The following is a 56,728-nucleotide window of genomic DNA, read 5'->3' as shown; positions in this document are numbered from 1 at the left end:
AGAAAGGCAGACGGCGACGCATCGACACCACCGTACGTTTGCATCACCCACGCTGCGGCAAGACCCGACAGATTGGCGGTGAATGTCACGGACAGATTGATGCCGCCGGTCAAAAGCGGCAGCAGCATCGCAAGCGTCAGCAGGCCGAGTTCCGGTAACTGGAAAGCAACCGAGCCAAACGTTGCAGCGGAGATAAAATTGTTTGCTGCAAGACCGAAGATGACCATCACCGCCAGGAAGGCGATGGCCGGACCTGTCATATCCGCGCCGAAGGTGGCATTGAACCTTTGAGCTATGGCTTTCATGAGTGGGTGCTCCCCCTTCTGGTGCCGCCCTTGGCAAGGAATGGCAGAAGCTTGTCGATCCGTGCGGAAGAAAGCGTTATGGCGGCAAGAATGATCGCGCCGACGATCATCTTGAATGCGAATGGCGAGACGCCCATCAGGTTCAACCCGTTCTGGGTAACGGACACCATCAGCACCCCGAGAACGCATCCGATGACCGACCCCTTGCCGCCCCCGAGCCGCGCGCCGCCGAGAACCGTTGCGGCAAGGACGTCGAGTTCACGACCGTAAAGCGCGTTCGGAACGACCTCCTCGGCGTAGTGGGCCTGCATCAATCCACCGATACCGGCCATCAGACCGAGCCAGCCGAACGAAATGTAATGCATGGTTCCGATATTAATGCCGAAGCGGCGCGCTCCCTCCGGATTGTCGCCAAATGCGTAGAGCTGCCGCCCAACGGTGGTGCGCGAAATCATAAACCAGGTCGCTACACAGCAGAGGACCATGACGACGACAGGCAGGGTAAGCTCCACCCAAGACCCGTCGGCCATCTCGCGTTCGAAAAACACCACGCGCGTCGTCAGCCATTCGGGCAGGTCGTAGATCGAGACGCCCTTGGTGAAGAACATCAGGAGACCGAAGAAGATGTTGAAGGTCGAGATTGTCGCAACAATCGAGATGATATGGAGGCGGTAGACGAGTGCCGCGTTGATCAGGCCGAGGCCGATACCGATCGCTCCGGCGATGATGAACCCTTCGGCCCAGTTGCCGCCGCCCAACGCGCCGAGCGCGAGAGCGGTGACATACTGCACGACGGATGCAGCGACGGCGAAAGAAATGTCGATCCCGCCTGAGATCAGGACGACGAGAAGTCCGACGGCGAAGATAATGTTGACGGCCGAAACGTTCAGCACATCAAACGCGTTGGAGATCGTCAGAAACCGGTCCGTCGCAAAGGACAGACCGAAGCAAAGCACGATCATGACCGCAAGAAGCGTCAACTCGGTTGTGTGTCCAAGGATCAGCCTACGCATAGACGGAAGCCTCCAGTTCGGCGAGCGATACGCTTCGCGGGTCGTAGGTCGCGTGAATCTTGCCTTCCACCATGTGAATGATGCGGTCGGCGTTGAAATAGACCTCCGGTGGTTCGTCGGAGATCAGGATGATGGCTAGACCCTGGGCCGCCAGCTTGTGTACGATCTCGAAGATGCCTGCCCTGGCCCCGACGTCGACGCCCACCGTCGGGGCGTCGAGGATCAGGATTTTGGGATCGATGGCCAGCCACTTGGCAATCGCAACGCGCTGCTGGTTGCCACCTGAAAGCGTCCGTATGGGATCATCAGGCGTACCGATCTTGACGCCGAGCGCCTTGATCCAATGGTCGACGACGCTTGCCTTCTTCGTCGGAGAGATCATCCCGCCCGACATAAGCTTGTCGAGGGATGCCATGACAAGGTTGTCGGCAATCGATTGCGGCTGGTTTAGGCCGAGTGACAGCCGGTCTTCGGACAGGTAAGCAACACCAGCACGAATGGCGTCCCGATTAGACCCGAAACTGACGCGCTCGCCCTCGATGCTGATCTCACCGGCTTGCGGCCGATGCATTCCGAAGATCGTAAGCGCCAGCTCTGTGCGACCCGCCCCAAGGAGGCCTGTAATTCCGAGCGTTTCACCGCGCCGCAGGTCAAATGAGATGTTCTCGAACTCTTTCGCTCGTGTAAGTCCACGCACGGAGAGCACGACTGGATCTTCATCGTGATCGTTGGCGATGACGATGTTGTCGAAGTTGCGACCCGTCATGAGTTCCGTCACGCGCGACTGGGTCATGCCTTCGACGGGGTAAACGCCAACCAGCGCACCATCGCGGAGCACCGTCATCCGATCGGAAATCTCCAGGACTTCGGCGAGGCGATGCGAGACGAACACGACCGCGACGCCGGATGCCGACAGGTTGCGAACGATGTCGATCAGATAGTCGGTTTCGGATTGCGTCAGCGACGCAGTCGGCTCATCCATAAACACAAGGCGAGCTTCGCCGACAAGTGCTCGCGCAATGGCGACGATCTGGCGTTGCGCAATTGGCAGCTCCTTGAGTGGCAGGTCGGGGTCGATCGTAACGCCGAGCCGGGCAAGCGCCCTTTCGGCCGCGTCTTCAATCTTCCGCTTGTCGACGAGGCCGTATTTGCCATTGACCGCGTACTGAAACCCGATGTTTTCGGCGACCGTCATCTCCGGGAAGAGCGCCAGGTCCTGCCAGATGACCTGAATGCCAAGTGACTGCGCCAGCGTCGGTGTCATCGCTGTGACCGGCTGGCCGTCGAAGAAGAACTCCGCACCATCCTGCGGTTTATAGACGCCGGTTATGACCTTGATCAGCGTGCTCTTGCCGCACCCGTTTTCTCCTGCAAGGCAGTGGACCTCGCCGGGATTGACCTCGAACGAGACCCCTTTCAGAGCCCGCACACCGCCAAACGTGACTTTGATATTCTTGAGTGAAAGGAGCGGTATAGCGCTCATGGCATATCTCCCTGATCAGCCGCCCGCTCGGCGGGGTCCGCAGGTACCAGTAAATCTTAAGGAGTGGGTCGCGTGGAGCGAGCTCCTCGCGACCCCAGGCTGAGGCCTCGGGAGGTTAGAGGCCCATGCCAACCAACTTGTCGATGCTTTCCTTGTTGATGGCCAAGAGCTGATCAACGATGATTGTATTTCCTTCTGGAGTGATCTTGCCGAGACCCTCTATGTCATCGCCGGCTTTCGGCTCCTGCCCCTTGGAAATGCGATCAGCGAGCGTCACGAAGACCTCACCGGCCTGCTTGGGATTCCACATGAACCCGCCGGTCAGAGCACCCGACTTGATGAGCTTCGCACCCTGTCCTGGCGAGAACGGCCCGATCACAAAGACCTTTCCGTCCTTGCGGCGCTCTTCAACAGCGCGGCCCGCACCAATCGGACCTTGCGAGCCGAATGCGAGGAAGCCCTTGAGATCGGCGTTCGCTGCCATCAGGTCGAGAGCGGTCGAACGGCTCTTGTCGACATCTTCAGCTACACCGTAGCGGTCGCCTACCAGCTTCATGTCGGGATAGTTGGCCTTGATATAAGCAATCGCAGCATCGGCCCAGGCGTTGTGCAGAGGAACGGTCAACGACCCAACGAAGACCGCGTACGAGCCCTTGCCACCCATCTTCTCGGCGAGGAGCTTGCCATGCGCCTCACCGAAGCCCTTGGCGGAAGCCAGTTCGAAGTCCCAGTTCGCACCGACCTGCTTGGGTGATTCATGCGTAATGACCTTAATGCCAGCATCCTGGGCCTTCTTCAGCACCGGCTCAAGGACCTTGGCGTCGTTGGGAACGACACCAATGTAATCGACCTTTTGCGCAATCAGGTCTTCGATAGCGCGAACCTGGAGAGCCGGATCGGCGCTGGTCGGGCCGACCATGAAGCCCTCGACGCCGAGCTTGGCGCTCTGCTCCTTGATGCCGGCCTCCATGGCATTGAACCACGGGATGCCGCCAATCTTAACGACCACACCAATCTTTGGCCCGGCAAATGCAGTCGATGCAAGAAGCGTCAGCGAGAGGCCGAGCGTGATTGCGAGCATTCTCTTCATGGGTTTCTCTCCTCCAAACAGCGGGCAAAGGAGATGCGCCCACACGAGCCCCATGCTGGTGTGCCAAGCGTTATCGGCTCCATGACAGAACCTCCTCCCTCGTCGCCTTCCTCAAAGCGCCCATCGTTTTGCACAATCGTTATTGCTTTCTTGCACAATCGATGGTGCAATAACCATAACATCAAAAAGCCTTTCGTCAAGAGGTGCGATTGTTCTAAATAGTGACGAGAGGCGAGGAGATTCGCGGATGTCGGAAAAAGAGCAAAAGAAAGCAACGATTTACGATCTGTCTGTCGTATCCGGCGCGTCGCCTTCGACCGTCAGCGCGGTTCTGAACGGCACCTGGCGCAAGCGGCGGATCTCGGAGGAAACAGCGGACAAGATCATGACGCTCGCTAAAGCACACCGCTACACGGCAAATCTCCAGGCCCGTGCGCTGAGAAGCTCGCGATCCGGTCTTACCGGACTGCTCCTGCCCGTCTATGATACCCGGTTCTTCTCCTCAATGGCTCAGACCTTCGAAGCGAAGGCGCGTCAGCGGGGGCTGGTCCCCATGGTTGTTTCAGGACGACGGGATCCTGAGGAGGAACGACGCACCGTCGAGTCGCTGATCGCATACTCCATCGATTCTCTCTTCGTTGCCGGCGCGACCGATCCCGACGGCGTTCATCAGGCCTGTTTGCGGGCGGGCGTGCCGCACGTAAACATCGACCTGCCCGGCAAGTACGCACCATCGATTATTTCGGACAACCGGCAGGGCGCGGAGGCCCTGACGACAGCTATCATTCGACACGCGGAGGGAATGGGGCCGCTCGCGCCCGAGGACGTGTTCCTGTTCGGCGGGCGCGACGACCACGCAAGCCGTGACCGCGTGATCGGCTTCCATGCGGTAAAGCACTCCATTTTCGGCGGTGACGTCCCGAAGGACGACATAGAGACAACCGGATATTCTCCGGGAATGACCGCCCTCGCTTTCGAGCGCTTTTACGAAAAACATGGCCGACTGCCGCGCTGCTTCTTTGTGAATTCCTCAATCAACTTCGAGGGCCTGTTGCGATTCATGGGACGTCACGACGGAGAAGCCTTCGGAGACATCGTCGTCGGCTGCTTCGATTACGATCCTTTTGGATCGTTCCTTCCCTTCCCCGTCTACATGATCAAGCCAAACGTTTCCGAGATGCTCGATCGGGGGTTTGACTTGCTCGAGGACGACGATGCGGAGCCGCAGATCATCATGATTGAGCCGCAACTCGTGCCTCCACGCACGGCACTCGAAGGACCTCTCGACGCGATAAAAGATCCGTCGCCCTCTCTCGACCGACCAGGCCGACATTAATAATGAAATCTGCTTGGGCCACGAACGCATTCCATGGGATGAGTAATCGTTCGGTCAGCCCCGGTCCGGGCGCCAACCCCCCGGTGCTCAGCCGGCAGCGGACACATAGTCCAAAATGAGCTTTATCGACAATCCGAGCAAGGCAATCTCGACCAGGCGGAAAAAGAGCTTGTCGGGAACCACTTTCGTCAACTTGCGTCCAACGAAGCTTCCAATGATCGCGGCCGGAACGATCCAACTTGCCAAGTTGACGTCGAACTGGGCAAACTGTCTCAGTTGCCAATAAGGGACTATCTTTGCCGCGTTCACGATCGCGAAGAGAATTGTCGAGGTCCCAGCAAACACCACGACGCGTCGCGTCCGTGGCTCGGTCGGGCATGGTGCGAGCCGCCGAGTGGCCTGTTTTGCCGGAAAATAAACCGACATTGAGAAAGCCTCAAAGCGGATTACAATGGAGCATCGCGTAGTGGGGATCTTGAGGGGTTCTGAACGCCACCGGGGCTCGCGTAGTGTCAGAATTTCGGGCCGGCCGACGTTTTCACCATGTTCGGATTCACCGCTCTATGCGGGATAAAAAACGTATCAACACAATTGATCCGTTCAATTATCTCCGTTAGGTTGATAACTGGCATTATAGTCGCGCAGCAACCGGCGTTCGAAGGAGACACCGATGAAAGATGGACCGCACGCAGTCGATGTTCACGTCGGGAAGACGATCCGCATCAAGCGATTGATGAGGAAAGTATCGCAGACAGAGCTCGGTGACAGGGTCGGCGTCACGTTTCAGCAAATCCAAAAATACGAAAAGGGCTCGAATCGTGTTTCGGCAAGCATGCTTGTCGAAATCGCCGGCGCCCTCGACGTCGATGTCCGGTCCTTTTTCGAGGAAGTCAACGCCAACATGGCGAATGACAACCCGTCGCCAAGCGAGGAATTTGTCGTTTCGCGCGACGGCGTCCTCCTCAATGCCGCCTTCCTGTCGATCAAAAGCGAATCGGTTCGCAAGAAGATCGTAAAGCTTGTGCAGGCAATTGCCGGCATGGATCACACGGACGACGAATAAACGTCAACGTCCTCCCGGTCCTGAACGTCAGTGGCAGTCGAGAAGCACCAGGTTTTCGGCTGCGTCTTTCATCGCGACCTGCGTTTTTGTGCCGATCAGCTTCTCAAGATTGACGTCGAGCTCCCGCTCCGGATCAATCCCGTCCCAGTCAATGACAACCTGAAGAAGAGCCATGTTCGTCAAGTGCATCAAATTTTGCAGCTTGAGCTTATGGGCCTCATCTTTTGCGGCCGACAGCAACCGGAAAATTCTGGCGTACTCCTTCCCCGTTCCTTCGTCCCTTGTCAGAATGTTCATTGCCACCGCCTTCTCCATAGATGAGCCCTCCGGGGCTTCAACACGACCCATCATTTACAGGCGGCGTTACTCGGGCGTTACAGGCGTGACAGCACCCGTGACTTCGGCACGCAAATGCTCCCAGTGAGAGGTGGCAGCAAAGCCCCAGTCACGGTTCTGCGCAACAAATTCCACGTCCTGCAGATATTGCAGCACGAGATCGGCATCCTTTCGCTTGCGCTCGACCTTGCCTGCGCGAATCGCCCGCAGGATTTCCTTAGCCCGGCCCTCGGTCGAAAAATTGCAACCCTCGACGGCCTTCGGATAGGTTCGCTCGGAAAAATGCAGCGAGCGACCGGCCAGAAACAGCATCTTCTGCTCCGCAAGCGATAGCGCGCCATTCCGGTAGAGCCGGGTGATCGTCGGTTCGAAGTCCACCCAGGGAATGGAAAGGGGCAGCCAGCCGAGCTCGGCGGGTGCATGCACGAGGGCGACGGCCTCATCATCAACCAAGGTGCCGCTTTCATAATCGTGGTAGATCGACCCGATGCCGACCATCCCGAAGTCGGCACATTCGGCCGCGCGAAGCGCGCCCATGCTGGCGCCGCCAACCACGATCACATTGTGCTGCAGGGCATAGAGGATTTCCTTGTGCCATACGGACGGCACCTCGCCGAAGAAGCCATCAACAATCCCGATTGCTTTTGCGCCGTCCTGGACGGCTTGCAGGATGTCGCCGCGCGCTGCCGGTCCACGGAAAACCACTGAGGGATTCTCCGCACGCAGCCTGTCGATGTCAGCGCCGAAACTGGGCCCCGCGAAAATGATTCTCATTGCAAAGTTCCCTGCATGGCGCTGACGGCGCGAAGCCCCAGCTGGATATACTCTCCGCTGACATCGACCTCTAGCCCCGGGACGATGACTCGTACGACCGAGACCGGCAAATGCCGATGCTCGAGTGGGACAGCCACCACCTGCTGGATGCCCCTTGCCTTCAGTCGGTCGAGAATGTGACTGATGTTTTCCTGGATTGTCCGCTGCTCGGATCCGAATGTGGCGGCGACCGGCTTTTCATTGCAGAGATTGACCAGATCCTGCATCGGGCCGCCATCCTCCATTCTTTGGTAGATGCGCGGAGAAAAGTCGTCTCGGCTTCCCGCAATCGCCGTCAAGCGGCTTTGCGCGGCTTCGGTGATGGCACGCAACGCTGCCCGTATGGGATCGGGGTGACATCCACATCCCCCACATACATGGGTCCAGCGGGCGTCAACCCGTTCCCCGAGATTTCCCGGGATGATCACCGCAAGAAAGCTTGGAACCCCGATATCGGTCGTCATGTTCAGCAGCAGCAGGCGCATGCCAGCGCGCTCGATGCGGTCGACGATGATATTCAAAACGGTGTCGCCGAAGGCGGCAGGATCGATCCGGGCACCGCGCAGCTGATCGTAGGGCCGCAGCTGCGTCAGCGCCCACGCGTCGCGTTCGACCAGTTCACAAAGGCCGTGCAGGACGGCTTCGGCGGGCCGGTTGCCGGAGGCAAGACCATCGCTCGACTGTTCAAAGCCAGAGGGCCTCGCTCCCCTGTGGTCGAGGCCGACCAGGGGCCAGGGAACGAAGACCGGGCGATCGGACATGATGTCGAGACCCTCACTCCATGCGAGCGGCTGGTCACCGATTTCGGAAGGCACACACCGGGCAACAGAATCGAGATCGATCATCGGCGCGCGTTCGGCCTTCATGCCCTCGAGCGTCGCGATGACAGGCGCGCCTGGCGGAATTTCCGCAACGCGGGTCTCGACTGCCTCCATAGCGGCGGAAGTCATGGCAGCCTCTTCATCGATCCCCTTGCCCTGAAAAACCGAAAGCGTGTAGCTGTTCGGCCGCGTGGCGAAAGCCACGGGAATTTCGAGCAGATCGAGAGCCGTCAGCAGCCCGACGCGTGTGATGCCGAGCTCCTTGAAATACGGCTTGATCGCCGCGAATGTCTGTCCAGGCGTCATTAAGCGGTCGTGATAGCTGTTGATGCCGGTCGACGACAGGCTGAGATCGCGAGCCAAACGCTCCAGTTCCGTCTGAACAGACATTCGCATGTTCCTCAACGAAACTTCAGGGCGTGAACGATGTTCGCCGTGGCGTTCGTGTCGAGCTGGACGCATTCCTGCTTGAGAACGGCCTGGGCGGCTGCGGACAGGCGGACTGCAACGGGCTTGATCTGGGTCGTCGTCATCGGGTTTCTCCTGGTTGGGCAGCTGGGTGCTGCAGACAGGAGAGAACATGCCTCGACAGGCGTTATTTCGGCGTGACCGCACTCAGCACAAGAAACCAGCCCAAAAGGCGGAACGTGTAACGCTTCAGGACAATCCGGCCATGCGCAGGCCGTCAATCAGCTGGCGCGTGTCGTCAGGATTGCGGTCAGGCACGAATTGCCACACGTCGTCGGTGCGGAAATCGGGAAAATTCTCGAGCACGATCGAGGCGTATCGCGACGCAGCCCTGCGGTCACCGTTCTTTGCATGGGCCGCGGCAAGGAGGCGAGAGGTTGCCGGACGATCCTTGACGCGATCCAGAACCTCGATGGCCTTGGCGTAGTTTTCCTGCACAAAATGGATCCCGCCGAGGTTCCAGTAGTAGTAATCGGGCGGCAGAGGATTGAGCTTGAGCGCTGCCAGGCTGAGTTCGAGCGCCCGGTCGCTCTGCCCGTCATGCAAGAGCGCGTCCGCGTGGTCAGCCAGGATATCGGCATCGTTGGGGTTGAGCATCTGTGCTTCGGCAAAGAAATCCAGGCTGTCGCCGAAGCGCCGGCGATAGAGGGCGACAAAGCCGAGCTCACGCATCGCCCGCCCGCTGTTCGGATCGTTGTCACGGGCAAGCCACGCAAAACGATCCGCCTCCTCCAGCAACTGCGTGTCCTTCATTCCCCGGACGAGCCACTCCATTCCCAGCACGCGCGCCATGCCGGCATTTGCAGAGGAGAACCTGTCGTGACGCGCAAGCGCCGACTTGAACCATTTTCTCGCCTGGCGCAGATGCTGCAGGTCGGTCTTCGAGACCAGCCGCTTTCCTTCGAGATAAAGGCGATAGGCCGACGGATTGACGTCATGGGTCATGTCCAGCAGCTCGCGCCGCTCGATCGTATCGGCCAGCGTCATCACGATACGCCGGGCGAGCTGGCCGAACGATTGGTTGACCTTCTGGATGGCAAGCGGCAGGTCGATCGCCCACAGCACCTCGGCGGTCGAGGTTTTCGTCAGCCGGCAGGTTGCATAGATGTCGTCCTCGCGGCCATGAATGGTGACGTAGACCGTGTAGTCGAACCTGAGTTCGGGTGGCGTCGGAGCTGACAGCGCTCCGGTCACGCTGCGGTTGACGATTTCGAGACTGGTATGGGCAGCGATCACCTTGAAGCCACGCTGCTGGCTCAATCCGATCGTCACCTCTTCAAGAAGCGCGCGACCGACACGCTGCAGCACCGGATCTGACAGGATCGTATCCGGCGGCAATATCAGGACTCGCGGCTGACCAAGGGGATCCAAAGTGATACTTGCCGCAGTCGGGGCGGCCTGCCCGGCAAGCCCGGCCGGAACGATGATCCCGAGTTCATGAGCCAGGACCTGGGTCGCGGCATCCGGCTCTGCACCGTATTCGCTTTTGAGTTCACTGCGGCAACGCGAGTAAGCCTGGCGCGCGGCGGCCACGTCTCCGGCCTGTGAATGCATTTGCATCAACGCCCGGCAAGCGATCTCGTTTGCGGGATCAGCATCGATGAGCAGACCGGCGAGCAGAAGGATATCGTCGGACGTCAGTTTTTCCGGCGCGTCGAGAAGGGCGACGATATGGGCTTCACGGCGCTGCTCCACGCGTTGTCGCTCGACGACAACCCTCTCTTCGGCCTCCATCGTCGGCGCCTTGAATCCTTCAAGCAAGTCACCGCGAAACAGGTCCCACGCAGACCGAGGCAAGGGCGCGGCCATGTTGCTGAGCATCAGGACGTCGGCTGCCCAATCCTCGTGATTGAAGAACACATGGGTGTTGGTCGCCTTCAAAAGCCGCGGCACTTCCTCAGGAACCCCGCGATCAATGCGGGCAAGAAGCTGGCGCAAGCTGCCGGCGCGCTGCTTCGACTGGTCCGACTGCCAGAGAATGGAGCGCAGAACCTCACGATCCATCGCAAACTGGGGAGCAGTCACGAGAAAGACGAGAAGCGCATAGGCCTTTTCAGGCAAGACGATCTCATTGCCATCTGCGAATAACGCGGGCGTACCAAGTAGACGGAGAAATCGGCTCTTTTTGCCTGTCACGGGCAACTCGCGATTGGGGGATCTACCTCAACTATAAGGGTAATCACTGCCAACGCAAAGGATTATGCGTTTCAGGTTGAATATTTCAACCGGTGGATGATGCAAGCAAGCGACCACGTCAAAAAGCCGCCTTCCAGAGAACGAATCCGTTGTCGAACGTACGCTCCAGAAGAACGTGGCGCCAGTCGAGATCGGCGCCACTGATATCGAATAGTGACGGCCCGATCAGGCAGCCGCGGCCGCGTAACCGGTGGTCGGAACTTCCGAGATCGTCTTCAGAACCTGCGAGGCGATCTGGTAAGGGCAGCCCTGGGAGTTGGGGCGACGATCTTCGAGGTAACCGCGGTAGTCGTTCTTGACAAAGGAGTGCGGAACACGGATTGACGCGCCACGATCAGCAACGCCGTAGGAGAACTTGTTCCACGGGGCAGTCTCGTGCTTGCCGGTCAGGCGCAGGTGGTTGTCCGGACCGTAGACATCAATGTGATCCTGGAGGTTCTTATCGAACTGAGCCATGAGTGCTTCGAAATAGGCCTTGCCGCCAACTTCGCGCATGAACTTGGTCGAGAAGTTGCAGTGCATGCCCGAGCCGTTCCAGTCGGTATCGCCGAGCGGCTTGCAATGGAACTCGATGTCGATGCCATACTTTTCGCAGAGGCGCAGAAGCAGATAGCGCGCCATCCAGATCTGGTCGGCGGCTTTCTTAGAACCCTTGCCAAAAATCTGGAACTCCCACTGGCCCTTTGCCACCTCGGCGTTGATGCCTTCGTGGTTGATGCCTGCGGCGAGGCAGAGGTCGAGATGTTCTTCAACGATTTCGCGGGCGATCGAGCCGACGTTTTTGTAGCCAACACCCGTGTAGTACGGACCCTGCGGAGCCGGATATCCGGTTTCCGGGAAGCCGAGCGGACGGCCATTCTCGTAGAAGAAGTATTCCTGCTCGAAGCCGAACCAGGCGTCTTCGTCGTCAAGAATGGTTGCGCGGCTGTTGGACGGATGTGGCGTAAGGCCATCGGGCATCATGACTTCGCACATGACGAGCACACCGTTCGCACGGGCCGGATCCGGATACAGCGCGACAGGCTTCAACACGCAGTCAGAGCTGCGGCCTTCGGCCTGCATCGTGGAGGAACCGTCAAAGCCCCAGAGCGGAAGCTGCTCGAGCGTCGGGAAAGCGTCGAATTCCTTGATCTGCGTCTTGCCGCGCAGGTTTGGTACCGGGGTGTACCCATCGAGCCAGATGTACTCGAGCTTATACTTTGTCATTTGCGAGTCTCTCAAACATGAACCGTGAGCAAATCCTCAAGCAAACGGCCGCAGAAAGGCCGCCCGCGAAGGGATGCCACCTATCATGCACGTAGCGTGCCAGTTTGAGTTCGTCCCGCGGGGATCGGCGCCCAATTTTTCGTCTTGGCGGTAGATCCCCACGGAACTGATAGCGGACTCAATCAGTTAGTGGGAGAAAGACATCCCTACCCCTGTCGATCGGTGGCGTCGTTGGAAAATCCTTCGTCAGGGCGGATATTTGGCAACACACCGGCACCGCACAACAATTAGGCAATTGCCCATTTAATTTACTCGACGAAAAACTGATACAAAGACCAGCAGATCTCAATGCACATTATTCCAACAAATATTGCCTTATTTTCAATCATATCGCGCATTTCCTGTGCATCTATGCTATATCGATCTTGAGACGACGGAAGTGGATGAGCAAGGAGGCAGGAAATGGCCATTGGTGTGCATCACGAGACAGCGACGATCTACGCCTTCCCGGGAAAGCGTTTCACGGCGGAGCCGCGCAAGTCTATTGATCTTGAGAGCCAGATAGAGCCTTCCGTCTATGACAGCTGCTGGTACCACGACGAGGCAATGAAGGAAGCTGAAAAGCCATGCCCACCGAAATTCAAACCGCGCAGCGTGGACTGATACTAGAGACGACGGCCAATCGCCCGTCGGCTGTCGCACACGGGCGATCGGCACGCTATTGCGCATGACCCCGACCGCTTCCCCCCTGCCCAACACAGGAAACCTTGCAGTTTCCATTCAGCCCGGTATTGAGGACTTTCGCTCGAAAGCCTAAGCACCGTTTCATGGTCAAAAAGGACATTGCAATACTTGGCGGCGGCCCGGCAGGACTGATGGCCGCGGAAAGCCTGGCGGCAAACGGTCACGCCGTTACGGTTTATGAAGCCATGCCGACGGTAGCGAGGAAATTCCTGCTCGCCGGGAAATCCGGGCTAAACATCACGCATTCCGAAGACTATACTGATTTTACCCGGCGCTTCGGCCCGTCGAATTTCCGGTTGCGGGACGCGCTTGACGCCTTCATGCCATCCGACGTGAGGGCCTGGGCGGCGGCGCTTGGGACCGAAACCTTTATCGGATCCTCCGGACGTGTCTTCCCTGTCGTCATGAAGGCCTCACCGCTCCTGCGGGCCTGGCTGCGGCAGCTTGAGGCAGCAGGCGTTCGTATCCGGACGCGGCATCGCTGGATGGGTTTTTCCGACGGTGGCTATCTGATCGCATCGCCTGACGACACCAGGGTCGTTCGTCCCGATGCCGCGCTGCTCGCACTCGGCGGCATGAGCTGGCCGCGTCTCGGGTCGGACGGAACATGGGCTCCGTGGCTGCGCGAGCAAGGCATCACCGTCAATGGCTTCCGTCCTGCCAACTGCGGCTTCGACGTCGACTGGAGCGACATCTTGCGCCAACGCTTTTCCGGCGCGCCCGTCAAATCCGTCACGGCAACCTCGCAGGCAGGCACCCTACCCGGCGAATTCGTCATCAGCCAGCGTGGCATCGAGGGGAGCCTCGTTTACGCCCATGCAGCAGCATTGCGGGACAGGTTGTCACGCGGCGAACCGGCTTCGCTCGTCATCGATCTGGTGCCGGGCCGTTCCGGCGACCGGATTGCACGGGACCTCAGCAAGCAGGATGCCAAGGCGAGCCTTTCCAATCGCCTGCGCAAAGGCGCGGGTATCGACGGAGTGAAGGCCGCCCTGGTTCGTGAGCTTGCCCTCAGCGGAGAACTCAACGATCCGGATCGACTGGCAAGACTGATCAAGGCCTTGCCCATTCCCGTTTTGAGGCCGCGTCCCATAGCCGAGGCGATCTCATCGGCAGGTGGCATCGACTGGGCCGGCATCGACCCGAACTACATGCTGCGGGCCATGCCCGGGCTCTTTGTGGCAGGAGAAATGATCGACTGGGAGGCGCCGACAGGTGGTTACCTGCTGACAGCCTGTTTTGCCACCGGCCGCGCCGCAGCGCGCGGCATCACCGACTGGCTCGCCCGATCACAGCGTCCGGACGCACCGTAACGCATGGGACGGCCGGCTTTGCCCTCGGGCACTCGGACGGTCCAAAGCGCCCTCAACTGCGGCCTGTCAACCGCAACCGGAGAGCGCCGATGCTAGCGCTGCCTGGGCTGGAATGTATGTTCCTTGGCGGGGAACTGCCCGTTACGGACCTCCTCGGCATAATCCCGGACGGCCTGTGAGACAAGCGGGCTCAGATCGGCGAAGCGCTTGACGAACCGTGGCTTGAAATCATTGAACAGCCCCAGCATGTCATCCGACACCAGAACCTGGCCGTCGCAGGCTGGCGACGCACCAATACCGATGGTCGGTACCATCAGGCTGGCGGTAATCTGCCGGGCAACGGGCTCGACGGTGCCCTCCACGACAACAGCGAAGGCGCCGGCCTTCGCGACCGCCTCGGCATCGCGGTGGATCTTTGCAGCCTCTTCGTCCGAATGACCGAGCGAGCGGAATCCGCCGGCTGTATTGACCAGTTGCGGCATGAGCCCGACATGACCGAAGACCGGCACGCCCCTCGCCGTGAGGAAGGCGACCGTTTCGGCCATCTCCTCGCCGCCCTCGAGCTTGACGCCATCGCAGCCGGTCTCCTGCATCAGCCTGACGGCGCTGCGAAAGGCCTGCTCCTTCGATTCCTGGTAGCTGCCGAACGGCAGGTCGACAATGACGCAGGCATGCGAGACGCCACGCATGACCGCGCGGCCATGCGCGGCCATCATGTCGAGGGTCACGCCAACGGTCGTCTCCATGCCATAAAGGACCATGCCGAGGGAATCCCCGACCAGCAGAAGGTCGCAATGGGGATCAAGCAGCCGTGCAATCGGTGTCGTGTATGCCGTCAGGCAGACGACGCGGTCCTTGCCCTTCATTGCTCGGATGGATGCCGTCGTCTGGCGCTTCTCTTTGCCGTGAGCGCTCACTATGCTGCCCTCGAATGCTGGGTCGGGCTAACCCCGATGACGCGGTTATCAAGCAGACGCGTCGTTCCAACGCGCACGAAGAGTGCGACGAGCGCAGGCGCAGACTGCAAAGACGGCAATGGTTCGAGCGTCTCGGGGTGGCGAACGGCGACCACCTCCGGCGTAGCAAGCGGTTCGGCAGCGATGAATGCTTTCAAAAGCCTCTCCATCTCGTCGGCACTGTCACAGCCGCCCGCGTAAAGCCTTTCGGCTTCCTGAAGCGCCCTCGGCACGATCACGGCCGCGGCCCGTTGCTTCTCGTCGAGATAGACATTGCGCGACGAGCAGGCGAGACCATCGGCTTCCCGCACGGTCGGAACGGCAACGACCTCAACCGGCTGGGCAAGATCCTCGACCATGCGCCTGATCAGCGCCACCTGCTGGTAATCCTTCTCCCCGAAATAGGCTCGATCGGGCTGTACGATGTTGAGAAGCTTGGTCACGACAGTCGCCACACCGGCAAAGTGTCCCGGCCTGACCTCTCCCTCCAACACGCTTCCAAGCCGCGGAACATCGACGACGGCAAGCATCTCCCGCGGATACATGTCGCTGACCTCCGGGGCGAAAAGGACGTCGACACCGGCTTTTTCGAGCATGTTGGAATCACGCGCCAGATCGCGGGGATACTTGGCAAGGTCCTCGTTCGCACCAAACTGCAAGGGGTTCACGAATATCGAAACGACGCTCACCGCATTGTCACCGCGCGCACGCGCGACCAGTTCCATGTGCCCGACATGCAGGTAGCCCATCGTGGGAACAAGACCGATCGAACGCCCCTCACGTCGATGCCCGTGCAGGAATTGCCGCAGCTCTGCGATCGTGCGGATAGTGCGCATGTAACCTCCTCCAGATTTGCCTGTCGCGAGAGCGGTCCGGCAAATGGTGGCGGATAAAACTCGATTTGACAGACAGCGTCAACGCGGACCGCGCCATTATAACGATTAACATCGGGCTCGAGCATGCTTTAATTCGCCGTACGACCGCAAATGGTCCCGCTGCCTATGTTTTCGCGAGGCGGCCATCGGCCTGGGGGCTATTCACCAGATGCGCGTCGGTCGGGCCTGCTTTATCGGGATAAGCGATTTTGTTTATTCTTTTTGTCCAAACTCCGCCCCACTGATGATAGAAGAAGGCGTCAAGGGATGAATGCCCTTCATGGATGTCACGGCAATGTCCGAGCAACAACGGAGGGATAGTGACCAATCCTTATGAGATTCTTGGTGTACGGCGCGACGCGACCGACGACCAGGTGAAGGCTGCGTACCGCCGGCGCGCCAAAGCGACCCATCCGGACTCGGGCGGCGACCCGGATGCTTTCAGCCGCGTACGGAAGGCCTACGAGCTTCTGCAGGACCCGGTGCGCAGGAAGGTCTTCGACGACACCGGCTATGACGTGGAACTTGCGGACCCGGTAGACCTCCAGGCCCTGATGGTCATCGAGAAACTCGTCAACCAGCTGACCCTCGACGAGCGCGAGCCGGGGACATTCGATCCGCTCACACGCATGCGCACGGATCTTTCCGAGGAAATGCGCAAGGCGCGCTTCAGCAAGCGCGAACTCGAACGTCACTCCCAACGCATCGAGCATCATCTTGAGCGGTTGGAAAAGCGGCCGTCAACGGACATTTTGGGCTCGATGCTCCGGGCCCGCATCAAAACCATAGCGATCGCGATCAGCGAAACGGACGCCAAGATCAAGGCCAACGAACGCGCCTGCGAAATGATCTACGACTACAGCTACGAAGTGGACGTCCAGGAGCTCGAGGATGGCCTTGCCGTCGAGGACCAGTCACCGCCAGCCATTCGCAAACGTGAGGACCGGCCGCTCTGGGTCGTACCCTCCGCAGCCCAGGAGGGTTGAGGGCCAGACCAGGGCGGGCCGCCCTGGCCAACAAGACAAGATCAGGGAGGCTTCGTCCCTCAGGCGGCACGCTGCTCCGTGCCCTGGATCGCGGCGAGCTTCCACTCTCCCGCGCCCTTGCGAAGGAATGTCCAGATTTCGGTCGTCTCCGTCGGGCGGCTGTCATCGCCGCTGACGAGCTTGCCGCTGCCCCGCTCGACGAGCGAATCAATCGAGGAGTAGCGCATCGCAAGCGTTGCGTAATCGGCGCCATCCTCGCGCCAGGCTTCGGCGACATCACCCTGCAGCAGCTTGACACTCGAGACCTTGTTGCGCACGCCATTCGTGGCGTTCTCGCCAAGCTCCTCGGCAAGGTAGGACATCGCCTCGGGCGTCGTCAGTCGACGCAACGTGGCATAGTCTTCAGCCCCATAGGCCGTCTGAATTTCCGTCAGCAATTGTTCGAAGCGATCAAGGTCGCCCTGCCCAAGACCGACCTCGTCGCCAGGCTTCGAATTCGTCTGTCCGCCACCGTCGCCCGCGCCTGTGCCGATCGAAGGAATGCGGAACGAAGAGGTGTTGCCACCAGCCGCGATGGGGCTATGAGGGGCCGGACCCGCGGCCGGGCCATAGGCAGGCTGGCGCCGGTTGGCAAAGAAGCGCATGGCAAAGGAAATCGCGATCCCGATCAGCACGATCTGCAGCAACATGCCGAGGAAGCCGAAGCCGCCGCCAAAGCCATGGCCGAGCAGCATGCCGAGAAGGCCGCCGGCGACAAGGCCACCGATCATCGACCGGCCGAAGCCGTTAAACAGGCCAGGGCGCTGCGTATTGACGGGCGATTGGCCTGCATAGGGAGCAGTGTTCTGGGGGCGCGGCGTCATCGACCGCTCGATCGGAGCAGCCGGGGCCGGCGCAGTCCTCGTCACCGGCGGCGCCTGGAACGTCCTTGTGCCACGGCTGCCAAAGCCGGAGCCGCCGGCGCGACGCGCGTCAGCATCCCCGATTGAGGCAAAAACGGTAGTGCCTGTCAGGAAGGCAATCGCCGCGAACTTGGCAAAACGCGAAACGGCACCGGGCATCAAATCTTCTCCTGTCGTGACGACCAACTGATGTCAGGGGGATATATAGGGATTGCTCGGCCGGTTTGAAGCTTTTGGCCGGTTCAATGTCTATTGGCAGACATCCACCCATGTCGCGCCGGTGAGGTCTGCCAGGCGTTCGGTGGAAATTCGAACGGCCGAATTGGTTGAGCCTGCAGCCGGCACGACCACGTCAAATCGCCTGAGTGAAATGTCGCAGTAGACCGGCAATCTCGTCGGGAGCCCGAACGGGCAGACCCCACCGACCGGATGGCTCGTCACATCCATGACTTCATCCGGGCCGAGCATCCGGCCCTTGGCGCCGAACCGGTCCTTGACCTTTCTGTTGTCAAGCCTCGACAGGCCGCCGGCCACAACGAGCATCGTCTCTTCACCCACCCGCAGGCAGATCGTCTTGGCAATCTGCGCCGGATCGACCCCATGCGCCTCAGCCGCCAGCGCCACGGTTGATGAACTCTCGGCCGTTTCGATGATTTCTATATCGGGAGCGTGGGCGCTGAAAAACGCGCGGACGGTTTCTAGACTCATGACGGGAGGCTAGCCCAGGATCTGCGGCAAATGAACCCCGATTTGACAGTCTCTATGCACCAGCTGCCGATGTCTCGATCAATTTCACGCTATTTTCCTGACAGAGACGCCGAATAGAGGGGGTGACGCAACGATCGGTGATGAAGGTATGCACCTGCGGGAGCTGAGCGATTCGAACCGGCGCCGTGCGCTCGAATTTCGTCGAATCAGCCACAAGAATGACGTGGCGGGCATTGGCGATGATTGCCTGCGCGACCTTCACTTCGCGAAAGTCGTAGTCAAGCAGGGCACCGTCCTCATCGATCGCCGAGGTCCCGATGACTGCATAGTCAACCTTGAATTGCCGGATGAAATCGACCGCCGCCTCTCCAACGATACCGCCATCCGACCCTCGCACCACACCGCCAGCGATCACGACCTCGATGGTCGGAAACAGTCGCAGCCGATTGGCAACATTGATGTTGTTGGTGATCACCATCAGTTCCTGGTGGTTGGTCAGCGCTTCGCCAACCGCCTCTGTTGTCGTCCCGATGTTGATGAAAAGCGAGGCGTTGTTGGGAATGAGCCCGGCCGCGGCAATACCGATGGCTTGTTTTTCCGACGCTGCAATCTGGCGCCTCGCTTCGTACTTCACGTTCTCGGTGCCACTCGGAAACGTCGCGCCGCCGTGGACACGGGTTAGGATCTGTGCGTCACAGAGATCGTTGAGATCCTTTCGAATCGTTTGCGGGGTTACCGAGAAATGTGCCGCGAGCTCCTCCACGAACACGCGTCCATCCGACCTTGCCATCCCGACTATTTCCGTTTGTCGATCGCTCAGGAACATGCGTGCGGTCTCTTTCGTTTCCGTTTTCGGTTCACATGGAATGCTTAGCAGAGGCGAAGACGCGCGCAAGACAGATGATGATAAACAGACAGCAGCAAATGTCTGGTCCGACAATGTGGACAAAAGCCAGTTTAATCGCGCGGCCCTAAAACTTTACAGGGCGATGGTATCGGGGCTTGCAATGGCATGCCAATCCGAGGATAGAGACTGCGGCGCGCCTTGCAGCCGCGGGTGCCGACGTTTCCTCGATCCCTGCCACGCCGGCCAGAGCACGATCCGTCACAATTGTGGACACACACGCAGAAGGTGTTGTAGATAAGAATGGTCGGAAATACTATGGATCGGCGCCATCAACGGCAGACGACACGATGATGAGTCTCGGTTTCCCGGAAACGCGGAATACGTCAATCGTGCATCATGCCAAAAAAGACGCGGAATAGATGCTGGAACTGACTACGGCAACAGGACAGAGGCGTTTGCAACGGTCGATCGGTGCGTACGTGATCAACATGGACGGCTCCTCCGATCGGTGGGCGGAAGTGTCGTCGCAGGCAACCTTGGCCGGCATTCAGATCGATCGCGTCCCCGGCGTCGATGGACGCTCCATTCCTGTCGTGGAGAGATCCGGCTTCAACGAGAAGAAGTTCCTGCGCCGGAACGGGCGGCAGATGCTTCCCGGCGAATATGGCTGTTATCGTGCCCACATGAGGGCACTGCAGGCTTTTCTTTCGAGTGACTACGAAAACGCCATCATCATGGAAGATGACGTGGAACTGCGGCAGGATTTCACACAGAGGGCGGCGGCGATCCTGCAGGCTGTTCCGTCCGCCGAGGTGGTCAAGTTGCTCAATCACAGGTCAAAATGGTGCCGCACCGTCGCTGTCTCCGAGTACGGAGACGAAATCGGGCGTTGCCTGCACGGCCCGCAGGGCTCCGCCGCCTGCTATCTTGTTACGCGCGAAGGCGCCCGAAAGCTGCTCCGAAGCGCCAACGACATCGAATTTCCCTACGACATGACCCTCGAGCGCGGATGGAAGACAGGCGTCAGCATCTACACCGTCCGGCGCAATATCGTTGAACTCTCCGAGCGCTCCACCGTGAGCCAGATCGCCAACAGGGCTGAATACCGTGCCGTCAAGTTGCGAGGCGTCCGCAAGATCGGAACGCATTTGCTTCGTATGCTCGAGTATGCGCGCCGAATACGGTATGCACTATCATGACAATGCCCATATCCGTCACCCAGGTGAAGTCGACAGGCCTTGACGTCGTTCTCGCCATTCTCTGGCTCGGAATGATGTCGGTGACCGTGATAGAAAGTGATTTCTATCGCTACGCTGCCCTTCTCCTCCTGGGCTTGACCCTCGCCTATCGCAGGGCGCCCATCCGCGCCAATTCAGGCGACTGGCTGGCGATCCTCTGCGTCGCCTGGGGCGCTTTCGCGTTGGTAAGGTTTCTCTTCGGGTTGATCGTTGACCATGAAAAGGGCGCGTCCGAGTGGCTCTACGCCTTCGCGATCTTCTTTCCCGCGATGGGCATGGCGCTCAATGCAAGCTGGCACTTGGTCAGGCCGATCCTCTTAGCATTCTTCTGCACCGTACTGGTCGTGCTGATCATATCGACACCCTTCTCCATGCTGCTTTCCGGAGAGCGGATCTCACCCGCCTTCCACCATAATTCGATCCACGGCGCGGTCGGATGTGGCTTTCTCTTCATCGGAGCCTTCTACTGGGCCCTGCACCAATGGGAAATCGGAAGCTCGGCGCGGACCAAGTCGATCATCTTGGCGATTGCCGTGGCCGTGATCGGACTTGCAATCCTCAACGTCTATGGTGCAAAGTCCAAGGGAGTATGGGTTGCCCTGCTTCCAGCCCTTGGGCTTATGCTTGGTACAACATTGTTCTACCTCAGGCGCAAGACCGTCTTGCTGGCCGCGATCGCCGGGCTCCTGGTATTATCATGGGGCGCCTATGAGGTTCGTGGCAATGTCGCGCATTTCGGAGCCGCCACGTTCGAGTCCGTCATGGGTATCGCCAGTCGGGTAGAAAGCGGCGTTTCCGTCGAACACGTCATGCAGGACGCGATCGCTTCCCCGGATACGCCGCCATCCCTGGATGAGCGACTGCAGCTCTGGGCCAACGCGATCGACGTCATATCTGTCGCACCGGTCTTCGGCAGCGGCAATGGTTGGCTGGCGATCTGGCAGACCACGCCGTACCGCGGTGTCACCTACACGCTAATGCACAATGGATATCTCGAGATCCTCATCCGCTATGGTTTCGTTGGTCTTGCCATTCTGGCGGTGATCGTCTTTTCAGGCCTTTACCGTGTCTATCGGGCTTGCGCGGCCGGCATCGTCAGCAGGAGCGCGTTTGCCTGCCATCTGACGTTCGCGATCTACTTTGCCACCACGATTCTCAGCAATTCCAACAACCGACTTGCGATCGGAGAATCCTACGCGCTGCTTTTCGGGGCCATATGTTTTGCCTGCTCGATGAAGCTTCGTTCGGCCTCCATTGCCGATCGACGTAACGGGGCCTCGCTTTCTGGCGGCTCGTCGATGCCGCAGCCGGTCGGGGGCTAGATCGGATGCGGGCGGTTTCCGACAAATACGTCCAGAGCATTCTCGACTTACCCAGGCCAACAAAGCGCGCATTGGCGGTGTTGGTCGATTGCTGCCTGTGCATCCTGACGATCTGGCTTGCCTTCTGCTTTCGTCTCAACGACTGGGTGACCCTTACTGGCCTGCAACTGCTGACGATCCCCGTATCGCTTGTGATCGCCCTGCCGATCTTCATTACAATGGGTCTCTACCGGGCGATCTTCCGTTTTCTCGGCTGGTCGGCCTTTATTACTGTCATCAAGGCGATCACGATTTATGGCCTGGCCTTCATGGCCGTGTTCACGGCCATCAGCTTTCCCGGGATACCGCGCACGATCGGGATCATGCAGCCACTGCTGCTGTTGCTGGCTATTGGCCTGACCCGGTTCATGGCACGCTATTTCTTCAGCGAGGCCTACAAGCGGATCCTGCGGCAGAACAAGCAGACGAACATGCTGATCTATGGTGCCGGATCCGGCGGCAGGCAAGTTGCCGGCGCGCTCAGCGGCAGCGCCGATTTCAAGGTCGTCGGCTATCTCGACGACGACAGGAGCCTGCACGGCAGCCTGATCGGCGGTGCGATGGTCTATGATCCCGAGAAGATCGTGGAGCTCAGCTCGCGGCTGAACGTCCGCACGATCCTGCTTGCTCTTCCGAAGATCGATCGCTCACGCCGCAATGAAATTCTCGAGAAACTTCGCGGAGCCCGCGTTGCCGTGCGCACAGTTCCGGATCTGAACGCGCTTGCGGGCGGCCAAGCGGAATTCACCGACCTGCAGGAACTGGATATCGAGGATCTGCTCGGCCGAACACCGGTCAAGCCGGATGCGGCTCTCCTGGAGCGAAACATTCGCGGCCGGGTGGTTCTGGTGACGGGTGCGGCAGGTTCGATCGGCAGCGAGCTGTGCCGGGGTCTCGCTAGGCTGAAGCCAGCCACGCTCCTCGTTCTCGACCAGAACGAATATGGTCTCTACGCCCTCGAAAACGAGTTGCTGGACGAGAATCCGGATGGCGCTGTCCAGATCGTGCCTCTTCTTGCCAGCGTGTCCGATGAACAGCGCATTCGCAGGATCATGGCGACCTGGAAGCCCGATATCGTCTATCACGCCGCAGCCTACAAGCATGTGCCGCTGGTCGAGAAGAACCCGGTCGAGGGCGTGAAGACGAATGTGTTCGGCACGGTCACGGTTGCCAGGGCAGCGATCGACGCAGGTGTCGAACGATTTATCCTGATCAGCACGGACAAGGCTGTCAGGCCGACAAACATCATGGGCGCTACCAAACGGCTTGCGGAGATGGCTCTCCAGGGACTGGCAGCCGAGGGCGCGTCGACCATCCTGACGATGGTCCGCTTTGGCAATGTGCTCGGATCATCCGGTTCGGTCGTTCCGCTGTTTCGCCAGCAGATCAGGCAAGGCGGGCCGATTACCCTGACGCATCCCGAGATCACGCGCTTCTTCATGACTATTCCGGAAGCGACCGAACTCGTGATCCAGGCCGGTACCATGGCCAAGGGAGGCGATGTCTTCGTCCTCGACATGGGCGAGCCGGTCAAAATCATCGATCTCGCAAGGCGCATGGTCGAACTGTCAGGCCTGACCCTCCAGGATGAGCGGAATCCGTCAGGCGACATCAGCATTGTGACGACCGGCCTGCGCCCGGGCGAAAAGCTCTACGAGGAACTGCTGATCGGTGACGATCCCCAGCCGACGGCACACGCCAAGATCATGCGGGCGCGGGAGCGCTTCATCGCATGGAAGACGCTGACACCGAAGCTGGAGCAATTGAGCTCGGTCGCCGAGGAGGGAGATGCCGACGGCTTGCGGCGGGTCTTGAGCGAACTCGTCCAGGACTACCGTCCGTTCGATGTCGTCGTCGACCTGGTGTCGCTCCGCCAGGGATTGGCATCATGACGCTATCCTGCGCCGATCTCGGCGCCACCCGACCCCCGGCCAGGAGCTGACGATGCTGCTCGTCACCGGTGCGACCGGTTTCGTCGGTCAGGATCTGCAACAGGAATTGTGCACGCGCGGCACTGCCTTCAGGGCGGCAAGCCGTTCCAATCGGCATGGGTACAGCCCCGTCGGCGATATCAACGGCGCCACCGACTGGAGCGCAGCGCTCTCAGGCATCGAGATCGTCATTCATCTTGCCTCCACCAACCAGAATGTCGTGGCCGGATCCGGGGAGGATCGCGCGCTCCTTCGGACCGTCAATGTCGAGGGAACCGTCAATTTTGCCCGACAGGCTGCCGCGTCCGGCGTCAGGCGCTTCGTCTTTCTGAGCACGATCAAGGTCCACGGCGAACGAACCGCTGAAGGCCATCCCTTCAGGCGGGATGACGTACCGAACCCGGTGAGCGGCTACGCGGTCTCCAAGCTCGAGGCCGAAAGAAGCCTGATCGAGCTGTCCGGTTCGTCGGGCATGGAGATCGTCATCATCCGTGCGCCTTTGGTCTATGGCCGCGACGTTGGTGGCAGTTTTCGCGCCCTGACCAAGCTCGTCAAAAGCGGGATACCCCTGCCCCTTGGGTCGATCCGCAATCGCCGATCGATGGTCTATGTGGAAAACCTGTCCGACCTCATCCTGACAGCGGCGCTGCATCCGGCCGCCGCAGGACAGACCCTGCTGGCTGGTGACGACGAGGCAGTCTCGACGCCGGAACTTGTCAGGCGCCTTGCTGCCGCAACGGGATGCCCGGCACGCCTGCTGCCTTGTCCTACGCTCGCCTTGCGGAGCCTGGCAGCGATTGCCGGCAAGACGGAACTCTTGTCGCGCCTGACCGACTGGCTGGAAGTTGACATTACGCCGACGCGCACGCTCTTGGATTGGACGCCCCCTTTTGATATGGGGCAAGCGCTGAAGCGCTGTTTCTAAGCGTTTCGGGTCAGCAACTTTGACGGGAATGCAATTTTTCATGCTCCACGGCTTTAACCGACTCTTGAAGCGGCTGTTCGATATTTGCGCGGCATCGTTCGGACTGATCCTCCTGTCACCGGTCTTCCTGGTTCTTGTAATCCTTGTGCGCCGATCATCTCCGGGCGGGGCGCTTTTTCGCCAGGAGCGCGTGGGGCGCTATGAGATGCCATTTATATGCATCAAGTTCCGGACCATGGCGGCGGGGACGCCTAATGTCGGCTCCCACGACGCGCCGGTTTCGTGGATCACGCCGCTCGGCAGAAGGTTGAGGGCCTACAAGCTTGACGAATTGCCGCAGCTCATCAATGTGCTCAAGGGCGAAATGAGCCTCGTCGGTCCGAGGCCTTGCCTGCCGACCCAAGGTGAGGTCATTGCTGCGCGCCGCAAATACCGCGTCTTTTCCGTGCGCCCCGGCATAACCGGCCTCGCCCAGCTCCAAGGGATAGACATGTCGACGCCAGAGGCACTCGCGCAGGCCGACGCCCGCTATATCAGGAAGGCCGGGTTCTGGCAGGACATCGTTCTTGTTGTCGGCACGCTTCTCGGCCGGGGAACTGGTGACGCTGCCGTCAAGTGAAGGCGTTGATGCCGTAGCGACAGGCAGCCGACGACGTGCAAGCGAGGCTTGCGCCCCTATTTTTTTGAACGACCTGCGTTAGATCTCGAGGCAAGCCCTCGGGAGAACGTCTATGGCAACGCCCACCGATAACATCGCATCGGGCCCGACTATCCGCGGGTCGTGTCACTGCGGAGCGGTCCACTGGGAATTCCGTGGTGCAATTCCTGACGCCACGATTTGCAACTGCACGCTCTGCCGTCGCTATGGCGTGCTTTGGGCATACGACTATGACGGTGAGGGAATTACAGTCGCAGACACTTCCGGAGCGCTGACGGCCTATACCTGCGGTTCACGCTCGCTCTCATTCAACTTCTGCAGTCGCTGCGGAAATCTCGTGAGCTGGCGCGCGCTGCAGCCTGGTGGCGATGGACGCACCAGGATCGCTGTCAACCTTCGCCTGGCCGAGCCCGATGATGTTGCCGGAATCCGGCTGCAAAGGTTCGACGGGCTCCACAGCTTCGAGGATCTCCCACCGGACGCCCGTACCGTCGCCGACGTCTGGTTCTGATTTCCGGTCGTGCGAAGGACCAAGGCCGCTCTGCGCTTGAGCCCGTGGCGCGGTCGTGCCTTGCCCCGCACCGACCCTTCATTCCTAGACCAGCGTGAAGACCGCACAGGGCTTGGCTATCCCCCGTAGCTGGTGCTCTCCGGCAGCGACGAGGGGCATCACCACCTCGGCGGCCACAGCTCCTGAAACCAGGACACTGTGTCCCAAGGGTTTGCATAGTCCTTCAAGTCGACTGACAAGGTTCACTGCTGGCCCGATCGCCGTAAAATCGAGCCTATCCGCAGCGCCGACATTGCCCCAAAGGATCTACCCGAAATGCACGGCAATTCCGAATGGAAGCGCTGGTGCCCCCTTATCCTGACGCAAGGAATCGAGGTGAGCCATGCCGGCGCGGGCCGAGGAGACAGCGCGCAGTGCCGCTTCGCACGCGGATCGCGGCGTGCTGGTAACGGGAAAGATTGCGAGCACACCATCGCCCATGAATTTCAGCACCTCGCCGCCAAACGCATGCACCGCACCGGCAATCCGGTCGAACCACGCGTCGAGCATCGCGATCATCACGGCAGGCTCTGTTGCCTCGGAAAGAGCGGTGAAGTCGCGCAGATCCGCACACAGCAAGGCAGCCTGTATCGTTTCGCCGACGCCCGGGTCATCGCTCCGGCCTGTACGCGCGCAGCACTTCTGCGGCCAAGATAAGCTTCGAGAAGGGCCGTCAGCCCTTCCCTCGCTGACAACGCAGCGACGGACGGTGCGGCGAACCGGGCCACGTCCTTCAGGCAGAGGCCCTCGCTGTCGGCAAACGGCCGGGCTCCCGCCCATCCAAGGGTAGCGTTGCCTGGAGGTTTGCCGACAATGCTTTCCTCAACTGGTCCCAGTCCCAAAAGCCACTGACCGTCGGCCTCCCCCAACAAGGTGTTGGAAAAGCTGAGAGCCTCGATGACCTCTCCCGTTTCGGCACGCCAGAGCCAGGTGCGACGCGTGATGATCGGGTGTGGCGCGGCAAGGGTCAGTGCGCCACCCGCAATCGGCATGCCATCGAGAAGAAGCCTGCGACCCAGTTCCGCGAGGAACCACTCGGGACTTGGCGCAGAGCCAGCCTCATCGAGAAGCCATGTGAGGGAGGGTGAAAGCTCCATATCTTCATGCCGTCATGGCGAGACCATCGTTCGCTCCGAGGTAAGGTCCACATTTAGCGTAGACGGCCCTCCTGTTTGCAGCCATCAAACCCGGCCTCTCCAGGGATCCGGACCCAGTGTGCGCCCAGCTGCACATTCTGCAAGCCGTCCCAGATAGTGCTCCCAGCCTTCCGAATGGCCGGCGCATTGCTCTGCGTTGGGCAGCCCTGAATGGGTCAACTTCAATAGCGTCCCGTCCGGCTTTTCGATCAGATCGATCTCCACCAGACTTGAGCCGGGTGGCACGATCTCGCTTCCATCCCAGCCGAAACTGTAGGCAAGCCGGTGTACAGGTATCACCTCCCGAAACGATCCCCTGGCGAAACGAGAGCCGGTGACGTTGACGAGGTAAAGCCCGCCCGGTTGTGGTTCGACCTCGGCCTCAGTTCCCATCCATCGCAGGATCTTTTCAGGATCGGTCAGCAAGGCAAAAACGGCAGATGGCGGCGCCGGGATGTGGGCCTCACGGTGAACGACTGTCTGCTCCTGCATGGTTCCTCGCGTTTCGGCCAGGGCCGCCCGCGCAACCCGGTGACCTCTACATGGCTCTTCTCATCAAGCACATAGGAGGCCAGCCGAGCGCAACAAGCTCATAAGATCGCCGGCAAGCGATTTTGACGTCACAATGCGGCCCCTGGCGGAAGCGAAAAACAACGCTCGCCGGTCACCGCCGGTGTTGGTCGAACCGTCGTGGGGCGTGGCTCGCAAGCTCTCGGGGTACGGTGACAGCGCTGTCACTGTCGGCGGTCGCCACGCGCTGATCATTGCGGTCAATGTCTGAGCCGTGCCTTCAACGCGCTTTCGGCATGTGGATCGAAATAATGGTAGAGCGCGGTTGCCCTGACTGTTCCGGGATCGCAAGGCTCGTTCGCATGGATGCTGCGATAGCCCCAGAAGAAATAAAGGGATCCGGGGACCATCTTTATCCGCGTGAAGGACGTCGGATCCTTCTCGGCACGGTCTCTCAGGGACTTCTGGCGGACCTTGTCCACCAGGATCTTGTCGAGGAGGTTGCCGACATAGCTGGCGCGAACGGGCCGCCTGTTCGGGACCATGTAAAGATCGCCGGGCCTGCCTGCCGTCGGTATTACGATCGGGATCAACGCCGTTATCAGATAGGAATCATAGTGGAAATTGAGGGAGTGCTCGGTCATGCCTTTTCCCGTGAGGCACCGCAACACCTGATGGAATTCGACCGGAGGGGCCGGCCTTCTTCGGCTCGCCTCGTAAAGACGCCTGAAGATCGACTGAAACCGGCCTGACTGTGCCAGTTCATCCAGTCCCGATCCCCTGACTGCTTCGCTTCCTTGAAATGCGACATATTCGTGCTTTGACCCGGTTACCGACGAAGCCACAAAAGCCTGCATGGTCGAGAGGCTTGCTGCGTCCACGAAATCTGGAATGCAGCAAAAACCGTCGCGTTCCATCGCCGCGAAGAGCGTCTGTAAATGGTCGTCGGAAATATCGGGTGTCCTGGCATCAAGCGCATTGGCGGCATCCATTCCGGACCTCGAAGCGTTTGCAGCTGGTCCGCGGATCATAGTGCAGTGCAAAAATTTGTCCAGACGGGATAGCGACTGAGCCTCCCCGTTGGCAAAATCGCTCGCGAGCCACGATGACGGTCGAGAGATCGCATGGCTTTAAGGTCACGGCTACGCCATTTCCACTAACGATGGGAGTGGACGGAGCCGTCGGCTTGTGGCGTATACTTGCCGGCATAACGAGGGCGGAAGGATGAATCGGGAAGCAGCCATGCAGCAACGCAGAGGGCTGGCGTCGATACGCCGTGAACGGCTCCTTGCGTTCGGTCTTCTGACGAGCGTCGTGTTCCTGATTTCAGGTCAATCGATCTTCGCTCTGCTTTCCAATTCCGTGTGGCTGTTCATCATTTTTGCATGGCTGTTTTCAGTCGTCCTCGGCTGCGCATTGTCGGTCGTTCGCCATGCCGACGATCTCGCAGAACGCCTGGGTGAGCCCTACGGGACCCTCATCCTGACGCTTGCGATCACATCCATCGAAGTCATGGCGATCACGGCGGTGATGCAACATGGCGAAAACAACCCGACCCTGGTGCGCGACACGCTTTTTGCCGTCGTGATGATCATCCTCAACGGCATGGTCGGACTGTCACTGCTGGTTGGGGGCTGGCGGCGCCATGACCAGCATCACAACCTCCAGGGCGCCAATGCCTATCTCGGTGTCATCGTGCCACTGGCCACGCTCAGCATGATCATGCCGAATTTCACCCATTCGGCGAGCGGACCGCCCTACTCCTTCGTCCAGCAGACAGTCCTCGCCTTTATTTCGGTCGGTCTCTACAGCGTGTTTTTGAGCTTGCAGACCGGACGCCATAGAGAATTCTTTGTCGACGATACCGGCGAAGCCCGCCCCGAGCGCGTCGAAACGGAAGAACGAGGCCTGCTTCTTCCCGTCATCCTGCTGGTGGCCTACATGGCACTCGTCGTCTTCCTAGTCGAGGAACTTGCCGCGCCGATCGATTACTTCATCGAGACGCTGCATGCCCCCGCAGCATTGGGCGGGGTGATCATGGCAATCCTCGTCGCTACACCCGAGGCAATCAGCGCGGTCAGGGCATCGGTCGCCAATCACCTGCAGCGATCCGTCAACATTTTCCTGGGGTCCGTGCTCTCGACGATAGGATTGACCGTCCCGGCAATGCTGGTGATCAGCCACGTCACCGGGCACCCTGTCGTGCTTGGTCTGGACCGTACGGATTCCGTCATGCTCATCCTGACGCTCGCACTCAGCATCATCACCTTCGCAAGCGGGCGCACGCATCTGATGCAGGGGGCCGTGCACCTTGTCCTTTTCGTGGCCTATTTCCTGCTGATATTTGAAACCTGAGGTAACGCTTCCCGCGGACAGGATGTCTTGCGCGGCTCATCCCAAATCGATACCCAAGGCCTTCAGCCTCGTGCCATACTTTTTTTCAGGGAAGCGGCACTAATCGCGAGCGCCTCAACCTTGGCCAGCTCGATCAGTCTTTCGCGGGCTGGCATCGGTGTCAGATTATGGTCGGCATCGGGAAAGAGGTGCAGTGCCACGTTGGGATAGGCCGACAATCTTTCGCCCGCATCGCCAAAATTGACCCTGAACATATCCTGGCCCTCGTCCCCTTCGGTGTAGACGATTGCGAGCGGCATGCTGCGATCGGCAAGAACCTGGAAATCACGGTGCACCTGCCGGGTCAGTTGCGTCAGTGGCTTGGCTGGCGCAAAAACCGACGACAGCCGGCTCGCCATTCGGTCAACAAGACGCACGGAAATGTTCCTGGTCACCGCGCGAAGGTCGAGATCGCCCGCCCACAGACGAAGCAGGCTTTCCCGATCGAGCGCATTCTTGAGGTAAGACTTCAGGGTCTTTGGAAGCCCTCTGAACCGCCACCGGAACGCAACCGGGTTGACGAGGATGCAGGCGTCCCAGCGAGGATCGGCAAGGACGCTACGAAACGCGACGTAGGCACCACTGCATCGCCCGATCAGGATCGTGCTGCCACCTGGGCCATGCTGCTCGAGAAAGTCTCGCGCGATTATGACATCGTCCACCTGCGCCTCGTCATAGAGAACCTGCCTGCGCCGACCCGGCACCGGCGGACTATCCCCGACGCCGGCGCTGTCAAATCTGAACGATGCCACCCCGGCGGTTGCGAGCGCGCGCGCAAGCTCGACCGAGAACCGTCCCCAGCCCGCCGCATGATCATAAGCCGTCGTCAGAATGACAGCCGTTACACCGGCGAACGAATCTGTCGGCTCGCACAGGATGCCATGGAGCCGCTCGTCCGGACCGAACCGAACCGCGGTTTCGCGAATGCACCTTGATCGAACCGATGCGACGGGCATCGGCATTGTCCTCGCCGAAAGGCGCCCGCTTTGGTAGCCGGGAAGAGACTGGACCCAATCGATCAGATCCCGGGCCACGGCGTCAGGAATTTCCTGATTGAGGGGATTGGACACAAACGCATCATAACCGGCAAAATCAGTCGCACGCAGCCGGCATCCAGCCGCTTCCAGCTGATGACATAGGGTGACGTCACTTTCGAGACCGGGGCGAACGGCAAGGAACAGATCAGGGGGTGCATCGATCTCCACCTTCGTGAGGTCCAGGCGCCGGAGGTCATCAGCAACGGCCCGCGGCATGCGTATCCCGGCAATCGATCCGGCCGCGTTGTCCCGCAACTCGGGCTTGATACCGAGCCCGTCGTCGATGAGCCTGGAATAGAGCGACAGCTCGCGGAGATAGGCCCGCCCCTTCAGCACAGGCGCCAGGAGGGCAAGGGCGTCCGGCGACGGCCGCTTATCGGCAGATAGAAGGGCGAGGCTCGCACCGATCCCCTGTCCGAGGAAAACGAGACTGCGCGCTCCAGAAAGCTCCCGGAGGGTTTCCGCGGCCGTTGCAACCTGCTGCTGCCAGACCGAGAGACCGCGTTCGCCGGCGGTTTCGTCGAGCGAATTCACCGTGCCCGAAAAATCGAACCGAAGGCTGGCCACGCCGATGCCCGAGAGGCGCTCGGCCAGAATCCGGTAGAACCTGCGCGTGCACATCTCCTCCATCCCCCAGGGATTGAGAAAAAGCACGGCCACGCCGCTTGGCCGCGTGCCCTGATCCGCTTCGGCATACAGGCCGGTGCTTGATCCGAAAGCCACCGGCCGCGAGGCGCAGCACGCGCCTGTGACCGAATTCGCGCCATTCTCTATCGTTGTTGTCATCCCATGCCCCAACCCGGCCCCCGCCGTGCGTCCTTCCCTGGCTTCTTCCTTAGGTGGTAAGGATTAGCGGAATCTGTACGGAGTGCGCCTCTTCCCTTGCATTGCCGCCAATCACGCAAACGTGTTCGTCCTCAGGCAAGTCGCAGCCGCTTCGTCAATGCGACGCGGACGCCGGCGAGATTGAGTGCAATGCCGGCAAGCGTATAGACGACGACGCCGGTGATGATTGGCGCTGCGAGGTCAAGCACCACATTACCGGTCGGGTGCCGCCCGACGATGACGGTCGGCACGGCCATCGTTGCGGTCGCGAGGCTGACCTTGAGGATCGGTCTGAGCTCGAATGGCAAGCGGTGAGCCCGATAGGACAGGAAATAGCCCGCGATCGCGCCGCCTATCTCGGCAATCAACAGCGCGTAAGCCGCCCCGACCAATTGGAACCGCGGGACAAGGACAAACATGGCGGCAACGTTGATCGCCAGGATGATCAAGCCCTGGACACCCATCAGCCCCGGCTTCATTGCCAGCTGGAAACTGACGTGAACGAACTGATAGGAGATCGATCGGAACAGCCAGGCAAAGACCAGGATTGGCATCAGCATCGCGGCAGCGTCCCGAAACTCTGGCCCAAGGATCAAGGAGGCGAACCCTGGCGCCACCAGCGCCAGCCCGACGACCATCGGCATCAGCACGGCCAGAAGCATCTCGGCTGTTTCCGTCAGATGCCGGTTGGTGGCCTCGCGGCCGTCCTGCGTCAACAGCCGGATCGCCACAGGGATCGTGGCAGATCCGATCGCGACGCCTGGAAACAGGATGATCTGACGCACCAGATCGGCAGCAGCGCCATAGACACCGGCGGCCGTCTCGCCCATGTAGGTCACGATGATCATGCGGTCGAGGACGGTGTGGAGGACGAAGACGAAGGACGACGCCGTCATCGGAATCCCGAAGCGCAGCATATCCTTCAGCAGATCGACATCGAAGGGATGGCGAGGCCGACGCCAGACGCCCGGCGCGTAGACGAGGAGTGTTACGAGGTAGGAGCAGGCGACGCTGACGAGCAGGCCCTGCCCTCCCATGCCAAACAGCATCACAAGACCAGCCGAGAATATGACGGTCAGCACCGCGCGCAGAATGACGGACCACATGTAGGCTCCCGTCTGCTGGCGTGATCTGAAGATCTCCTGGACGAATTCGAAAAGCCCCACCATGAACGCGACGAACACGGCGGGCACGACATAGGTCGATGAATTCTCGGCGATCAGCCACGTCACGGCAACGACCAGCGGGCTGACCAGCATGAGCCCGCCATAGGCATAGAGCGCGGTTGTGCGGACATCCTTCCTTCCGCCTTCGGATTCGAAACGCAGTACCGAGAATTTTATCCAGCCGAAGAGCAGCGTCGAGATTACACCGGCGACGCCCGTTCCGACGACATAGATCCCATATTCATGCGGGCTGAGCATACGCGTGAACAGCACCACCGAAACGAAGCCGAAGGCTGCGGATACGGCATTCGCGATCATATAGGTCGAAATCTGGCGAAACATCATTCAGCCGCGCGCGTGAACTCGTCGATCACTTTCATCAACGCCTTCGGTCGGCACGAGGCATCAAGCGGCAGCGGCCGGTTCGGCTTGCCGTCCGATCGCTTGAACCACATCGGCACCCAGGTATAGCGATCCGTAATCCCCCAGGTGAGGACGGCGCTCGGACGCGCGGCCTCGCCGATTGCAGCGAGGAAATCACCCGCACGCCTGGCCACGATCCGGTCGCGGTCGTACTCGTTGGGGGGCAGCTTGTCGTCGATGACGTCGAGCTCGGTGACGAGAACATCGAGCTGCATTCCCTTCACGTCTTCCACGAACCTCGACAGTCCTTCCCTGTCGATCTCCAGGTCTCCGGGCAGGTGCCCCTGTATTCCGACAGCATGGAACGGAACATCACGATCCTTCAGGCTGCGCAGGAGATCGAGCAAGGCCTTGCGCCGGTCGCGGCACTGGGATGTCGGGTTTTCGACGTTGTAGTCGTTGATGACGAGCTGCGCCGAGGGGTCGACCGCGGCCGCGGTCCGAAGGGCAATCTCGATATAGCGTGGGCCAAGACGTTCCTGCCAGATTGAATTGCGTATGACAGAGCCGCGCATCGGCGTTTCGGCAATCGCCTCGTTTACGACGTCCCAGCTGGGGATCCGTCCCCGATAGCGTCCGACGACGGTCGTGATGTGATGGACGAGCTCGCGTTCGGCTTCTGCCGCACTGGCAATGGTTTTCGTCCAGTCCGGCATGGCGCCATACCAAGCAAGCGTATGCCCCCGCATCTGCATCCCGTTGCGGTTGGCGAAGTCGATCAGGCGATCGGGCTGCTCGAAAACGAACTGCTCCTGGCTCGGACGCAGATCGATCCATTTGAGGCCGCCTTCACCGACCACGATCTGACAGTGATCGATAATGGCTTCCTTGTAGTCGAACTCCGTGTCGAGGAGGTCCGTGCGCACCGCCGCGCCGTAGGGAATGCCGCCTCTTGCGAATGCCGCCTGCGCGGTGATGTCGTTTCGAACGAGGCTATCGAAGGCGCCCGTTGACGCCAGGCCGGCACCCAGGGCACCGAGAACGAAATCCCGCCTGCGCATTGATCAACATCCTTCGATTTGTCTTCAAATGAGACAGGGTTCGGCCGGGCGCGCCAGCCAAGCCTTGAGAGTCCGGCTTTTATCGAACGCCTGTGTCGCGCGCACGCAACAAATGAAATCGCCATTAATGGATAGTTAAGGAAAATCAGGTCTTTTGACCGTATATTTCGCGTTATTTCGCGCCGTGTCACTCAGATCTCGCCGCCATGTACGAAGCCGCTACCAGACATCAGACTCCGGTCATCAGCACGCGCGGCTGGACGACACGCCAGGAGGGGCGTGTCGGACAAGCCCGGCCAGGCCTGACCCTGGTCGAACCGGCGCCGCTGCAGGGCCGTCTGGCCGTGGTCCAGGAACTCCTTCAGTTCGATCTGACGCGTATCCTAACCTGGCTCAGGAAAGGCGTCATTCTCATCATCTCTTGTGCGCTCCTCGGGGCGGTTGCAGGGTATGCCGTCGTCTTCGTCGTCAAGCCGCGCTATACCGCCGGCATCGACCTCCTGGTCGACCCGTCGAACCTTCGCGTCGTTGCCGACGACATCTTTTCCGAGAGCATCCAGAGGGACACCCAGCTCCTGGATGTCGAGAGCAAATTGCGCGTCCTGACCTCAGGCAACGTGTTGAACCGCGTGGTTGGTGACCTGAAGCTCACCTCGGATCCGGAATTCGCGTCTCAGACATCGAAGGATCCGGGCTCCGACGCGCTTCGCACGCTCGCCAAGCGCGTCACGGCCCGCCGCGACGAACGATCCTTCATCGTTAACGTCGCCGTGTGGACGCAGGATGCTGCCAAGTCGGTCACAATCACCAACGCGATCGCGTCGGCGTTCCAGGAAGAACTTGCCAGGGCGGAGTCGGAAGGCGCTGGACGGGCAGCCAGTTCGCTGTTTGCGCGCCTCGGCGACCTGAAGGCGGAGGTTGCCAAGGCAGAGGCTGCCGTCGAGGTGTTCAAGCGGGAACAGGGCTTGCAGTCGAGCTCCGGCGAACTGGTCAGCACCCTCATGTCGAACCAGACGAACACCCAGCTCATCGATGCCAAGGCGCGTCTCATCCAGGCGCAATCACGCTACAACGAGCTCGTATCGACCAATCCGAAGAACCGCCTGAACGCATCTGCCCTGCAATCGGAAACGATGACGATGCTGCGAACCCAATATTCGACGTTGCGCCAACGGGCGACGTCGCAATCGGCGATCCTTGGACCAAAGCATCCGATGATCGTCACGCTTCAGCCGCAGCTTCGCGCGCTGGAGGGCCAGATCGATGCGGAGACCGCACGGATCGTGCAATCGGCGAAGGCAGAGCTTGATCAGGCGAAGTCGGCCCTTGACGCACTCAATTCGGAAGCCAACCAGATGAAGACATCCGTCTTCCAGGATACGGCAGCGCAAATTCATCTGCGCGAACTCGAACGCGAGGCACGCGCCAAGGCAACGGTCTACGAGGCTTTCATGGCAAGGGCCGGCGAAGCCGCCGAGCGCCAGCAGATCGACACGACCAACGTCCGGATCGTCTCCCCCGCCGTTGTGCCGACAGCGCGAAGCTTTCCGCCGCGTGGCTACGTGCTGTCAGGTGCGGGCGGCATCCTCGGCCTCGGACTTGGGATTTTCGCAGCCCTTCTCTCCGGTTTTTGGCGCGACTATCGACGGCTGATTGACAGCGAGGCCAAGACCCATGACTAAGGTCGTCGGGGCCGTGTCGAGCCGAGACGGCCGCGGCTTCACCGCCTTCCTGTTTCTCCTGATCCTCGGCTACTTCTGGATCGGCCTGAACCCCTTTCCCGACCCGAATGCCACCAGCCTCTCCACGCCCTATGGCGCGAGTTCGAACGTCTTCAACCAGTTGATCGTCGTCGCCATGTCGGGTGTGGTACTGGTTACGGTCCTGCGAAACCCGGCCCGCCAACTGTTGTTGCGCCCACATGGCCTGCTGGCCTGTCTGCTTGTCTGGATGCTGTTTACGGGCCTGTTTGCCGGTGATCCGGCCGCAGCCTACCGCCGCATTATCTTTGCGATACTGGTCTGCCTGTGCGCCAATGCCATGCTTCTCATTCCGCGCGATGGCCAGCAGTTCGCAGGACTGATGTCGATCGGCCTGGGTTTCGCGATCGCTCTTTCCTATCTCGGCGTCATCGCCCTGCCGCACCTTGCGATCCACCAGGCCACCGACGCCCTCGAGCAATCGCTTGCGGGCGACTGGCGCGGTCACTTCGGCCACAAGAACGTTGCTGCTGCCGCCATGGTCTATGCCGTTTTCTTCGGTCTCTATGCGAGAAAGGCCGGGCACATCAGGCTTGGTCTGCTGATGACCCTTTCGGCGGCGTTCTTCGTGCTCCACGCCGGCGGAAAGACCTCTGCAGCAATGCTGCCGGCAATCCTTGTTCTTGCCTGGACATTCGAACGTTGGCCGAAGGCCGGCGCCGCCATGCTGCTTGCTGGCCTCATTGGCCTGAACCTCATGCTGTTGACGGCAGCCGTATCGACGTCGTTCAGCACTTTGCTCGCCTCTGCCGGGATCGATCCGACGTTTACGGATCGTGGTTCGATCTGGCGCCTGGCGTTGTCGGCAATCGCCGCGCGGCCCATCATCGGCTATGGTTTCCAGTCGTTCTGGCAGACCGAAGCCTTGTTCAACAGCGGCCAGGCGATGACGACATGGGCCGTGACCGCGGCCAATTCTCATAACGGCTATGTCGAACAGCTGATCAATGGCGGAATACCGGCACTGGCGATGGTGTTTGTCTGGCTTGTCATCCTGCCGATCGGATACGCCACACGCGCCTTGAAGGGAAGAAACGACCGGGCATTGACCCGGCTTTTCCTGCGGATCTGGTTGTTTTCCCTGTTTCTCGCCTGCCTCGAAAGCCCGTTCTTCGGCAATAGCGGACCGATCTGGTTTACGATGCTTGTTGCCGTCTTCGGGCTGCGCCTGCAGGCAAATGCCGGTCTCGTGAGCACGGCGGCGCCCATACCGACGCTGCCGGCAATTCCCGCGGCGCCGACGGCAGAGCGGCTTCGACAGAGCCTGTTAACCTCATGATCAGGCCCTGATTGTAGATTATCCCGCAGCCGGCTAAAGCTTCGCCGTCGCGAGGTGAAACCTCCCCCGAACTGGCCGACTGGACGGTCCTTAATACGACGGGGATTTGGAACATGCAGGAAAGCAAGATGTCCGTAGAGGCCGTGGTCTGCATCCCAACATTTCGACGACCCGCCTGGCTCGCTCGGACGCTGCAATCTGTCTGTGCCCAGGAAACCGATTTTCCATTTGCCGTCGTGGTCGTTGACAATGACGCGGCGAACCCGGTGGGTGCCCGCTACGCACGCGAATTCCTCGCCAGCCAGTGCCAACCGTCCCTGGTGCTGACGGAGGAGCGGCAAGGCAACTGTCATGCCATCAACCGCGCGTTCGGCGAAGCCATGGACGCATTTCCCGGCGCCGAGTTCCTGCTGATGATCGACGACGACGAGATCGCCCTCGAAGGCTGGCTTGCGGCGATCGTCGGCACGGCAAGGCGCGAGAAGGCCGATATCGTTGGCGGACCGGTGGTGCGGCAGTTCGAGGTGCCCGTGACCGACGCCGTCAAACGGCATCTTCTTTTCGGTTCGATCGAGGGCACGACGCGCCAGATTGACCAGATCCACGGCTCCGGAAACTGCCTCATCCGCCGGCATGTATTCGAAGGTCTCCCCTCGCCGCTGTTTGACGTGCGCTTCAACTTTCTCGGCGGCGGAGACATGGAGTTTTTCACGAGGTGCCGACGGGCAGGCTACAAGAGCTGGTGGTGCGCGGAGGCGGTGATCTGGGAATTCGTTCCCGAGGAACGGGTTTCGGCCCGCTTCCTGATGACCCGATCCTTGCGAACGGGTAGCATCAACTACGTCATCGATCGGATGCATAGCGGATCAGCCGGAAGAGTGATCGCAAAGAATGCGCTCAGTCTCGGAGCAGGTGCGATGCGCTCGCTGGCGCTGCTCGTCAGGACCCGACGGCTGCTACCGGCAAGCCATCCGCTTTTGGTGTCGATCGGTCGAACGCTCGCCACTCTCGGCGTCCTTCCGACGCCCTATCGCGCCAGCAATTAGGCCGCCGTGCCAAGCGCAATTTGGCGGATCACGTCGATCGGTGTTCGCGTATGCGATTGGACGGCAATCGTCGTCTGTTCGGGCGTCATTTGCCGGATGAGCGCGGAGAGGCCCGCCTGGTCGAGCGCCGGTCCTTCCCAGTAGGTCAGACACGGGCTCTGCGAAACACGCATGTGCCGGTTGGCCAGCTCTTCGTCGTTTGCGACGGCAACACCATAGAGCAGGTACTCCGAAAAATGCCTGACGCGAGCGAGCGCCTGCCACCAGGGAAGGCCGCTCGCCGCTTCGACGCGTTTCGTCATGATATCGACGGTTCGCCGCTCCCAGAGCACCATCTGGCTGATGAAATCGTCGCCTGGCAGGGCGGGTGGCGTCAGGCCGAGCAGCCGATGGGCATTGTGCCACCAGCGGACATGCCTTGGTCGTGATGAATTGACGTCACCGGACGCCACGAAATGAGCGACTTTCGGCTGCTGCGCCAAGGCCCCAACGTCGAAGGGTTTGCAGAAACAGTTGTCGGAATCGATGCACATGACCCGATCGCTCCGCTGCGCGAGGGTCATGGCGATCTTGCGCAACTGTTGCAAATGCCAGCCATAAACCGGAAGGCGCATGTATGGGGCCCACCAGTAGTGCCGGCCACGCCATTTCGGAAGGGACCACAGAGGCGGCAACAGGCTGGACGAAACAACAACGTGGCGCTTTTCACCTTCGAACCCGGCGAACGCGTCGGCATCCTCGTCCCCCACTACGATGTAGTGGGTGTCGTAACCGGTGACATAGCGGTCGATCGAGTCACACAGCAGCCGGCATCTGTCGCGATCGCCACGATGGCTCGGCGTGATGAGCGATATCGAGGGTTTCATGATCGGATCTTCCGTCAATGGCTGCGCCTGGCAACGGCTCGCAGCATGGCATAGATGGCAACCGGATTGCTGGTGAGGTAGCGCACCGCGAGGCGCCGGGGGTCAAGGATCATGCGATAGAGCCATTCGAGGCCGAGCGCCTGCATCCAATGCGGCGCACGGCTCTTGCTCCCGGCCAGAAAGTCGAAGAGACCGCCTGCCGTCTTGATCAGTCCGACATTGTGCAGCCGCTCGATGTTGCGGACGACGAACTGCTGCTCAAGTGGAACGCCAAAGCCTATCCAAAGAATGTCGGGCGCGGCTGCGTTGATCGCTTCGATGACGGCGTCTTCCTCGGCGCGATCAAAGTAGCCATTGCGCCGTCCGGCAAACCGAAGTCCCGGATAGGCCCTCGTCAGATTTTCGACCGCCCGCGCATTCACCTCTTCGGTGGCGCCCAGAAAATAGAAACTGACATCCGTCTTGGCGGCGCGTGCCGCTACCGCATGGATGAGATCGGTGGTCGCGACGCGCTCCGGCAGCGGCTCAGTCGAGGACAGCTTTGAAAACAGCACAACCGACATCCCGTCGGCGTGGATCTGGTCGGCCTGGCGGGTCAACGAGCGAAAATCGGCATCCTGCTCGCAAAGGGCGATCACCTGACCATTGGCGGATGTCGAATAAAAAGGACGCCCGCCAATACCTCGCCGTTCCAGAGCCAGCCTGATGAACGCGTCCGCGGAGTCGTCCATCCCTGCCCGCACGATCGGAAGGGCTCCGAGCCGATTTGTCGGCCAATCCACCATCGAGTAACTGAGAGGCGCCGACGCACCGCCATGCCTAGCCATTCAAGCACCTTCGAAAACCGGCAACGGTCAAGAACAAGCCTCTCAATTAGCGCTTTTACCGAGCAACCGCAGCAAAACCTCGCGCTATAGTTAACCGCCGTTACTGGTGACGGGACTGGCGTACACACTCATGTTTTCGAAGCCAAAATCGTAAGTTGGCCTTTACGAAAAAGCGGTATCAACGTGTTTCCCCGTCGACCACCGCGCAGAAAGTCCGAAATGTCCAAGCGTCGCTATCTTGCACTTGTCTCTGACGCTGTTCAGACGTGCGGCGTCGAGGAGTTTGCCCGCCAGACAGCGTCAAGACTGGGAATTAGGGGCCGTACGCACCTTCTCGACGGCAAGATCCGCACGCTCGTCTCAGCCCTTGACGACGCCGATGCGGCGATCCTCAATTTCCCTGTGGTGGCCTGGAAACGGAAACTTGCGGAACCTGTTTCCGTCGCGTTGACAACCCGCCTTCGGCGGAAGGATCTCGTCGTCGTGCTGCACGAGTGGGATGCGCTGGACTGGAAGCGCAGGCTTGTCCTTGTCCCTGTCGTGCTCCTTGCAACCCATATCCTGTTTTCGGCGCCCGAAGTGGCCGATGAATTTTCGATAAGTCCCCTGTCGGCCCTTGCAACCCGCAAGCGGGATGTCGTCCCCATTCCGCCGAACCTCGCCCTGCCGTTATCGCTCAGATCAGGTTCGGTTGCCCAGGCCCTCAAGGAACAGCGCAAAGCCGGTCGCCTTATCCTCGGACAATTCGGTTCAATCTACCCGAGGAAACAGTCGACCGCAGTCCTTGAGGTTGCCGCGCACCTTTTGGCGCATGGCCATGACGTCGGCGTCGTCTTCGTTGGCTCATTCATCCGCGGCCTCGACAATGTGGAGCGCGATTTCTATGCTCTTGCCGACAGGCTAGGCATTGCCGACCGTGTGACGGTAACAGGCTATGTTGCGGATGCCGAAGATATTTACGGGATCCTCAACCATGTTGACGTGTTTTGCTACCTGTTCTCGGAAGGGTTGACGGCTCGCCGGGCAAGCGTGCTGGCCGCAAGCTTCGCGGGAAAGCCGATCGTCGTCAATGCGCCGCGACAACGCAATGCGCTTGCTCACCACAGTCTGTTTCGCAAGCTGATTGAGCGCGGAGCGGTGCGGCTGGTGGCAACGGATGCAGGCGTGGGCACGATGGCAGAGGCGGTGTCGAAGGCGCCTCGCGGCGGTGTTGCGCCACTTGATGCGACAGCCGAGATTGGCGCCCTGTGGGAATCGGTCATCGACGCGCTCGATGCGCATGCCGCCGCTCACTGATCATTGCTTTCCTATGTCTTGCTCAATTCGAGACCAGTTATCGACGCCCTCGGAACAAAATCGAAATCTTTGTGTTTGAGCGGCAGAGAAGGAAATGAACGACCTTCTCCGCTTTCCTGTACGACAGCCCCGCTTGGGTCTGCCCAGGCGGGGCACGTTTTGTCTAATGGTGGGGTCTTTGTCGCGGTTGTCGCCGGTGGCGACCGTTAACTTTTCGCGTGCCGCCTCTTGAGCTGCAGGGCACCTAATATTAGATTCTCGTTACGTTGTCGTTGAGAGAAAAGGAGGAAAAAATGACGACGTCAGATGTCCTCTGGAATGTCCCTGTTAACGTTCGACTACAGAATGGCACCGAGGTGTCTTTTCAGAGTGTCCACGACACCTTGGACTTCCTCGAGAATGAATGGCCCTCCCCACGCGGAGCCTATCACGATGCAGCTGTCATTAGCTGTCGAAAGGCCCTGAACCACCAGACGCCACCCGCGGTCTGCAAGGAACTCTTTCTTGCGGCATGTCTAGAGGCTGGCCTTGCGGCTCGAAACAACATGCGACCGGATGGCAAGCGCTTTTCACCGTCAGTCATCGAGGCTTATTGACCGATCCGCTGAAATCGCGGATTGCCCTTTCGCTGCTGTAGGGCTGTAGGGTTGAGAGATCCTTGGCCAAGGGCTGCGTTAAATCAGTCCTTGGCCATACGATGAGGCACTGTCATTCATGGATAGAGACCCAAGCCCGAATGGTAGCTAGGGGAAGATCACCTTCTATATCGTTGTAGAAGGCCAGGTAATGATGGACATCATCTTCCAGTGCAAGACGGAGCTCCTCGTACTTGGTCACCGCCTCTTCATCTCCGGCCTTGGACGTCAGGTCGTGCAGCATGGTTACTTCACTGTAGATTTCGCACAATTCTCGAACCTGACCTTGTTGGCCCTCCCAGACGCGAAGGCTTGGGCACCGAAGTTTGAGTGATGTCCATCCGTGCCGATAGAGATCGATGGAAACCCTTGCTTTGGCGCTACCTTCAATCATAGGACTTGAAAACTCACCCCGAGGGACTCCAACCGACGCCATTTCGAACGGCAGTGAAAAGATCGGCTATCTGATAACTTCAAATCGAACTGCGCAGGCACAGCAAATGCTCCATTAACGCTCACGCGTGCCCCATCCTCAGATAAATCCTTGACAACGCAATCCAGCACGCAGGCGCCGCCATTAAGCAGGATCTTGGCGCCAATAAACGTCCGTTTTCGATGATCTCTTCTGCCGTCCATGAGGAGCAAAATGGAAGCGAAAGGTAAATGCCTTGTATATTACTAGCCTTTGCGTACGGTAGCAGACAGATGCCGGCATGGCATAAACAACCACTACCTTCCCGTCGCATCGACGGCCTATTATCCTTGCGTCACCAAACTCCAATGGTGACTGGGCCCTGTTCACAGAGCCTCAGGGGCAGGTATTGATTCCACCTGGTTCGCACGTCACTAGGCTTCAGGACCTGCCCCATTCCCTGAACGGGTACCACGGTTCCAGTTCCCGCCCTTTAGCCTACACTTGGGAATGAGAAGGATGTGGCCATAGACGCTGCCTCCTGCGGTCGAGCCTCACGTTCGAAGGCTTGTGGTTGATTGTGATGTCTTCTCCGGGTGGCCCGCGAAAGATGAAGCTTACCCGCTCGAAGGCATGACGCTGGACGACGCACCTGAGATGGCGGATTTGATTCATGCTGAAGACTTGTTCCACCGACACAAGTTGACGCAGCCGCGTCCTCTTTAGGATTTCCACGCTGTATCAGACGATCGGTTTGGGAGTGGGGGGAAGAGTTCCGGATCGTCGGGGGCTGGAGACACCGAAGAAATGATCCGCCGTCTAAACTCGAAGCCAGCTATCAGAACAAGACAAGTGAGCAGCATAGCGATTAGCGGGAAGAGGCAAAGAAAAATGCAAAAGGCGGTCAGCCTAGCTGAAATAGCGCCCCTTAGAGCCGCAAGTCTTGTCATGAAAAGAAACCGGAAGAGACTAGCGTGAACAGATAGATTACACCGCACATCAGAAGAAGCAGACGAGGTCTCAGCATGCCATCTCCCGAGTTGCTTCGGCAGATTGCTACAGGGGGATTGTGCACAGTGCAAGTAGGGGCGTTGTGCTGAAATAATACCCTACGCATTTCGTCTATCTAACCAGGCTCCGTCCGGGGGTAAGCTCCGCAACGCTTGCACACAAGCGCACGGCATGAGGAGGAAGGCTCGACCCCTTGCCCCCCGAGCCTTCCTTCCACCTGATCATCCTGTGCCACACCTGATTACTCGTCAGGAAAGCTGAACGTGCAAAGTCTGTGGATTGTGTTAGGAACGCGTCTTCAACGATACAGGCGTCCTAAACATGATTGAGCTTTCCCCATCGCTAATTGCAGCATTGAAACTGGCCAAAGACGGAGATCTATATCCGCAGCCGTCGAATAAATGGACGCACCAGAACGCTACGGTGACCTACGCGAAGTCCGACCGCTGGAAGGAACGGCCCCAGAAAGTGAAGTCCGTGACAGCCAAAGCTTTGGATGAGCTAAATGGACTTGGCTTTCTGGAGCGGCGGCATCTCGACGATGACAGGTCGAAAGACGTCTACGGCATTACGATGGCCGGGAAGGTTTGGCTACTTAAGAACAAGTAGACGCGGAGCATTTTCACAATCGGCGATTGCGAGCGAGAGACACTTCCAGGGCCTTAGCGCATTGCGAATGCGCGGCGTTTCCCAGGTCCGGCTTAGCTCGATCCTCGAGCCGGCCTCCAGCCTATCCAAATGAGGAAAACCAGCACTTGTTTGGTGGAAAGTACTATTAGGACCGGTCGCAATGCCGCGTGAAAACCAGCGGCTTCGGTCGCTACATAACGTTCAGCGCCGGAGCCGTTCCCAACGACCGACGTAGGTCGGCTCCCTAGAGCGATCCTGTCGCGCGAGGCGAGCCGGCCGCTCAGCCAATAATCGCCATCACCTGGCGCCGAACCTCTTCTCGGCGCCGGTGGTGCGCGTAGCGGGTCGAGCTGGCAACACCGGCTCCTCGCTGCGTTCGCCTTGCATGTCCGATGACAGACACCTTCCGCTTGGACCTAGGTCCGTTAAATCGTTCGACTTTCGAAAGGCGGCGACGGACCATCCAAGGTGTAGCCTTCCAAACGTCCTCGTAACCCGAGGACATAGTGCAGGCCGGATACCGCGGATGGACCCCTCTCAGCGGTATCCGGGACCTGCTCGTTGTCGGCCCTTGAGAGAATGAGCGAGCACCAGCGAGGAACACGAATGAACTGCTTCGACATTCCGGGCATCATCTTGGCCCTGCTCCTTGTCCTCACCGCGATAGCTTTCGTTGGGAGAGGCTTTTGGTTGACCTCGCCCTGGATGTTCGGAGGATAAGGCTTCATTGCCGCGAAACATGCGACCTTTTACGGATATCATTTCTGACCCGCAGACGTCATCGTGGCTGGGCGTCGAGAACGGGTTTTGTTAACCGCGACGCAGGGTCGAGAGATCCTTGGCCAAGGGTTGCGTTCCTTCGCCCGAATTATCGTGAGCCGCATGAGCCCAACCTTCAATCACGCTGGAACATTCGGACCACGCTGAAGTTAGACGGATAGAGAAGAAGCGTCGGACACGCTCCCTCAAACGGCTGCATCTGCAGAAACCAGTGTCTGGGCTTCTTCTCGTAGCAAACACCGTCTTCCGCGATCATGAGATTTCACAGACTGCAGCGTTGTGCTGCACCTCCCGCAGGTCCTTGTAAGAGGCATGGCGCAGTTTTCCATCGTGCGTCAATGCGCGGTATTCGATCGGCCATCAGCGTCGGCTGCACCCACACGAAGAGGTGAACCGGGAGACGCTCACGCATTGCCGTCTGGAGGAGGCCGACGATATGGTTGACCTTCTCAACGCCAATACATCACAAGCCGCAAGGGATTGACGCGTTGAGGCGGCTGCTGAGCTCGGCGCTTCAGTGGGCCAGCCTCTTCCAGAACCACGACTTTACATCCGCCATTGTTGAATCGGATATCGCGGAGTTCCGTGCTAATATTTGTCGAGCGCTGGCCCTGCCCTCCAGACGCCAGCGTCGGGCCGGTTCGCAATCAGCCGTCGTTGCTAGTGAACCGGCCGCTTCTGTCCGAGCGCACCACACACGAGCCATTGTCACGCCCCGGCATATCAAAGGAAGCCAGGAACAAAGAAACGTTCCAATCGTTACACGGCGGGATCATTTTGATATGGAGGCAGCATTCTTTGAGTAGAAGCTCTGATATCCAGTTGGCGCTCCTGTCCCTACTACCAAAATGGCATCAAACCGTTCCTCTTTATAGGATAGGAGACCGAATGAAAGGTCTTGGCTTTTCCGAAGCTGAAATCATGGGCGGGTTGATCAAGCTGGCGCACAACAAGGTTATCCAGCTTCTTCCTGGCAGCCGATTGGTGGTTCTAAAACCTGCTTCCGTCCATTCGAAAGGATATGGAAGGCAGCCTGACAGACAACGCCCTGAGACCTTCCTGGCAGCAACATCGCGTGCTACAGATCCATTGTGATGATCATAAAAGATTGAACAGTCCGACGATGCAGCTCGCAAGTTCAGCCACCTTTACGCAGGCTGGGCCTCCCTAAAAATGAAATGTCCTCGGCTTCGAGCGTTCGAAGGAAAACAACACTGGGTTCAAGACCTGTGTGAAGTGTACAGCGAGGCCGTACCTTTCGCGATAAGACGAGGCTGGCCGGTTCGCCGAATACGATGAGACCTGCAAGGCACTGGAAGAAGACATTCGGCTACTTGGTCTTCTACGATTCATTGCAAACTGCCGCCTTGGGAGCTGGCTGCTAGCTGGTGGCCACTGCGACCTTTCCCCTTGCACCGCTCGCCCTTGGTGCAGCCCGACGCCTTGCGCCTCGCGCTTGTCGAGGCTGACCGCTCAACTAAGCGCTAACTTACGGGGCGGGCGTCACCGTCGAATATAAGGCAACCTTATGAGTTACTTGAACGGAAGAAATGGGTTGATTAATCTCCGTTGCGTCCCCGACCTGGGCGCGATCTTCTGCTTACCTCCACGCCCCGCAATCCAGCGGGGCTCTTTTTCGTGGGCCGCCCGCGGACATCTCAGCAGTTATTTTCCCTTCCCTCTACCGTTGGGCCTGAAATCGATCAATATGGATTTTAGCTCGACCTCTCGCACGCGACGTGCGGCCTCGTTCGGGCTGACCCAAGCCAAGGCGCGCTGTCCGCGTTCCTTGAAGTCTGCAGCCTCCGTTTTGATTTCGATTTGGAATATATCAACGATGCAGGGCACGACGTCCCCATCGCTCAAAAGCTTCAGATAGGTGTATCTGCCGACGGGCTTCTTCCCGACCTTGCCTCGAACTCCCGCCTCTTCCCAAGCTTCGATAGCAGCAGATGCATGGGGCGCCTTGCCTTCCATAGGCCATCCCTTCGGGATGATCCATCGGCCGCTATCGCGCGATGTTACAACCAGTATTTCTATCGAAGCCCCGTCGTTCTCATAGCGGAAGCACAAGGCAGCGTACTGCTGACGAAACTTGCCGGCGAAGAGCTTGTCTGGCTGAGCCGCAAGCTGCTTCAAAAGGGACTTTGGTTGACCCACACGGGCCTCTGCCGATTTCTTCTTGGGCGCCATGGGTTGTTTGAGGTATGGCAAGCTTTCGACAAGATCAAGGAACCTGCCGTTTTCCGACTGGATCTCTTGCGAATAAACGGTGTGGAAGAAACAGGTATGTCCTTTCTTGCCGCTGCAGCGCTGTTACGGTGGGTGCGCTCATGCGTCTTCTCCTTTGTTGGTCCGGAAGCCGCCGGACACGGATCTCATGTTGATTTTTCCGCCCTCGAAGTAGGAGCTTAGAGGCTCCATCAGGGTCAGCTCGTGCCTAAAGCCCACCCATGCTACCTTTGTTGAAAACGGAGGAGACCAGCTTGGAAGACGCTGAAATCGAACGACGTGCGAAGCAGCTGTGGACAAAGGAAAACCCGGGAAGGCCCTGGCAACCTGTAGCCCAGCGTATTGAGCTGGGGCAGGATCTATCCATTAGCGCAACGGAAGAGGACCGAAAGCGCTACATTCAACGGGTTCGTGACGGCGACTAGCTAAGCCGCAAGCCGCAGGCCTATTCACTTCGACCTGGTTGCAGTATAGCTTCGACGTTCCCGTCTAAAGGGAGCGGAGATGGCAAAACGTTTTGTATATACGATCTTTGTTTTGGTGCTTGCCGGGTATTGTTTGTGGTGGGTCTACAACCATTGGTGAGAGCCGTATAAGCCGTGTGCTTGCCGAGGAGGCATTGACGGCAATTCAGGCCCGCCATGTTCAGACGTCATTCGGGATAAGTTCTCTCTGCGGCGATGATGGCGTCGGCCGGTCCGACTGCGAGGCGTTAGGTGACGGCGCGACGGGTCAGCTCGGCCAACCGTGCAACGATGCCAAACCGAATGTCATCGCCGCCAGGGCGAGATGGATTGCCCATGCAGCAGCGTTGCGGACAAGATGACGTAGACGAGCCAGACGGCTTTGCAGGCGATGTGCAGCGCTTGGCCCACGGCGGAAGTCGTTCTTCCGCGCACCTTCGCCTCGTCGATAGACGGATGAGCCAGCCATTCTGCTAACCCGCGCTAACTATTACCTGTGACCACAGCCACACCGGCACCTTGTATCCCGGATTGAGCGATCAAGTGATAAATCGGCATCGGGCCGGATTGTTTCGCGTTAGACAGGAAGCGGCCCTTGAAGCGGGTAGGCGCACAGAAAGTGAGCGGCCAGCAACACCAGCGCATCAGGATATTTTCGATCATTGCCGCCCCATGCTGTGGAGAAGTCGAACAACGAGCAAATCAGCCCCTCGGCCCTGTGAAAGGCGGCCAGTCCACGTTTATCGCTTTACTGAATCACCTGAATCCAGCTTCATTTGACCCAAGGTTGTTACCAGCGAAAGGGCACACAAATGGCTGATGAAACCGCTACACCGGACGAAGTCGTAATCAGCAGCGGGCGCAAAATCGCTATGGGCGATCAATGGTGGGAGATCCGTGACAATGGAGAAACCATCAAGTTCACGGACTACCTAACCGAAGCTCGCATAATCAATGGGACCGTCTACCTCTCATTCGGCTCCTGCTTCATGGACGCGAACAATCAGGGCGTGGTCGACATCGCCTCTCGCCTTCGCATGGACTTGGGGACCGCGCAGATGCTGCACAATCTACTGGGTCAGATGATTAGCTCCGCCTTGACTCCTCCGGATATCTCGAAGGCGAACTAGCTGCCAATTGCCAAAGGGTGAATTTATTCGAGGCGCTTGTCTGGACGACCGGCTCCGAATGCTGGAGAATATACAAGGATCGGCCAGAGACGCTGACCTCACTATCAAGCTCGTGATCCCGCCGGTGCTTGTGATGCCTGATCAAGGCTCTTACGTAATGCAAAAGAGGAGTGTCGGGTCAGCGGCCACTCCTCCTGATATCATACCGGCCTACCCTCCCGGCCGCCCGACGGGCCTAGGCGGCACGCACCCTACAGTTCGGGGCGCGTCGGCTTCTCCTCATATTTGCGCCTTGGCAAGGTCCGACCGATTCCTCTTGCTATTCAGCGGCCAATAACAGCTAAGTTTCTACGCGCCTCGACCAGGAGAACGTTGTGTCAAACATAAGGCCGCGACGCGGCAAATCCGATCCCGGGTTTTCGGACCGCAAACCCTACCACGTCGCCACGTTTGCCAAAAAGCATGGGATTACGACGTCCGATGCTACTCGCATCATTAAAACTCACGGATCTGATCGTGATGCATGTGACAATGCGGCCAACCGCCTGAAATGAGATGGCCGGCGCCGGGAGGCTGATAAGCTCACACTCCATCGGAAGGGGATGACTAAAAGATCCCCCGCGATCTCGCCTCAGACGAATCTTTTAAACCGGGCCAGCGGCTATCTCGCCGCTTTCACCAGGGCGATCCGCTAGTATCAAAATTAGAGCATCGCGCTCCGGCCCAAACGGGCGCTTTTGCAAAAACTCACTCACCAGAGTTGTTGTTTCGTGACCGCCGGACGACGGGTTCCCACGGTGGACAACAAACTCTGTGTCCGTCAGCTTATCGACGCCCAAAAACCAGCGATCACCATTCGTGCTCGAGGCAAATTCTCTCAGGTTTTCCAATCTCGTTCTCCTTCTGAAGATAGAAGTAGAGCGCGGAACTGGAATTGCGATGAACGCTCTTCGCCAGGACCGTATTGTTTCAAAGGAAAGCGGTGTGATCGCAGGAACCGAAATTCGCCCGAAGGCGCCTCAAAATTCATGTCGCGTTCTGTTTTTCCAGTCTCTGGCGTCGCCGCTCGTTCTGCGTTTTGGCCCAAGAAAGGTCCCGCGCCTCGATGTCAGCGGCTGCGATGAAGGCTCCTCGAGCCATCCAAGCGAAGTGTCGCGGTTCCTTTATGGCGACCTGAATATGCTCGATTTGCGGCTCAAGTTGCAAGGTAGCGAAAACGCCATTCGTCAAATGATTGATGCGTTTTGAGCGAAATATTCGCAAACTTGATGCATTGCACGGTCGCAGCACTCTTCTCCGTAGTTCCGGTGGATGGCGAGCGGCAGGATCAGATTGCCGGAGCGCAGCATCGTCCCGACCACTACGGGCATCTCGTCGATGTCGTGTGGGTATTCCTCTATCCGGCATTTTACCTCGCGAGATGACGAAATATGGATTGTCCGTCCGTTTTTGTTTGTCTGGTTTGCACTTATGCTTCCGCTTGCTGCAACCCTTGTTGGCGAGTTTCGTGCTGACCGGCCCCTTCGGCCTTGCAACCAGCCCGACGATCGCATTCGCCAAGACGGCGCTGATCTACTGGTTTTTGATGCACCTGAACAAGGAGCGCGGTCTGTCGCGCTTGACGCGCTTGCCGCGATCGGCTGGCTCGTCATCCTGTTTCTCTTTGTTCTGCTGGATCATGTCTCACGCTGAGCCTGCCCTTTCCTCACAGCCCGTGCGCCGAAAGGGAGAGCCCCGCAACCCGTCCGGTCCCTGTCCTGAAGAACGGACATCAAGAAAAAAGGGCGCCCATGGGGCGCCCTCTCGCCGCATCATTCGGCGTTACGGATCGTCAGGGCCGGGTTGTGGGCGAAGAAGTTATGCGGCTCGATGTGGATGGTCTTCCACTCCGTTGACATCACAGGCCAGTCCTCCATGCGGGGGATGTGATGGAAGCCGGCGGTAAACCAGGTCACGATGTCCTTGCCCATCAGCGGCTTGTTGGCCTTGACCCATTCCGGCAACGTGTCGGAGCCGTCGCTCTGCATGGCGAACTTTCCGCCCGCATATTGCTGGTCCGCATTGTAGACCGTGTTCCACACCGAGTACTCGATATAGGCGTTGCGCTTCATCGGCGGGTCCTTGGCGAAGTCGAAGGGACCATAGGCCACGTCGCCATGGTGGATCATCCAGCCCGGTTCCTGGCCGAGGTAACCTTCACGGGACGGATCCGAGATCATGAAGTAACGCGGTTTTGCGGCGGACAGCTGGTAGCGGGCTTCCAGCTCTGTCTTCGGCATCGTGTGCTGCACTTCCCACATCGACCGGCGCGGGTTCGTCTTGTCAACCTTCGACGGAACGATGTCCATCGTGCCGAAATGGTTCTCCGGCTGGTCGACGTCGAAATCGATGCGGAAGTTGAAGTAGTGGTCGTGGTTGGCTGCCACCAGGTTCGGTGCAATCAGCGTGCCGTGTGCAGTATCGGCGGCAGCCGTCGGATCGTTCATCGAGGCCGATGCGACCCCCTTGACCGCGTCGAGGCCGGTTGCGCCGATCATGATGCGGATCTGGCCATCCTGTTGCAGGCGGTAGTCCATCAGATAGTCGTAATTGCCGACTTCGGACGCCGTGCGAACCACAAGTTCGGTGGCCGGACGGCCTTCGGCCGGAAGCGGTTTTTCCGGCGTCTGGGCAAAGACTTCGAAGTGACGCCAGGCCGGGTCGCCGATCGAGCGCTCGAAGACACAGATTGCGTTCGGAATGGTCAGCGGATTGCCCTTATCATCGGCAATCGTTGCCGGCAGGAAGGTTGCATAGTCGGGGCAGTCAACGCCGGCACGCAACGGGCTCAGGAAAAGGCCGAACCCGTATTCCCCGCTGTCCATGTAGGTGCGCCAGTACCAGCCCTCGGTCGGGTCCATGTAGGGTACGAAGACTTCAGACAGGTGGGATTGATAGATGACCGAGCGCCACTTGTCGCCGTCCTTGACGTCGAGGTTGGAGAGCACCAGGCCCGGCCGCTTGTCGACTCGGAAGTTGAAGCGCCACAGGTCCCATTCGAGATGACTGCCCGATATCTTGTAGTTGGGGCCGCCCTGCTGGGAGAGCTTGGCCATGTTCATCTTCGGCCGCAGCGGCTCACGCGCTTCGACTTCCTTCTCGGTGTAGCCCCAATTATCCTTCGGGCCTTCGATCACACCGATGTCGATGACCTTCTCCACCTTCTTCTTGCCGATATCGTAGACGGCAAACAGGCCCTCGATCGGCTTGGCGTAGTAGTTTGATCCGTCAGGAACCTTGTAGCAGGGCACTTTCATCAGGCGGGAATTCTTGTAGTCCTCTGTGAAGAAGTTGCCCGCCGTCAGCGGCAGGCAGAAAGCCTGTTCAGGCGTCAGGCCCCGCTTCTTCAGGCCCATGACCATGTCCGGGTCCTTCAGCGCGCCCTGCAGCGCGTCCATGAACTCCGTGAACAGGACCATCGGCTGGCCCTTGACCGGCGTCGTACTCTCGACCCTGCCGGTCGTGATGTTGACGACGGCTTCCTTGAAGCCCTCCGGGCTCGTGAGATGCACCCGCGCCTCACGGTCGAGCGGCTTGTCGCCGTCCTTCCAGGAGATCACATCGGCCTTGGCCGGTTCCTTGAGTTCGATCAACGGATAGAGCGTATTCTCGTCAACCACCTTCGCATCGCGCAGGATCCCGTTGATCTTCTGGTATTCTTCCGCCGTCAAGCCATCCAGCGGATGGGCAATCGCAGCGGATGCTGAAAGGGCCAGCATCAGGCCGGCGGCGGCAATATAGGGCGTGCGATTCATCTCTCTCTCTCCCTCTTGATCTGTTGGTTGGGCGGCAACCTGCCCGCCCTCATTGTTCCTGCTCGTACTGCAACGGTCGTCGCCGTTCGGACGGCGCGCTGGGCCTCAGCTGAAGACCACCTGGATGTCCGTGTATTCCAGTAGGCCTTCCTCGGCGAACTCGACGCCGAGCCCGGACGACTTGACGCCACCGAACGGGACATTGGGCTGGATGGCGCCGTGCTTGTTGATCCAGACGGAACCGCAGGCCATGCGGCTCGCCACGGCCTTTGCAGCCGCGATATCAGATGACCAGACGGAACCACCAAGACCGTTCGGGCTGTCATTTGCGAGTGCGATCGCTTCTTCGACGTCGTGGTAGCGGATGACCGGCAGGGCCGGACCGAACTGCTCCTCGTCGACAAGCGGATCGCCGTTCTTAAGGCCGGATATGATGGTTGGCGGATAGAACAGGCCCTCGCCCGGCGCACCGCCAAGCAGGACCTTGCCACGCGTCGTGGCGTCCGCGACGAGACGTGACACCTTGTCGAACTGCATGCTGTTCTGCACCGGGCCAAGCACGCTCGTCTCCTCCATCCCATTGCCGACGGGAATGGCGCGGGCATAGTCTACCAGAGCTTCGCACACCGCGTCATGGATGCTGTCATGGACATAGAGCCGCTTCAGGGCGGCGCAGGTCTGGCCGTTGTTGATGAAGGCACCCCAGAACAGGCCCTCGACGATCGCCTTGGGATCGGCGTCGGGCAGTACGATGCCGGCATCATTGCCGCCGAGTTCGAGGGTCAGGCGCTTCATGTTGCCGGCGGCCGACTGCATGACCTTCTGTCCGGTCGCGCTGGAGCCGGTAAAGACGATCTTGTTGATCCCTGGATGGGCCGCCATCGCCGCGCCGAGATTGAAGCCCTTGTCGTCGCTTGTCACGACGTTGAGGACACCAGGTGGGAGAACCTCATTGATGATTTCCACCAGCCGCAGCGTCGACAGCGGCGTCAGCGGCGATGGCTTGATGACCACGGTATTGCCGGTGCGGAGCGCCGGCATGATATGCCAGATCGCGATCATGACCGGGAAATTCCATGGCGTGATGGAACCGACGACGCCGATCGGCTTGCGATGCAATTCGACGCGACCCTCGCTGTTGTCCTGTAGGACCTTAACTGGAACCGACAGTGCGGTCGTATATCCCGCCCAGGCGACAGCGCCCCCCATTTCCCATCGCGATCCGAGGCCGTTCAAGGGCTTGCCCTGCTCGCGCGTGATAATGTCGGCCAGTTCACCGGCATGTTCCTCGATACGGGAGGTGACGGCCGCGCACATGCGCTGCAGGTCCTCGTCACTTCTCGCCGACCATGCAAGAAACGCAGCGCGCGCAGCCTCGACGGCCTGGTCGAGTTCTGCGCCACCCATGTTCGGTGCGCGTCCAGCCACCTCGCCCGTTGCCGGATTGAGAACTGCGAAACCTGCCTCGCCAGTCACCGACGCCCCGTCGATGATTGCAGAATAGAACGTCATGATCAGCCTCCTCGCTGAGATCCGGTCCATCCCGGATTTGGAAGAAGCCTAGGCCAGAACCGTGCACCAGACTTGGACGAGAGCGTCCCGTCTGTTGGACAAAAGCGTCAATGACAGCGCACCACGGCGCCGGGAGTCGTGCAGTACTTCTTGCGGAACTCCCGGTAGAAATAGGAGAGATCGTTGAAGCCGGAACCGTAGGCGATGGCGGCGATGCCGTCGCTCGCCTGGTCGGCAGCACGTTCTGCCAGCCGGGCATGAGCCACCTCGAGGCGACGCTTGAGAAGGCGCTGCCCGGGCGTTTCCCCGAGCGGCCGGAAGTGGCGCTGCAGCATTCGCTCGGAGACGTTCAGGCGGCTCGCCAGTTCGCGCGGGCCGAAGGCCGGTTCGAGACCGTAGCGGTCAATCAGTGCCAATGCGCGCGACAGCAATGTCTCGGGCGCGCGATTGGGCATCATGCCCCGGTTCGATTGCAGATAGGCACCCATCAGGCAAAGGAAGGCCTCGCCAAGCTGCTGCTGGGCGCCCGAGGCGTCGAGCATCTTGGTCACCACGGCGCGGATGGCAAGCCACAGCGGATCGGAGCGGCTGATCGACACGCCGCCTGTGCAGGTATCGCCGAAGCGATGCACCATTTCGTCGCGCGGCAAATGGATAGAGACCTGGCTGGAACGGGCGCCGCCATACAGAAATCGCGACGGCTTGACGGAATCCACCAGAAACATGTCACCGGCAGCGAGCTCGGCCGCGCGACCGTTCTGCTCGACGCGGCATTGGCCGCTGTCCTGGATCAGAAGAAAGAGATGCTCACCGGGATCCTGCCGGATCGCTTTGGCGCCGCGCTCCACATGACTGCTGGCATCGAGCCCGACAATGGCGGTATCGAACAGACCGATCCGCCGGGTCGCAACGTCGCCGGCAATCACGCCGGTCCCTCGCATCGGCTCAAGATCGAAAACACCGCAGACCTTTCGGATCTCAGCCTGCAAAATTTCCACTGGCACTGGCATATGGATTGGCGTGACAAGTGACTGCATCGTCCCTCCCGTGGCTTTGCAGATTGGCTTTTGCTTCAGTTATCGATAGTCACGATGCCGTGACCTGTGGAACGTATCGTCTCTGTGGCAAGAAAAGGCCGCATGGGCACAATCGTTCTACTGCGCTGCCGTCGCATACCCTCAGCGTGCGCATGGCATCGTGCGTGAACGTTTCGGACATTCTCTAATCCTCCCGACGCGATCGCGCTCCATTCACCGACCGTTCGGTCACTTATTAGCATGAGATGCGTCACACATCAACATCATTGCTGGGAGCATGTGTGACATTGCATTTGCATGGGCCAGGTCATCAATCCGTCAACTGCGTCATTGATGACAAGCGAAACAGTGAAGGCTTCGCGCATCCCCTTTCCCGCGCTGTATCTGCGCCTGCCGCCTCCGAGTGCATAGTCAAACCTTACGGTCTTGCAGGTAAAGCGGCTGGCACCTGGTTCTGATCAACAATCCATTCAGCGGCGGTTGGGTAGATGTACCCTATTAGGCGCAGGATTGAGGCATAAGCTGCCTCGGCATTGCGGTTAGGATCAACTCATGATGAGCCAGACGGTTGCGTAAGCGGCGAAGATTGTCTAGTGGCTGGAAGATCTGCGCGCCCGTGGGGCCAGCCGACGGTACAGGCTCTCCGTGCTGCAAGCCCTGAGTGGCATTACCCAAGAACGGCCTAGGCGTATCTCATTCGAGCGATCTCTGTTGTCGGCCGAGAGAAGTCTGTCCAGACTGCCTAGAAGAGCGAGGGTATCGAATTCATTCCAATGGCGGCGGAGATTTTCGACACTCCCGAGGATTGCCGCCACAGGACCACGCTCAATGTTCGCGGCATCAATGGCATGCTCTTACGCAGCGAGCTGCGGTCGGAAGACCACATCGGCATAGTAGTTCGCTGAATCAAAAGTGCTCGTCGGGAAGAGACCCGAGGTGGCAGAGCCGCCATAGGAATATACGCCGTTGCCGCCGGCGGCCGCGTTCGACAGCGCCGACAGCGGGCCGTTGGTGACGCCGTTCGCAAAGAAGCCATCGGTCGCCACATAGGCACCAGTCGTGTGGTACGACGCGATGTAGGTGGTGTTGGCGGTAATGTTGACAGGGGTCGCAAAGTTCACCGTCTGCCAACCACTCCCCGTGGTGCCGGTATATGTGGCAGTGCCGAGGTTGACGCCTCCAGTCGTCCACAGGTCGACGACGTTCTGGCCATTGTCGTTCGCGCTACGGTAGAACTTGATACCGGTAATATCACCAGCAACGTTCGACTGGAATTTGACACCAAGCTCGAGTTGCTGGCCATCGTTGAGATTTACCTGGGCCGGCGTGCTGGTAGCGCTGAACAGGCTGTAGGTCGACGGCACTGTCGTGGTGATATTGAAGGTCTCGCTGGTGGCAAGG

General features: G+C 59.5%; 54 protein-coding genes and 2 pseudogenes (1 of these 56 cut by a window edge). 24 read left to right on the top strand and 32 right to left on the bottom strand.

Going from position 1 to position 56,728, the window contains the following annotated elements; translation table 11 throughout:
* The 4 genes from FHX16_RS23115 to FHX16_RS23100 all read right to left on the bottom strand — a co-directional run.
* On the bottom strand, positions 1-305 hold the 5' portion of the coding sequence (locus tag FHX16_RS23115; RefSeq protein WP_183759091.1) for an ABC transporter permease. 691 nt of this gene lie to the left of the window's left edge; only the first 305 of its 996 coding nucleotides appear in the window; its start codon is at positions 303-305; its stop codon lies beyond the left edge, outside the window.
* Positions 302-1,318: an ABC transporter permease gene (locus tag FHX16_RS23110; protein ID WP_183864090.1), complete on the bottom strand. Its 1,017-nt coding sequence runs from the start codon at positions 1,316-1,318 to the stop codon at positions 302-304. Before FHX16_RS23110 ends, FHX16_RS23115 begins: the two co-directional genes overlap by 4 nt.
* Positions 1,311-2,801 (bottom strand): sugar ABC transporter ATP-binding protein, encoded by a 1,491-nt coding sequence (locus FHX16_RS23105; protein WP_183864089.1) that lies wholly within the window; start codon positions 2,799-2,801, stop codon positions 1,311-1,313. The genes FHX16_RS23110 and FHX16_RS23105 overlap by 8 nt, the downstream gene beginning before the upstream one ends.
* A gap of 115 nt (positions 2,802-2,916) precedes the next feature.
* Positions 2,917-3,891, bottom strand: coding sequence for a substrate-binding domain-containing protein (locus FHX16_RS23100; RefSeq protein ID WP_028827899.1), 975 nt, complete (start codon positions 3,889-3,891; stop codon positions 2,917-2,919).
* Positions 3,892-4,138: 247 nt separating this feature from the next.
* Between FHX16_RS23100 and FHX16_RS23095 the strand changes: the two genes are divergently transcribed.
* Positions 4,139-5,227: a LacI family DNA-binding transcriptional regulator gene (locus FHX16_RS23095; protein ID WP_183759088.1), complete on the top strand. Its 1,089-nt coding sequence runs from the start codon at positions 4,139-4,141 to the stop codon at positions 5,225-5,227.
* 87 nt (positions 5,228-5,314) lie between these two features.
* Here the strand turns inward: FHX16_RS23095 and FHX16_RS23090 are convergent, their stop codons facing one another.
* Positions 5,315-5,653 carry a sulfite exporter TauE/SafE family protein gene (locus FHX16_RS23090; RefSeq protein WP_259130591.1) on the bottom strand — a complete coding sequence of 113 codons (339 nt, stop codon included), beginning with the start codon at positions 5,651-5,653 and terminating at the stop codon, positions 5,315-5,317.
* A gap of 244 nt (positions 5,654-5,897) precedes the next feature.
* Between FHX16_RS23090 and FHX16_RS23085 the strand changes: the two genes are divergently transcribed.
* Positions 5,898-6,290, top strand: a complete 393-nt coding sequence (locus tag FHX16_RS23085) for a helix-turn-helix domain-containing protein (RefSeq protein WP_183759086.1) — start codon at positions 5,898-5,900, stop codon at positions 6,288-6,290.
* Between the two features lie 27 nt (positions 6,291-6,317).
* Here the strand turns inward: FHX16_RS23085 and FHX16_RS23080 are convergent, their stop codons facing one another.
* From FHX16_RS23080 to FHX16_RS23055, 6 genes are all read right to left on the bottom strand, one after another.
* A complete protein-coding gene (locus FHX16_RS23080; RefSeq protein ID WP_183759096.1) occupies positions 6,318-6,587 on the bottom strand; it encodes a hypothetical protein in 270 nt (89 codons plus the stop codon).
* Between the two features lie 66 nt (positions 6,588-6,653).
* Complete coding sequence (locus tag FHX16_RS23075) at positions 6,654-7,400, bottom strand: TfuA-like protein (RefSeq protein ID WP_259130589.1); 747 nt, start codon at positions 7,398-7,400, stop codon at positions 6,654-6,656.
* The gene (locus tag FHX16_RS23070) at positions 7,397-8,650 is read right to left on the bottom strand and encodes a YcaO-like family protein (RefSeq protein WP_183759084.1); all 1,254 of its coding nucleotides are present in this window, start codon (positions 8,648-8,650) and stop codon (positions 7,397-7,399) included. The genes FHX16_RS23075 and FHX16_RS23070 overlap by 4 nt, the downstream gene beginning before the upstream one ends.
* An 11-nt stretch (positions 8,651-8,661) precedes the next feature.
* A complete protein-coding gene (locus FHX16_RS23065) occupies positions 8,662-8,793 on the bottom strand; it encodes a hypothetical protein (protein ID WP_259130587.1) in 132 nt (43 codons plus the stop codon).
* A gap of 124 nt (positions 8,794-8,917) precedes the next feature.
* Entirely contained in the window at positions 8,918-10,864 is a 1,947-nt protein-coding gene (locus FHX16_RS23060; RefSeq protein ID WP_183864087.1) for a BTAD domain-containing putative transcriptional regulator, read from the bottom strand.
* 225 nt (positions 10,865-11,089) lie between these two features.
* Positions 11,090-12,130, bottom strand: coding sequence for a glutamine synthetase beta-grasp domain-containing protein (locus FHX16_RS23055; RefSeq protein ID WP_183759082.1), 1,041 nt, complete (start codon positions 12,128-12,130; stop codon positions 11,090-11,092).
* A 462-nt stretch (positions 12,131-12,592) separates the two neighbouring features.
* Between FHX16_RS23055 and FHX16_RS23050 the strand changes: the two genes are divergently transcribed.
* Complete coding sequence (locus tag FHX16_RS23050; protein WP_259130584.1) at positions 12,593-12,793, top strand: DUF2735 domain-containing protein; 201 nt, start codon at positions 12,593-12,595, stop codon at positions 12,791-12,793.
* 164 nt (positions 12,794-12,957) lie between these two features.
* On the top strand, positions 12,958-14,187 hold the full coding sequence (locus FHX16_RS23045) for a TIGR03862 family flavoprotein (RefSeq protein WP_183864085.1): 1,230 nt from the start codon (positions 12,958-12,960) through the stop codon (positions 14,185-14,187).
* 92 nt (positions 14,188-14,279) lie between these two features.
* On the opposite strand, the gene panB is transcribed toward FHX16_RS23045, so the two are convergent.
* Both panB and panC read right to left on the bottom strand, forming a co-directional pair.
* Entirely contained in the window at positions 14,280-15,104 is an 825-nt protein-coding gene (panB, locus tag FHX16_RS23040; protein ID WP_183759079.1) for a 3-methyl-2-oxobutanoate hydroxymethyltransferase, read from the bottom strand.
* Positions 15,104-15,979, bottom strand: a complete 876-nt coding sequence (panC, locus tag FHX16_RS23035; protein ID WP_183759078.1) for a pantoate--beta-alanine ligase — start codon at positions 15,977-15,979, stop codon at positions 15,104-15,106. The genes panB and panC overlap by 1 nt, the downstream gene beginning before the upstream one ends.
* 359 nt (positions 15,980-16,338) lie before the next feature.
* Between panC and FHX16_RS23030 the strand changes: the two genes are divergently transcribed.
* Entirely contained in the window at positions 16,339-17,004 is a 666-nt protein-coding gene (locus FHX16_RS23030) for a J domain-containing protein (RefSeq protein ID WP_183759077.1), read from the top strand.
* Positions 17,005-17,063: 59 nt separating this feature from the next.
* Here the strand turns inward: FHX16_RS23030 and FHX16_RS23025 are convergent, their stop codons facing one another.
* The 3 genes from FHX16_RS23025 to FHX16_RS23015 all read right to left on the bottom strand — a co-directional run bounded on the left by FHX16_RS23025 (position 17,064) and on the right by FHX16_RS23015 (position 19,440).
* Positions 17,064-18,065, bottom strand: coding sequence for a Tim44 domain-containing protein (locus tag FHX16_RS23025; protein WP_259130580.1), 1,002 nt, complete (start codon positions 18,063-18,065; stop codon positions 17,064-17,066).
* A gap of 90 nt (positions 18,066-18,155) precedes the next feature.
* Positions 18,156-18,614 carry a YbaK/EbsC family protein gene (locus FHX16_RS23020; RefSeq protein WP_183759075.1) on the bottom strand — a complete coding sequence of 153 codons (459 nt, stop codon included), beginning with the start codon at positions 18,612-18,614 and terminating at the stop codon, positions 18,156-18,158.
* Positions 18,615-18,666: 52 nt separating this feature from the next.
* The gene (locus FHX16_RS23015; RefSeq protein WP_183759074.1) at positions 18,667-19,440 is read right to left on the bottom strand and encodes a DeoR/GlpR family DNA-binding transcription regulator; all 774 of its coding nucleotides are present in this window, start codon (positions 19,438-19,440) and stop codon (positions 18,667-18,669) included.
* A 440-nt stretch (positions 19,441-19,880) separates the two neighbouring features.
* On the opposite strand from FHX16_RS23015, the gene FHX16_RS23010 reads away from it, so the two are divergent.
* The 6 genes from FHX16_RS23010 to FHX16_RS22985 all read left to right on the top strand — a co-directional run bounded on the left by FHX16_RS23010 (position 19,881) and on the right by FHX16_RS22985 (position 26,085).
* Positions 19,881-20,660, top strand: a complete 780-nt coding sequence (locus FHX16_RS23010) for a glycosyltransferase family 25 protein (RefSeq protein ID WP_183759073.1) — start codon at positions 19,881-19,883, stop codon at positions 20,658-20,660.
* Positions 20,657-22,021, top strand: a complete 1,365-nt coding sequence (locus tag FHX16_RS23005; RefSeq protein WP_259130576.1) for an O-antigen ligase — start codon at positions 20,657-20,659, stop codon at positions 22,019-22,021. Before FHX16_RS23010 ends, FHX16_RS23005 begins: the two co-directional genes overlap by 4 nt.
* A 5-nt stretch (positions 22,022-22,026) precedes the next feature.
* Complete coding sequence (locus tag FHX16_RS23000; RefSeq protein ID WP_183759071.1) at positions 22,027-23,952, top strand: nucleoside-diphosphate sugar epimerase/dehydratase; 1,926 nt, start codon at positions 22,027-22,029, stop codon at positions 23,950-23,952.
* Positions 23,953-24,004: 52 nt separating this feature from the next.
* A complete protein-coding gene (locus FHX16_RS22995; protein WP_259130574.1) occupies positions 24,005-24,916 on the top strand; it encodes an NAD-dependent epimerase/dehydratase family protein in 912 nt (303 codons plus the stop codon).
* A 40-nt stretch (positions 24,917-24,956) separates the two neighbouring features.
* On the top strand, positions 24,957-25,535 hold the full coding sequence (locus FHX16_RS22990) for a sugar transferase (protein WP_183759069.1): 579 nt from the start codon (positions 24,957-24,959) through the stop codon (positions 25,533-25,535).
* 112 nt (positions 25,536-25,647) lie between these two features.
* Positions 25,648-26,085 (top strand): GFA family protein, encoded by a 438-nt coding sequence (locus tag FHX16_RS22985; protein ID WP_183864083.1) that lies wholly within the window; start codon positions 25,648-25,650, stop codon positions 26,083-26,085.
* Between the two features lie 84 nt (positions 26,086-26,169).
* On the opposite strand, the pseudogene FHX16_RS22980 reads toward FHX16_RS22985, so the two are convergent.
* The 3 genes and pseudogenes from FHX16_RS22980 to FHX16_RS22970 all read right to left on the bottom strand — a co-directional run bounded on the left by FHX16_RS22980 (position 26,170) and on the right by FHX16_RS22970 (position 28,762).
* A pseudogene (locus FHX16_RS22980) lies at positions 26,170-27,221 on the bottom strand (adenylate/guanylate cyclase domain-containing protein).
* 84 nt (positions 27,222-27,305) lie between these two features.
* Positions 27,306-27,752, bottom strand: coding sequence for an SRPBCC domain-containing protein (locus tag FHX16_RS22975; protein ID WP_183864081.1), 447 nt, complete (start codon positions 27,750-27,752; stop codon positions 27,306-27,308).
* 278 nt (positions 27,753-28,030) lie between these two features.
* Positions 28,031-28,762 (bottom strand): hypothetical protein, encoded by a 732-nt coding sequence (locus tag FHX16_RS22970; protein WP_183864080.1) that lies wholly within the window; start codon positions 28,760-28,762, stop codon positions 28,031-28,033.
* 232 nt (positions 28,763-28,994) lie between these two features.
* Here FHX16_RS22970 and FHX16_RS22965 point away from each other — a divergent pair, with 232 nt between their 5' ends.
* The gene (locus FHX16_RS22965) at positions 28,995-30,125 is read left to right on the top strand and encodes a calcium:proton antiporter (protein ID WP_405049313.1); all 1,131 of its coding nucleotides are present in this window, start codon (positions 28,995-28,997) and stop codon (positions 30,123-30,125) included.
* Positions 30,126-30,187: 62 nt separating this feature from the next.
* On the opposite strand, the gene FHX16_RS22960 is transcribed toward FHX16_RS22965, so the two are convergent.
* From FHX16_RS22960 to FHX16_RS22950, 3 genes are all read right to left on the bottom strand, one after another.
* Entirely contained in the window at positions 30,188-31,987 is a 1,800-nt protein-coding gene (locus tag FHX16_RS22960) for a serine aminopeptidase domain-containing protein (protein WP_183759063.1), read from the bottom strand.
* A 131-nt stretch (positions 31,988-32,118) separates the two neighbouring features.
* Entirely contained in the window at positions 32,119-33,537 is a 1,419-nt protein-coding gene (locus FHX16_RS22955; RefSeq protein ID WP_259130570.1) for an oligosaccharide flippase family protein, read from the bottom strand.
* Positions 33,534-34,616 carry an endo-1,4-beta-xylanase gene (locus FHX16_RS22950; RefSeq protein ID WP_183864076.1) on the bottom strand — a complete coding sequence of 361 codons (1,083 nt, stop codon included), beginning with the start codon at positions 34,614-34,616 and terminating at the stop codon, positions 33,534-33,536. The genes FHX16_RS22955 and FHX16_RS22950 overlap by 4 nt, the downstream gene beginning before the upstream one ends.
* 206 nt (positions 34,617-34,822) lie before the next feature.
* Here FHX16_RS22950 and FHX16_RS22945 point away from each other — a divergent pair, with 206 nt between their 5' ends.
* The 3 genes from FHX16_RS22945 (at position 34,823) to FHX16_RS22935 (ending at position 38,701) form a co-directional block, all read left to right on the top strand.
* Positions 34,823-36,298: a GumC family protein gene (locus FHX16_RS22945; protein ID WP_183759060.1), complete on the top strand. Its 1,476-nt coding sequence runs from the start codon at positions 34,823-34,825 to the stop codon at positions 36,296-36,298.
* Positions 36,291-37,655 (top strand): O-antigen ligase, encoded by a 1,365-nt coding sequence (locus tag FHX16_RS22940; RefSeq protein WP_259130567.1) that lies wholly within the window; start codon positions 36,291-36,293, stop codon positions 37,653-37,655. The genes FHX16_RS22945 and FHX16_RS22940 overlap by 8 nt, the downstream gene beginning before the upstream one ends.
* A gap of 113 nt (positions 37,656-37,768) precedes the next feature.
* Positions 37,769-38,701 (top strand): glycosyltransferase family 2 protein, encoded by a 933-nt coding sequence (locus FHX16_RS22935; RefSeq protein ID WP_259130565.1) that lies wholly within the window; start codon positions 37,769-37,771, stop codon positions 38,699-38,701.
* On the opposite strand, the gene FHX16_RS22930 is transcribed toward FHX16_RS22935, so the two are convergent.
* A complete protein-coding gene (locus FHX16_RS22930) occupies positions 38,698-39,567 on the bottom strand; it encodes a DUF6492 family protein (RefSeq protein WP_183759057.1) in 870 nt (289 codons plus the stop codon). The genes FHX16_RS22935 and FHX16_RS22930 overlap by 4 nt on opposite strands.
* 14 nt (positions 39,568-39,581) lie before the next feature.
* Complete coding sequence (locus FHX16_RS22925) at positions 39,582-40,352, bottom strand: WecB/TagA/CpsF family glycosyltransferase (RefSeq protein ID WP_259130643.1); 771 nt, start codon at positions 40,350-40,352, stop codon at positions 39,582-39,584.
* 261 nt (positions 40,353-40,613) lie between these two features.
* Between FHX16_RS22925 and FHX16_RS22920 the strand changes: the two genes are divergently transcribed.
* The 3 genes from FHX16_RS22920 (at position 40,614) to FHX16_RS22910 (ending at position 42,659) form a co-directional block, all read left to right on the top strand.
* Complete coding sequence (locus FHX16_RS22920; protein WP_183759055.1) at positions 40,614-41,690, top strand: glycosyltransferase; 1,077 nt, start codon at positions 40,614-40,616, stop codon at positions 41,688-41,690.
* 293 nt (positions 41,691-41,983) lie between these two features.
* Positions 41,984-42,286, top strand: a complete 303-nt coding sequence (locus FHX16_RS22915; RefSeq protein WP_183759053.1) for a DUF982 domain-containing protein — start codon at positions 41,984-41,986, stop codon at positions 42,284-42,286.
* A gap of 190 nt (positions 42,287-42,476) precedes the next feature.
* On the top strand, positions 42,477-42,659 hold the full coding sequence (locus FHX16_RS22910) for a hypothetical protein (protein WP_183759050.1): 183 nt from the start codon (positions 42,477-42,479) through the stop codon (positions 42,657-42,659).
* Between the two features lie 56 nt (positions 42,660-42,715).
* On the opposite strand, the gene FHX16_RS22905 is transcribed toward FHX16_RS22910, so the two are convergent.
* Positions 42,716-42,961 (bottom strand): PilZ domain-containing protein, encoded by a 246-nt coding sequence (locus FHX16_RS22905; protein WP_259130561.1) that lies wholly within the window; start codon positions 42,959-42,961, stop codon positions 42,716-42,718.
* Positions 42,962-44,069: 1,108 nt separating this feature from the next.
* On the opposite strand from FHX16_RS22905, the gene FHX16_RS22900 reads away from it, so the two are divergent.
* Complete coding sequence (locus FHX16_RS22900; RefSeq protein ID WP_183759048.1) at positions 44,070-44,357, top strand: hypothetical protein; 288 nt, start codon at positions 44,070-44,072, stop codon at positions 44,355-44,357.
* Between the two features lie 1,053 nt (positions 44,358-45,410).
* Here FHX16_RS22900 and FHX16_RS22895 read toward each other — a convergent pair.
* Positions 45,411-45,540: pseudogene (locus FHX16_RS22895) on the bottom strand (ATP-dependent DNA ligase); the annotation flags it as partial.
* A 506-nt stretch (positions 45,541-46,046) separates the two neighbouring features.
* Between FHX16_RS22895 and FHX16_RS22890 the strand changes: the two are divergent.
* Positions 46,047-46,253, top strand: a complete 207-nt coding sequence (locus tag FHX16_RS22890) for a hypothetical protein (RefSeq protein WP_183759047.1) — start codon at positions 46,047-46,049, stop codon at positions 46,251-46,253.
* Positions 46,254-46,823: 570 nt separating this feature from the next.
* Here FHX16_RS22890 and FHX16_RS22885 read toward each other — a convergent pair.
* A complete protein-coding gene (locus tag FHX16_RS22885) occupies positions 46,824-47,351 on the bottom strand; it encodes an NUDIX hydrolase (protein ID WP_259130557.1) in 528 nt (175 codons plus the stop codon).
* Positions 47,352-47,644: 293 nt separating this feature from the next.
* Between FHX16_RS22885 and FHX16_RS22880 the strand changes: the two genes are divergently transcribed.
* A complete protein-coding gene (locus tag FHX16_RS22880) occupies positions 47,645-47,815 on the top strand; it encodes a hypothetical protein (protein ID WP_183757922.1) in 171 nt (56 codons plus the stop codon).
* 851 nt (positions 47,816-48,666) lie between these two features.
* A complete protein-coding gene (locus tag FHX16_RS22875; RefSeq protein WP_259130554.1) occupies positions 48,667-48,984 on the top strand; it encodes a hypothetical protein in 318 nt (105 codons plus the stop codon).
* A 644-nt stretch (positions 48,985-49,628) separates the two neighbouring features.
* Here FHX16_RS22875 and FHX16_RS22865 read toward each other — a convergent pair.
* Positions 49,629-49,874, bottom strand: a complete 246-nt coding sequence (locus FHX16_RS22865) for a hypothetical protein (RefSeq protein ID WP_183864066.1) — start codon at positions 49,872-49,874, stop codon at positions 49,629-49,631.
* 49 nt (positions 49,875-49,923) lie between these two features.
* Here FHX16_RS22865 and FHX16_RS22860 point away from each other — a divergent pair, with 49 nt between their 5' ends.
* Both FHX16_RS22860 and FHX16_RS22855 read left to right on the top strand, forming a co-directional pair.
* The gene (locus FHX16_RS22860) at positions 49,924-50,232 is read left to right on the top strand and encodes a hypothetical protein (protein ID WP_183757916.1); all 309 of its coding nucleotides are present in this window, start codon (positions 49,924-49,926) and stop codon (positions 50,230-50,232) included.
* Between the two features lie 20 nt (positions 50,233-50,252).
* Positions 50,253-50,408, top strand: a complete 156-nt coding sequence (locus tag FHX16_RS22855; RefSeq protein ID WP_259130549.1) for a hypothetical protein — start codon at positions 50,253-50,255, stop codon at positions 50,406-50,408.
* Positions 50,409-50,795: 387 nt separating this feature from the next.
* On the opposite strand, the gene FHX16_RS22850 is transcribed toward FHX16_RS22855, so the two are convergent.
* The 4 genes from FHX16_RS22850 to FHX16_RS22835 all read right to left on the bottom strand — a co-directional run.
* Positions 50,796-52,778, bottom strand: coding sequence for a tyramine oxidase (locus FHX16_RS22850; protein WP_259130547.1), 1,983 nt, complete (start codon positions 52,776-52,778; stop codon positions 50,796-50,798).
* Positions 52,779-52,883: 105 nt separating this feature from the next.
* Entirely contained in the window at positions 52,884-54,290 is a 1,407-nt protein-coding gene (locus tag FHX16_RS22845; RefSeq protein WP_259130545.1) for an aldehyde dehydrogenase family protein, read from the bottom strand.
* 107 nt (positions 54,291-54,397) lie between these two features.
* On the bottom strand, positions 54,398-55,327 hold the full coding sequence (locus FHX16_RS22840; protein WP_259130542.1) for a helix-turn-helix domain-containing protein: 930 nt from the start codon (positions 55,325-55,327) through the stop codon (positions 54,398-54,400).
* A gap of 854 nt (positions 55,328-56,181) precedes the next feature.
* Positions 56,182-56,728 (bottom strand): DUF4082 domain-containing protein (locus tag FHX16_RS22835; RefSeq protein ID WP_259130540.1); only part of this gene is annotated, 547 nt, incomplete at its 5' end.

The sequence above is a fragment of the Rhizobium sp. BK661 genome, assembly GCF_024808825.1.
In the GTDB taxonomy this organism is placed as follows: domain Bacteria; phylum Pseudomonadota; class Alphaproteobacteria; order Rhizobiales; family Rhizobiaceae; genus Rhizobium.
The sequence above is the reverse complement of the archived record's forward strand: the minus strand, read 5'-3'. Positions and strand labels throughout refer to the sequence as shown.

Coding starts and splice junctions, on each gene's coding strand:
- FHX16_RS23110 (WP_183864090.1), bottom strand. CDS start 1,318: ATGCGTAGGCTGATCCTTGGACACACAACCGAGTTGACGCTTCTTGCG.
- FHX16_RS23105 (WP_183864089.1), bottom strand. CDS start 2,801: ATGAGCGCTATACCGCTCCTTTCACTCAAGAATATCAAAGTCACGTTT.
- FHX16_RS23100 (WP_028827899.1), bottom strand. CDS start 3,891: ATGAAGAGAATGCTCGCAATCACGCTCGGCCTCTCGCTGACGCTTCTT.
- FHX16_RS23095 (WP_183759088.1), top strand. CDS start 4,139: ATGTCGGAAAAAGAGCAAAAGAAAGCAACGATTTACGATCTGTCTGTC.
- FHX16_RS23090 (WP_259130591.1), bottom strand. CDS start 5,653: ATGTCGGTTTATTTTCCGGCAAAACAGGCCACTCGGCGGCTCGCACCA.
- FHX16_RS23085 (WP_183759086.1), top strand. CDS start 5,898: ATGAAAGATGGACCGCACGCAGTCGATGTTCACGTCGGGAAGACGATC.
- FHX16_RS23080 (WP_183759096.1), bottom strand. CDS start 6,587: ATGAACATTCTGACAAGGGACGAAGGAACGGGGAAGGAGTACGCCAGA.
- FHX16_RS23075 (WP_259130589.1), bottom strand. CDS start 7,400: ATGAGAATCATTTTCGCGGGGCCCAGTTTCGGCGCTGACATCGACAGG.
- FHX16_RS23070 (WP_183759084.1), bottom strand. CDS start 8,650: ATGTCTGTTCAGACGGAACTGGAGCGTTTGGCTCGCGATCTCAGCCTG.
- FHX16_RS23065 (WP_259130587.1), bottom strand. CDS start 8,793: ATGACGACGACCCAGATCAAGCCCGTTGCAGTCCGCCTGTCCGCAGCC.
- FHX16_RS23055 (WP_183759082.1), bottom strand. CDS start 12,130: ATGACAAAGTATAAGCTCGAGTACATCTGGCTCGATGGGTACACCCCG.
- FHX16_RS23050 (WP_259130584.1), top strand. CDS start 12,593: ATGGCCATTGGTGTGCATCACGAGACAGCGACGATCTACGCCTTCCCG.
- FHX16_RS23045 (WP_183864085.1), top strand. CDS start 12,958: ATGGTCAAAAAGGACATTGCAATACTTGGCGGCGGCCCGGCAGGACTG.
- panC (WP_183759078.1), bottom strand. CDS start 15,979: ATGCGCACTATCCGCACGATCGCAGAGCTGCGGCAATTCCTGCACGGG.
- FHX16_RS23025 (WP_259130580.1), bottom strand. CDS start 18,065: ATGCCCGGTGCCGTTTCGCGTTTTGCCAAGTTCGCGGCGATTGCCTTC.
- FHX16_RS23020 (WP_183759075.1), bottom strand. CDS start 18,614: ATGAGTCTAGAAACCGTCCGCGCGTTTTTCAGCGCCCACGCTCCCGAT.
- FHX16_RS23015 (WP_183759074.1), bottom strand. CDS start 19,440: ATGTTCCTGAGCGATCGACAAACGGAAATAGTCGGGATGGCAAGGTCG.
- FHX16_RS23010 (WP_183759073.1), top strand. CDS start 19,881: ATGCTGGAACTGACTACGGCAACAGGACAGAGGCGTTTGCAACGGTCG.
- FHX16_RS23005 (WP_259130576.1), top strand. CDS start 20,657: ATGACAATGCCCATATCCGTCACCCAGGTGAAGTCGACAGGCCTTGAC.
- FHX16_RS23000 (WP_183759071.1), top strand. CDS start 22,027: ATGCGGGCGGTTTCCGACAAATACGTCCAGAGCATTCTCGACTTACCC.
- FHX16_RS22995 (WP_259130574.1), top strand. CDS start 24,005: ATGCTGCTCGTCACCGGTGCGACCGGTTTCGTCGGTCAGGATCTGCAA.
- FHX16_RS22990 (WP_183759069.1), top strand. CDS start 24,957: ATGCTCCACGGCTTTAACCGACTCTTGAAGCGGCTGTTCGATATTTGC.
- FHX16_RS22985 (WP_183864083.1), top strand. CDS start 25,648: ATGGCAACGCCCACCGATAACATCGCATCGGGCCCGACTATCCGCGGG.
- FHX16_RS22975 (WP_183864081.1), bottom strand. CDS start 27,752: ATGCAGGAGCAGACAGTCGTTCACCGTGAGGCCCACATCCCGGCGCCG.
- FHX16_RS22970 (WP_183864080.1), bottom strand. CDS start 28,762: ATGGATGCCGCCAATGCGCTTGATGCCAGGACACCCGATATTTCCGAC.
- FHX16_RS22965 (WP_405049313.1), top strand. CDS start 28,995: ATGAATCGGGAAGCAGCCATGCAGCAACGCAGAGGGCTGGCGTCGATA.
- FHX16_RS22960 (WP_183759063.1), bottom strand. CDS start 31,987: ATGACAACAACGATAGAGAATGGCGCGAATTCGGTCACAGGCGCGTGC.
- FHX16_RS22955 (WP_259130570.1), bottom strand. CDS start 33,537: ATGATGTTTCGCCAGATTTCGACCTATATGATCGCGAATGCCGTATCC.
- FHX16_RS22950 (WP_183864076.1), bottom strand. CDS start 34,616: ATGCGCAGGCGGGATTTCGTTCTCGGTGCCCTGGGTGCCGGCCTGGCG.
- FHX16_RS22945 (WP_183759060.1), top strand. CDS start 34,823: ATGTACGAAGCCGCTACCAGACATCAGACTCCGGTCATCAGCACGCGC.
- FHX16_RS22940 (WP_259130567.1), top strand. CDS start 36,291: ATGACTAAGGTCGTCGGGGCCGTGTCGAGCCGAGACGGCCGCGGCTTC.
- FHX16_RS22935 (WP_259130565.1), top strand. CDS start 37,769: ATGCAGGAAAGCAAGATGTCCGTAGAGGCCGTGGTCTGCATCCCAACA.
- FHX16_RS22930 (WP_183759057.1), bottom strand. CDS start 39,567: ATGAAACCCTCGATATCGCTCATCACGCCGAGCCATCGTGGCGATCGC.
- FHX16_RS22925 (WP_259130643.1), bottom strand. CDS start 40,352: ATGGTGGATTGGCCGACAAATCGGCTCGGAGCCCTTCCGATCGTGCGG.
- FHX16_RS22920 (WP_183759055.1), top strand. CDS start 40,614: ATGTCCAAGCGTCGCTATCTTGCACTTGTCTCTGACGCTGTTCAGACG.
- FHX16_RS22915 (WP_183759053.1), top strand. CDS start 41,984: ATGACGACGTCAGATGTCCTCTGGAATGTCCCTGTTAACGTTCGACTA.
- FHX16_RS22910 (WP_183759050.1), top strand. CDS start 42,477: ATGATGGACATCATCTTCCAGTGCAAGACGGAGCTCCTCGTACTTGGT.
- FHX16_RS22905 (WP_259130561.1), bottom strand. CDS start 42,961: ATGGACGGCAGAAGAGATCATCGAAAACGGACGTTTATTGGCGCCAAG.
- FHX16_RS22900 (WP_183759048.1), top strand. CDS start 44,070: ATGATTGAGCTTTCCCCATCGCTAATTGCAGCATTGAAACTGGCCAAA.
- FHX16_RS22890 (WP_183759047.1), top strand. CDS start 46,047: ATGAAAGGTCTTGGCTTTTCCGAAGCTGAAATCATGGGCGGGTTGATC.
- FHX16_RS22885 (WP_259130557.1), bottom strand. CDS start 47,351: ATGGCGCCCAAGAAGAAATCGGCAGAGGCCCGTGTGGGTCAACCAAAG.
- FHX16_RS22875 (WP_259130554.1), top strand. CDS start 48,667: ATGGCTGATGAAACCGCTACACCGGACGAAGTCGTAATCAGCAGCGGG.
- FHX16_RS22860 (WP_183757916.1), top strand. CDS start 49,924: ATGAACGCTCTTCGCCAGGACCGTATTGTTTCAAAGGAAAGCGGTGTG.
- FHX16_RS22855 (WP_259130549.1), top strand. CDS start 50,253: ATGCATTGCACGGTCGCAGCACTCTTCTCCGTAGTTCCGGTGGATGGC.
- FHX16_RS22850 (WP_259130547.1), bottom strand. CDS start 52,778: ATGAATCGCACGCCCTATATTGCCGCCGCCGGCCTGATGCTGGCCCTT.
- FHX16_RS22845 (WP_259130545.1), bottom strand. CDS start 54,290: ATGACGTTCTATTCTGCAATCATCGACGGGGCGTCGGTGACTGGCGAG.
- FHX16_RS22840 (WP_259130542.1), bottom strand. CDS start 55,327: ATGCAGTCACTTGTCACGCCAATCCATATGCCAGTGCCAGTGGAAATT.